Source organism: Pontibacter ummariensis, assembly GCF_900188175.1.
Lineage (GTDB): Bacteria > Bacteroidota > Bacteroidia > Cytophagales > Hymenobacteraceae > Pontibacter > Pontibacter ummariensis.
On the sequence record NZ_FZOQ01000002.1, the window covers coordinates 401,457 to 448,215 of the forward strand.

Annotated in this window: 42 protein-coding genes (1 of these 42 running past the window's edge); 19 read left to right on the forward strand and 23 right to left on the reverse strand. The window is 51.7% G+C overall.

The features are described 5' to 3' along the window. Positions 1 to 1,001, reverse strand: partial view of a sigma-54-dependent transcriptional regulator gene (locus tag CHB92_RS03805; RefSeq protein ID WP_089317832.1) — the 5' portion only. The gene continues 385 nt to the left of window position 1, outside the view; 1,001 of the gene's 1,386 nt are visible here — the first part of the coding sequence; its start codon is at positions 999 to 1,001; its stop codon lies beyond the left edge, outside the window. Positions 1,002 to 1,391: 390 nt separating this feature from the next. Here CHB92_RS03805 and CHB92_RS03810 point away from each other — a divergent pair, with 390 nt between their 5' ends. The 4 genes from CHB92_RS03810 to murA all read left to right on the forward strand — a co-directional run bounded on the left by CHB92_RS03810 (position 1,392) and on the right by murA (position 6,423). Then, positions 1,392 to 3,800, forward strand: coding sequence for an ABC transporter permease (locus tag CHB92_RS03810; RefSeq protein WP_089317833.1), 2,409 nt, complete (start codon positions 1,392 to 1,394; stop codon positions 3,798 to 3,800). A 153-nt stretch (positions 3,801 to 3,953) separates the two neighbouring features. Further along, on the forward strand, positions 3,954 to 4,310 hold the full coding sequence (locus CHB92_RS03815; RefSeq protein ID WP_218824228.1) for a tRNA-binding protein: 357 nt from the start codon (positions 3,954 to 3,956) through the stop codon (positions 4,308 to 4,310). A 154-nt stretch (positions 4,311 to 4,464) separates the two neighbouring features. After that, a complete protein-coding gene (locus CHB92_RS03820) occupies positions 4,465 to 5,115 on the forward strand; it encodes a DUF4290 domain-containing protein (protein ID WP_089317834.1) in 651 nt (216 codons plus the stop codon). Positions 5,116 to 5,118: 3 nt separating this feature from the next. After that, positions 5,119 to 6,423, forward strand: a complete 1,305-nt coding sequence (gene murA, locus CHB92_RS03825) for a UDP-N-acetylglucosamine 1-carboxyvinyltransferase (protein WP_089317835.1) — start codon at positions 5,119 to 5,121, stop codon at positions 6,421 to 6,423. Between the two features lie 237 nt (positions 6,424 to 6,660). Here murA and CHB92_RS03830 read toward each other — a convergent pair whose 3' ends face one another. The 4 genes from CHB92_RS03830 to CHB92_RS03845 all read right to left on the reverse strand — a co-directional run bounded on the left by CHB92_RS03830 (position 6,661) and on the right by CHB92_RS03845 (position 9,929). Further along, positions 6,661 to 7,839 (reverse strand): THUMP domain-containing class I SAM-dependent RNA methyltransferase, encoded by a 1,179-nt coding sequence (locus tag CHB92_RS03830; RefSeq protein ID WP_089317836.1) that lies wholly within the window; start codon positions 7,837 to 7,839, stop codon positions 6,661 to 6,663. 111 nt (positions 7,840 to 7,950) lie between these two features. After that, on the reverse strand, positions 7,951 to 8,637 hold the full coding sequence (locus CHB92_RS03835) for a hypothetical protein (protein ID WP_089317837.1): 687 nt from the start codon (positions 8,635 to 8,637) through the stop codon (positions 7,951 to 7,953). 19 nt (positions 8,638 to 8,656) lie between these two features. Further along, a complete protein-coding gene (locus CHB92_RS03840) occupies positions 8,657 to 9,415 on the reverse strand; it encodes an LVIVD repeat-containing protein (protein ID WP_089317838.1) in 759 nt (252 codons plus the stop codon). Between the two features lies 1 nt (position 9,416). After that, a complete protein-coding gene (locus tag CHB92_RS03845; protein ID WP_089317839.1) occupies positions 9,417 to 9,929 on the reverse strand; it encodes an LVIVD repeat-containing protein in 513 nt (170 codons plus the stop codon). A gap of 202 nt (positions 9,930 to 10,131) precedes the next feature. Here CHB92_RS03845 and murB point away from each other — a divergent pair, with 202 nt between their 5' ends. From murB to CHB92_RS03865, 4 genes are all read left to right on the forward strand, one after another. After that, complete coding sequence (gene murB / locus CHB92_RS03850; RefSeq protein ID WP_089317840.1) at positions 10,132 to 11,148, forward strand: UDP-N-acetylmuramate dehydrogenase; 1,017 nt, start codon at positions 10,132 to 10,134, stop codon at positions 11,146 to 11,148. 82 nt (positions 11,149 to 11,230) lie between these two features. Then, positions 11,231 to 11,677, forward strand: a complete 447-nt coding sequence (locus tag CHB92_RS03855; RefSeq protein WP_089317841.1) for a hypothetical protein — start codon at positions 11,231 to 11,233, stop codon at positions 11,675 to 11,677. 99 nt (positions 11,678 to 11,776) lie between these two features. Further along, positions 11,777 to 12,226, forward strand: a complete 450-nt coding sequence (locus CHB92_RS03860; protein ID WP_144266264.1) for a hypothetical protein — start codon at positions 11,777 to 11,779, stop codon at positions 12,224 to 12,226. Between the two features lie 195 nt (positions 12,227 to 12,421). After that, positions 12,422 to 12,835, forward strand: a complete 414-nt coding sequence (locus CHB92_RS03865) for a hypothetical protein (RefSeq protein ID WP_089317843.1) — start codon at positions 12,422 to 12,424, stop codon at positions 12,833 to 12,835. Between the two features lie 109 nt (positions 12,836 to 12,944). Here CHB92_RS03865 and CHB92_RS03870 read toward each other — a convergent pair whose 3' ends face one another. Continuing rightward, positions 12,945 to 15,338 carry an endonuclease MutS2 gene (locus tag CHB92_RS03870; RefSeq protein ID WP_089317844.1) on the reverse strand — a complete coding sequence of 798 codons (2,394 nt, stop codon included), beginning with the start codon at positions 15,336 to 15,338 and terminating at the stop codon, positions 12,945 to 12,947. A gap of 139 nt (positions 15,339 to 15,477) precedes the next feature. On the opposite strand from CHB92_RS03870, the gene CHB92_RS03875 reads away from it, so the two are divergent. From CHB92_RS03875 to CHB92_RS03890, 4 genes are all read left to right on the forward strand, one after another. Further along, entirely contained in the window at positions 15,478 to 15,927 is a 450-nt protein-coding gene (locus tag CHB92_RS03875) for a YhcH/YjgK/YiaL family protein (RefSeq protein WP_089317845.1), read from the forward strand. Between the two features lie 254 nt (positions 15,928 to 16,181). Next, a complete protein-coding gene (locus tag CHB92_RS26415) occupies positions 16,182 to 16,406 on the forward strand; it encodes a GNAT family N-acetyltransferase (RefSeq protein ID WP_089317846.1) in 225 nt (74 codons plus the stop codon). A gap of 118 nt (positions 16,407 to 16,524) precedes the next feature. Continuing rightward, entirely contained in the window at positions 16,525 to 17,919 is a 1,395-nt protein-coding gene (locus CHB92_RS03885) for an MATE family efflux transporter (protein ID WP_089317895.1), read from the forward strand. A gap of 34 nt (positions 17,920 to 17,953) precedes the next feature. Further along, complete coding sequence (locus tag CHB92_RS03890) at positions 17,954 to 18,433, forward strand: GNAT family N-acetyltransferase (protein WP_089317847.1); 480 nt, start codon at positions 17,954 to 17,956, stop codon at positions 18,431 to 18,433. 143 nt (positions 18,434 to 18,576) lie between these two features. Here the strand turns inward: CHB92_RS03890 and CHB92_RS03895 are convergent, their stop codons facing one another. The 4 genes from CHB92_RS03895 to recQ all read right to left on the reverse strand — a co-directional run bounded on the left by CHB92_RS03895 (position 18,577) and on the right by recQ (position 23,410). Further along, positions 18,577 to 19,353, reverse strand: a complete 777-nt coding sequence (locus CHB92_RS03895) for a TIGR02757 family protein (RefSeq protein WP_089317896.1) — start codon at positions 19,351 to 19,353, stop codon at positions 18,577 to 18,579. Positions 19,354 to 19,431: 78 nt separating this feature from the next. Further along, positions 19,432 to 20,154, reverse strand: coding sequence for a pirin family protein (locus tag CHB92_RS03900; RefSeq protein ID WP_089317848.1), 723 nt, complete (start codon positions 20,152 to 20,154; stop codon positions 19,432 to 19,434). A 186-nt stretch (positions 20,155 to 20,340) separates the two neighbouring features. After that, the gene (locus tag CHB92_RS03905; RefSeq protein WP_089317849.1) at positions 20,341 to 21,123 is read right to left on the reverse strand and encodes an XRE family transcriptional regulator; all 783 of its coding nucleotides are present in this window, start codon (positions 21,121 to 21,123) and stop codon (positions 20,341 to 20,343) included. 151 nt (positions 21,124 to 21,274) lie between these two features. Beyond that, on the reverse strand, positions 21,275 to 23,410 hold the full coding sequence (gene recQ / locus CHB92_RS03910) for a DNA helicase RecQ (protein WP_179222948.1): 2,136 nt from the start codon (positions 23,408 to 23,410) through the stop codon (positions 21,275 to 21,277). Between the two features lie 161 nt (positions 23,411 to 23,571). On the opposite strand from recQ, the gene CHB92_RS03915 reads away from it, so the two are divergent. After that, entirely contained in the window at positions 23,572 to 23,907 is a 336-nt protein-coding gene (locus CHB92_RS03915) for a four-helix bundle copper-binding protein (RefSeq protein ID WP_089317851.1), read from the forward strand. 74 nt (positions 23,908 to 23,981) lie between these two features. Here CHB92_RS03915 and CHB92_RS03920 read toward each other — a convergent pair whose 3' ends face one another. The 11 genes from CHB92_RS03920 to CHB92_RS03970 form a co-directional block, all read right to left on the reverse strand. Beyond that, positions 23,982 to 24,314 carry a phage holin family protein gene (locus tag CHB92_RS03920; protein WP_089317852.1) on the reverse strand — a complete coding sequence of 111 codons (333 nt, stop codon included), beginning with the start codon at positions 24,312 to 24,314 and terminating at the stop codon, positions 23,982 to 23,984. A 199-nt stretch (positions 24,315 to 24,513) separates the two neighbouring features. Next, a complete protein-coding gene (locus CHB92_RS03925; RefSeq protein ID WP_089317853.1) occupies positions 24,514 to 25,584 on the reverse strand; it encodes an agmatinase family protein in 1,071 nt (356 codons plus the stop codon). Continuing rightward, positions 25,577 to 26,908: a polyamine aminopropyltransferase gene (gene speE, locus CHB92_RS03930; protein ID WP_089317854.1), complete on the reverse strand. Its 1,332-nt coding sequence runs from the start codon at positions 26,906 to 26,908 to the stop codon at positions 25,577 to 25,579. The genes CHB92_RS03925 and speE overlap by 8 nt, the downstream gene beginning before the upstream one ends. A 161-nt stretch (positions 26,909 to 27,069) precedes the next feature. Next, positions 27,070 to 27,882, reverse strand: coding sequence for a putative phage abortive infection protein (locus tag CHB92_RS03935; protein ID WP_089317855.1), 813 nt, complete (start codon positions 27,880 to 27,882; stop codon positions 27,070 to 27,072). 92 nt (positions 27,883 to 27,974) lie between these two features. Beyond that, positions 27,975 to 28,622, reverse strand: a complete 648-nt coding sequence (locus CHB92_RS03940; protein WP_245842271.1) for a chemotaxis protein CheC — start codon at positions 28,620 to 28,622, stop codon at positions 27,975 to 27,977. Between the two features lie 26 nt (positions 28,623 to 28,648). Further along, positions 28,649 to 30,289: a chemotaxis protein CheA gene (locus CHB92_RS03945; RefSeq protein ID WP_089317856.1), complete on the reverse strand. Its 1,641-nt coding sequence runs from the start codon at positions 30,287 to 30,289 to the stop codon at positions 28,649 to 28,651. A 128-nt stretch (positions 30,290 to 30,417) separates the two neighbouring features. After that, positions 30,418 to 30,792: a response regulator gene (locus CHB92_RS03950; protein ID WP_089317857.1), complete on the reverse strand. Its 375-nt coding sequence runs from the start codon at positions 30,790 to 30,792 to the stop codon at positions 30,418 to 30,420. Positions 30,793 to 30,816: 24 nt separating this feature from the next. Continuing rightward, entirely contained in the window at positions 30,817 to 31,401 is a 585-nt protein-coding gene (locus tag CHB92_RS03955) for a chemotaxis protein CheW (RefSeq protein ID WP_089317858.1), read from the reverse strand. Then, entirely contained in the window at positions 31,401 to 35,645 is a 4,245-nt protein-coding gene (locus CHB92_RS03960) for a HAMP domain-containing protein (protein WP_245842273.1), read from the reverse strand. The genes CHB92_RS03955 and CHB92_RS03960 overlap by 1 nt, the downstream gene beginning before the upstream one ends. A gap of 165 nt (positions 35,646 to 35,810) precedes the next feature. Beyond that, positions 35,811 to 36,560: a ParA family protein gene (locus CHB92_RS03965; RefSeq protein ID WP_089317860.1), complete on the reverse strand. Its 750-nt coding sequence runs from the start codon at positions 36,558 to 36,560 to the stop codon at positions 35,811 to 35,813. Positions 36,561 to 36,654: 94 nt separating this feature from the next. Then, the gene (locus CHB92_RS03970) at positions 36,655 to 37,149 is read right to left on the reverse strand and encodes a SixA phosphatase family protein (RefSeq protein WP_089317861.1); all 495 of its coding nucleotides are present in this window, start codon (positions 37,147 to 37,149) and stop codon (positions 36,655 to 36,657) included. A 160-nt stretch (positions 37,150 to 37,309) separates the two neighbouring features. Here CHB92_RS03970 and topA point away from each other — a divergent pair, with 160 nt between their 5' ends. The 3 genes from topA to CHB92_RS03985 all read left to right on the forward strand — a co-directional run bounded on the left by topA (position 37,310) and on the right by CHB92_RS03985 (position 41,310). Next, the gene (gene topA, locus CHB92_RS03975; RefSeq protein WP_089317862.1) at positions 37,310 to 39,757 is read left to right on the forward strand and encodes a type I DNA topoisomerase; all 2,448 of its coding nucleotides are present in this window, start codon (positions 37,310 to 37,312) and stop codon (positions 39,755 to 39,757) included. A gap of 164 nt (positions 39,758 to 39,921) precedes the next feature. Continuing rightward, positions 39,922 to 40,617: an SIR2 family NAD-dependent protein deacylase gene (locus CHB92_RS03980; protein WP_089317863.1), complete on the forward strand. Its 696-nt coding sequence runs from the start codon at positions 39,922 to 39,924 to the stop codon at positions 40,615 to 40,617. Between the two features lie 231 nt (positions 40,618 to 40,848). Continuing rightward, positions 40,849 to 41,310, forward strand: a complete 462-nt coding sequence (locus CHB92_RS03985; RefSeq protein ID WP_089317864.1) for a DoxX family protein — start codon at positions 40,849 to 40,851, stop codon at positions 41,308 to 41,310. A gap of 65 nt (positions 41,311 to 41,375) precedes the next feature. On the opposite strand, the gene CHB92_RS03990 is transcribed toward CHB92_RS03985, so the two are convergent. Together CHB92_RS03990 and CHB92_RS03995 are read right to left on the reverse strand one after the other, a co-directional pair. Beyond that, entirely contained in the window at positions 41,376 to 41,678 is a 303-nt protein-coding gene (locus CHB92_RS03990) for a ferritin family protein (protein ID WP_089317898.1), read from the reverse strand. Positions 41,679 to 41,779: 101 nt separating this feature from the next. Then, complete coding sequence (locus CHB92_RS03995) at positions 41,780 to 42,853, reverse strand: o-succinylbenzoate synthase (RefSeq protein WP_089317865.1); 1,074 nt, start codon at positions 42,851 to 42,853, stop codon at positions 41,780 to 41,782. A gap of 218 nt (positions 42,854 to 43,071) precedes the next feature. Here CHB92_RS03995 and egtB point away from each other — a divergent pair, with 218 nt between their 5' ends. The 3 genes from egtB to CHB92_RS04010 all read left to right on the forward strand — a co-directional run bounded on the left by egtB (position 43,072) and on the right by CHB92_RS04010 (position 46,583). Next, positions 43,072 to 44,343, forward strand: coding sequence for an ergothioneine biosynthesis protein EgtB (egtB, locus tag CHB92_RS04000; RefSeq protein WP_089317866.1), 1,272 nt, complete (start codon positions 43,072 to 43,074; stop codon positions 44,341 to 44,343). A gap of 4 nt (positions 44,344 to 44,347) precedes the next feature. Then, complete coding sequence (gene egtD / locus CHB92_RS04005) at positions 44,348 to 45,361, forward strand: L-histidine N(alpha)-methyltransferase (RefSeq protein ID WP_089317867.1); 1,014 nt, start codon at positions 44,348 to 44,350, stop codon at positions 45,359 to 45,361. Positions 45,362 to 45,473: 112 nt separating this feature from the next. Further along, on the forward strand, positions 45,474 to 46,583 hold the full coding sequence (locus CHB92_RS04010) for an aminotransferase class I/II-fold pyridoxal phosphate-dependent enzyme (protein WP_089317868.1): 1,110 nt from the start codon (positions 45,474 to 45,476) through the stop codon (positions 46,581 to 46,583). Positions 46,584 to 46,759 lie beyond the last annotated feature (176 nt).

Consider the following 46,759-nt stretch of genomic DNA (forward strand, 5'->3'; position numbering starts at 1 on the left):
TCGTCCAGGCGATCGCGGAGGGGTGGCAAATTAAGCTCCACGGTGTTAATGCGGTACAGCAGGTCCTGCCGGAACTCGTTCCGCTGCACCATCTCTTTCAGGGGCATGTTTGTTGCACAGATCAGGCGCACGTTTACCGGTACGGGCTTATTGGTGCCGACCCGTATTATTTCGCGCCGCTGCAACACCGTCAGCAGTTTTGCCTGCATGGCCGGTGACAGGTTGCCAATCTCATCCAAAAAAAGCGTGCCTCCGTTGGCCGCCTCTATCCGCCCGATACGGTCTTCCTTGGCATCGGTAAAAGCCCCTTTCTTGTGACCAAAGAGCTCGCTTTCGAATAAGGACTCGGTAATAGCGCCCATGTCCACGCTCACAAACACTTTATCGGCACGGGAGGAGCGCTGGTGGATGGTGCGGGCAATTACTTCCTTCCCCGTCCCGTTCTCTCCCAGCAACAGCACGTCTGCATCTGTTCGGGCTACCTTCTCAATGATGTTAAAGAGCTGTCGCATGGCCGCACTGTTCCCCTCAATCAGGTTTTGCGGGGTGTTCAGTTGTGAGGTCAGGGTGCGGTTTACCTCTTTCAGCTGGCTCACCTCTTTATAAGAGTTCCTCAGTTTAGAGGCGGAGGAGAGGGTAGCCAGCAGCTTCTGGTTTTCCCAGGGCTTCAGCACAAAGTCGGTGGCTCCTTCTTTCAGCGCCTTTACAGCCATTTCTACATCCCCGAAAGCCGTGATCATCACCACCACTGCCGAAGGGTCATACTTCAGGATCTCTTTGAGCCAGTAAAAGCCCTCCTGCCCGCTCGTAATGTCCTGGCTGAAATTCATGTCCAGCAAGATGAGGTCAAAGTCTTCGTTCGAAACCAGGAAAGGAATTTTCCGGGGGTCTTTCTCCATCACCACCTCTTTGGCGTGTTTACGCAAGAGCATTTTTGCCGAGAACAGCACGTCCTCATTATCATCAATTACCAATATGCGGCCAAGGTTCTTTTCTTCCATAGTGTGCGAGTAAAGGTTACAGCAAACAGGTACAGAAATATTGTGCCAGGCTAATTTTAGGCTTGTGCCAGCCGTTCCTGGTGTGCCTCATATATGCCCAGTAGCACAGTATAGGGCGCTATAACTTCCTTCAGGGCCCGGAAAGAGGGAAATTCCTGCTGCTTGATTTTGTATCTTTATACCCTAAGGTAAATAATTTACTGGAAAAAGTGTAGTCCGTCCTGTCCGGGCATGGACAAAAACTGTCCGGCAATGGACACAAAAAACAGAAGTAACAGGCTTAAACTCGGTGTAAAGGCACTTCTGAGGTTTTGGCACAGCGCTAGCAAGTAATAAGTAACAGTTTAAAGCTCTTGAAGCCTTAAGTTCGATCATTAACCACATAAAACTATGCTAAAGCTATATTTCCTCACCGCCTTCCGTTCGCTGTTGCGCAACAAAAGTTACAGCCTCCTGAACGTATCCGGCCTCGCGCTGGGCATTACCTGTAGTATTCTGCTCTTTCTTATCATAAAGTATGAACTCAGTTATGATACCTTCCACAGCAAGGCCGAGCGAATTTACCGGGTGAATTCTGACATGAGCTATGAGGGCGACATTACCCGTAACACGGGTATCCGTTTCCCAGTGGCAGGCTTGTTAAGAGCAAACGGAAAGCTAGGCATGGAAAATATGGTACAGGTGTATGCCGAAGACGGTGCCCAGATCAATGTGCTGAGTGAAAACGGCAACGTAAAAAAGCGGTTTTTGGAAGAAGAATCCGTTGGTTTTGTAGAGCCTGGCTTTTTCGACTTGTTTGACTTTGAGACAGGCAGCGCAGACCCCAGAGGTGCTTTGGGAGAGCCTAACACAGTGGTGCTTACGCAAAGTGCAGCCGATAAATACTTCCCCGAAGGGAACGCAGTGGGCAAACTGCTCCGATACAATAACCTGCTGACGCTTAAAGTCAGCGCCGTGATTCCGGATTTCCCCTCCAACACCGACTTCCCCTTTACCATGCTGCTGTCTTACGAGTCGTATAAGAATTACACGACCCTGGACATCAGCACGTTCGACAACCTGACCAGCAACCACCAGCTTTATGTACTCCTGCCTGAAGGCGTATCCCCCCAGGCTAAAGAGACTGAAATAAGCAATTTTATCAACCAGAACAGAAAACAGCATCCCCGCATAAAAGAGACATTTAGTTTACAGCCGCTGAGCGACCTGCACTTTAACTCGGACTATGGTAACTACGGGCAACGGACTATTTCCAGGGAAATCATCTGGTCGATGGCACTGATCGGCATTTTCCTGGTGCTGGTTGCCTGCATTAACTTTGTAAACCTGGCCACCGCACAGGTCGTGAAGCGGGCAAGAGAGGTAGGCGTGCGTAAAGTAATGGGCAGCAGCAAAAGGCAGCTTATCCTGCAGTTCATGGGCGAAACCCTGCTGATCACCCTGCTGGCTTCCTTCCTGTCTGTGATCCTCGTAGAGTTAACAGTCCCCTACCTGAACGAGCTGCTGGAGTTAAACATCACCTTCAGCATGCTGCAAGACCCTATCCTGTTGCTGTTCCTGGTTGCTCAGGTTGTGCTCGTTACGCTGCTGGCAGGCCTTTACCCTGCCCTGATCATGGCCCGCTTCCAGCCGATCGAGGCCCTCAAAAGCCGCATCAACACACAACGGGTGGCAGGCCTCTCATTGCGCAGGGCGCTGGTGGTTCTACAGTTCACCATTTGCCAGGTGCTGATCATCTGCACGATACTGGTAAACGCACAAATGGATTTCTTCAGGAACAAGTCGCTTGGCTTTAACAAGGAAGCGGTCGTAACTGTGCAGCTTCCTAGCCAGGCGGGTCAAAAGATCATGCCCCTGCGAGCGGAAATGCTGCGTAATCCGGCCATTCGTAATGTCAGTTTTGCCGTCGCGCCCCCCTCTGCCAACATGACCTGGGCCTCCAGCTTCTCTTATAATAACTCCAGCCAGACCCTCCCTTTCAGCGCCAATATGAAGTTTGCCGATGAGAACTACCTGGACCTATTCGGGATTGACCTGGTGGCGGGCCGTGCTTATAAAAACAGCGACTCCACTTCTGTGCTGGTGAACGAGACCATGCTGCAGAAACTAGGTGTAAAAACACCGGCAGAGGTGCTTGGCAAGTCCATCGCGCTGAACGGCGGGACACTAAAGACTTCTATCGTGGGTGTGGTAGAGGACTTTCACCAGAACTCCCTTCACCAGCCGATTGATCCCACCATCATGATCGTCAAGCCAAACACTTACTCCTTCCTTTCCGCCAAGATAGACATGAGTCAAAAGCAGGAAGCCCTGCAGCACCTGGAGAAAGTATGGAGCATGGTATATCCGGACGACGTGTTCAGCTATGAATTTCTGGATGAAACCATTGCCAACTTTTACCAAGACGAGGCCCGTCAGAACACCTTGTTCAAAGTTTTCTCCTTTATCGCCATCCTCATCGGTTGCCTCGGCTTGTACGGCTTGATCGCCTTTATGGCAGCACAGCGCACCAAAGAGGTAGGTATCCGCAAAGTAATGGGAGCCTCCGTGTTTAACATCGCCCTTCTGTTTTCAAAGGAGTTCGTAAAGCTGGTGTTGATCGCCTTCGTACTCGCGGCACCAATTGCCTATTACATCATCAGCCTGTGGCTGCAGGACTTTACCTACCGGATTGACATCAACTTCTGGCCTTTTGTCCTGGCCGGAACCGTTACCCTGCTCATAGCGCTCATCACCATGAGCTCCAAAGCCATCCAGGCGGCTATGGCTAACCCCGTGCTATCCCTTAAAACAGAGTAACAACAGCCCTCCGCTCTTTAAAATAATACAGCAAAGGCCACCTGTGTGAGGTGGCCTTTGCTGTATGCCCTGGGTTATGCAGATGTTATAAGGAAATAATTTATATCTTGTAACTTATATAATTAGCGAAACACGGTAACACCACTTAAAACTATGCACACTCAACCAGATGCCATAGGCCTTATTTCCTGGGAGCACTTTGAGCAAACGGATATACGGGTAGGTACGATTGTAGAAGCGCTCGACTTTCCGGAGGCCCGTCGCCCGGCTTATCAGTTAGTTGTAGACCTGGGCCCACTTGGCCTTAAAAAATCCAGCGCGCAGATCACCAAGCGGTATACCAAGGAAGAATTAGTGGGCAGGCAGGTGCTTTGCGTCACGAACCTGGGCAAAAAGCAGATCGGTAAGTTCATGTCGGAGGTCCTTGTAACTGGTTTTGAAGACGAGAACGGAGACATTGTACTGGCCCAACCCGCCTCTAAGGTCCCGGATGGCAGTAAGTTAAAGTAGCTCGTAAGCTGGCCCCTGCTGTGGGCTGCTTTTTTTAATATACCGCTTTACCCAATAGCTGCGTACATCGTAACAGTGTCTGAAAAGATTTTACAGCACGCTTGAGCCAATGTACGCTCAAATTCCTAATTTTGAATCCTTACAAACGATATTAATGGAAGCTAGTACCACCTTTAAACAAGAATTGTTGCTACGCGAATATGGCCGCAACGTGCAGGACCTGGTGAATTATATTACCAAGGTGCAGGACCGGGCTGAGCGTACGCGCCTTTCTCAGTTACTTATAAACCTGATGGCCAAGCTGAATCCCCAGCTGCGGGATACACAGGACTACCAGCAAAAGCTTTGGAACCACCTGTACGTGATGTCTGGCTCTACCCTGGACGTGGACGCGCCTTACCAGTTGAACGCCATGGAGTACCTCAACGACAAGCCGCAGCCAATGGACTATCCGCTGGATACACCTAACTTTAAGCACTACGGCAAGAATGTAGAATTGCTTGTAGCGCGTGCCACAGAGTTACAAGACCCGAAAGAGCGGGAAGCTGCCATTGTTTCGATCGGGAAACTCATGAAGACCCTCTATAAGTCTTATAATAAGGACAGCATTACAGATGACGTGATTTTGGGGGATATCCGACAGATTTCGAAGGGCAAACTGGACATGGACCTGGGCTACATCGAGCGCAACAACCTGTTCGAATCGAATGTAAAACCGCAGCAACAGGACAACAACCGTACACAGAACACCGGCGGCCGTAGCAAAAAAAGCAACCGATCTTCCTCAAATACTAGAAATAAATAATACATGGCTTCTTTTGAAGTAATTGGAGGCAATAAATTAAAAGGCGATATCTACCCGCAGGGCGCTAAAAACGAGGCCCTGCAGATACTGTGCGCTGTACTTCTTACTGCCGAACCTGTTACCATTTCCAACGTCCCAGACATCCGGGATGTAAATAAACTCATTGAACTCCTGCACGACCTGGGCGTCTCAGTGTCCAAAACGGCACCGGATACTTACGTTTTTCAGGCCGACAAGGTGAACCTGGATTACCTGGAGACAGAACAGTACATCGAACAAGGACGGGCCATCCGCGGCTCCGTGATGATTGTAGGTCCGATGCTTTCCCGTTTTGGCATCGCCAAAATGCCAAAGCCAGGAGGTGACAAAATCGGCCGCCGCAGGCTGGACACTCACTTTATTGGTTTGGAAAGACTGGGGGCTAGCTTTAATTACGACACGCCGGATAGCTTCTATAGTGTGACGGCAGACAAACTGCACGGTGCCTATATGTTGCTGGATGAAGCCTCTGTAACAGGCACTGCCAACATTCTGATGGCTGCCGTACTGGCCGAGGGCATTACCACCATCTATAATGCAGCCTGCGAGCCTTATGTACAGCAACTGTGCCGCATGCTGAATCGCATGGGTGCCAAGATCAGCGGTGTTGGCTCTAACCTCCTCACCATCGAAGGTGTGGAGAAACTGGGGGGCACAGAGCATACCATGTTACCGGACATGATCGAGATCGGCTCCTTTATGGGGTTGGCTGCCATGACTGGCTCCGAGATTACGATCAAGAATTGTAAGATACCGGAGTTGGGCCTGATCCCGGAGACCTTTCAGCGCCTTGGCGTCAAAATGGAGTTCCGCGGCGATGACATCTATATTCCTGAGATGGACCACTACGAGGTGGACACCTACATTGATGGCAGCATCCTGAACGTGTCGGACCACACCTGGCCAGGCCTTACGCCAGACCTGCTCAGCGTGGCCCTGGTAACGGCTACACAGGCGAAGGGTACGGTGCTCATCCACCAGAAGATGTTTGAGAGCCGCCTCTTCTTTGTTGACAAACTCATCGACATGGGAGCACAAATCATCCTCTGTGACCCGCACCGCGCTACCGTCATCGGCCTGAACAACGAAATCCCGCTGCGAGGCATTCGCATGACCTCCCCTGACATCCGTGCCGGTGTTGCCCTGCTCATTGCAGCCCTTTCCGCCAAAGGGAAAAGCATCATCGACAACGTGGAGCAGATAGACCGCGGCTACCAGAACATCGACGGCCGCCTGAATGCCCTGGGTGCGCAGATCAGAAGGATATAAAATAGAGCAGAAGCAAAATTCTACCTAAAAAAGCAGCGGGAGCATTTACAAAATTGCTCCCGCTGCTTTTTTAGGATAGCTTCAGTCCTGACTGCTTCGCTACTACATGTCCTGTGCCCACAGCAGCAGGCATAAATGCATATCCCACCCTTTAAATTCTGTATTTAGCAAAGCCCATCACAGATGCGTTCAGCAAGAACTTAGAGCCTGTCGACAAAAGAATCTTTTGTAACAGGACTACTGTTCCCCTCCTCCTTTACGGCTACCTCTGTACAACTCATATTTCAGTAAGCGACAATCAATAGACCCGTTGTAAAGCGGAACACGGCGGGACGTACGAAGCCCAATACTTTTAGCGGCATCCAGGTTACCGGTAAACACAAAGGCATCATAGCCCTGGTACTTGTTCTTCAGGGTGTCCCCTATGTTTTTGTAGAGCAGGTTGATGTCTTCTGACTGAATACGCTCATTGTAGGGAGGGTTCATCACGACTACCCCTGGTATTGCAGGGGCTTCTGTCTTAAAGAAGTCCGCCTCCTCTACCTGGATCACGTGCTCTAAGCCGGCATTCTCTATGTTGCTCCAGGCAGCTGCCACGTAGTCCGGATCTATGTCATAACCGATAATAGCCGCTTGCGGGTCTCTCTTCTCCTTGGCTTCTGCAGTGTTCCAGACCATCTCAAACAAGCTCTCGTCATAGTCCTTCCACTGCTCAAACCCATAAGGGTCCCGGCGATACAAACCGGGGGCAATGTTTTGCGCCATCAGGGCCGCCTCGATCAGGAAAGTGCCCGAACCGCACATGGGGTCAATAAAAGCAGACTTCTTATCCCACCCGGACAAGGCAATGATGCCTGCTGCCAATACCTCATTGAGGGGAGCAACGTTGGTCTGAAGGCGGTAACCCCGGCGATGCAGCGAATCACCGGAAGAGTCGAGCGACAGGGTGACCTGGTTCTCATGCATGTGCAGGTTAATCCTTACATCGGGCCGCACGCGGTCTACAGAAGGCCGCTCCCCTGTAACCTTGCGGAACTGGTCTACAATGGCATCTTTTGTTAGTTGTGCTACAAACAGGCTGTGCTCAAAGGTTGAGTGGCTAACCACGGCATCGATGGCAAAGGTCTGCTCCAGGTCCATCACTTCCTGCCAGTTTGTTTTCTGTACCTGTTCGTACAAGTCCTTTTCGTTGCGGGCTTTAAAAGTGCGGATCGGCTTCAGAATACGGATAGCGGTACGGCACCACAGGTTGGCTTCATACAACTGGCGCAGGTTTCCGGAACAGGTTACCGCGCGGTTGCCCGCTTTGATGTACTCCATGTCCAGGGCCTGCAATTCAGCTGCCAGTACTTCCTCTAAACCAGCCAGTGTTGTTGCAATGATGTTAAAATTGCCATTCGGATTCTGTTTTGCCATAATGTATCTGTTGTAAGAATAAGAACGCAAAGATACAGCATTGGGTCACGAGTTCCGAATGACAGGGCTACAAGCGAGCTGAACCGTACCGGACGGTCCTGTTTAAAACACTTACAAGGCGATACCAACTTTCATTCCGGTCAGCAGGTATACGCCTGTACTGCCAAAGTCCATTGCGTTTCTGTCGTACCGCACCTGACTGTAGTTCGTCTTCACGCTGCTGTTGTTGTATCCTACCCCGAGATGAAAGTCAAAAAGAAGATGTCCGTCCAAAGCCGGAAACTGCGAGCCTACCATCAGCACCCCTCCTACACGATTGATTTTCTCTCTGAAGGGCCTGAGTCCGTACCGGTAGTACTCCAGCCCGTCCGCTGCGGTCTCCGGACGCCAACCGTTCTTCTCGAACCCTACTTCGAAATGATGATAGTTCATGCCGTAGGCCAGGTACGTTCTCCGCTCGGAGAAGGCAGGCTCCTCTGTGGCGTATATTCGGTGTTGTATCTCTGCGCCATAGCCAATCACTTTGGCATCATCGCTGCCATCCCAGCTACGGCCAGCAAAAGCATCAACCGTGCTCGTTTTACCTTCATAATAGCGGGGAGAAAAGACAAGGCCATGACGGCTGTCCTTTTTCAGGCTTTTCTCCAGGTATAAATGCAGGCCATTTATAAACAAATGCTGCGGGCTGAACTTGATGCTTATCTCGGGTTCCGGGGCTGTGTCAGCACGCTGAGCAGCAACCGGTTGTACTAAGACAAGCGTCAGGAGAAAGGCACTAACTATAAACCGCAAAGACATAGCAAGCTGTTTTACAGGGTTAAATAGAAGGCTCAACCAGTATCGTGCTAAGTAACTCCAGCTCCTCCTCATGGTACTGATATTGATAAAAGCCATCACTGCCAATGACCAAGAGGCGCCCGTTATCGGGAATCACATCATAGGCATTGATAGGAAAATGCTGTTTAAGCTGGATTGCCATCACGTCAGAGGCATCGTATACCTTTAAGCCATCATCACAAACAAACAGTGTGCTCCTGTCTATGCCTAGCCCTTTGGGGTTTGTCATATCATATTGCTGCACACGTACAGGGTCCAGAATATTCTGCAGGTCTACAATCTGCAACTGGTTGATGGCCTGCCGGCAGGCAGTACCAGTACGAAGGGTAATGTAGGCATAGCGGCCATCCGTTACGACAGGGTCGCAGCTTACCACATGCTCGTAATGCGAGAGGTGCTTTGGCGCTGCAGGCGTCTGGATGCTGTAAATGTGCATTCCTGTCTGTGTGCCAATAAACAGCTTGTCCTGAAAGGGGAAAATTGTTTCGATGCCAAACGAGAGCGGCACTTCCTGCCTCTGCCGTGGGTTCGCGGGATCCGAAATATCAAAAAGGTTCAGGCTTGAGTGGTCTACGGTGTAGAGGTGATCCCCGCTAATGGCAAACCTGGCCATAGAGCCTCCCTGACCTTGCGCTACGTCCGTTACCGGAGAGGCCATGTCGCTCTCGCAACTGCTGAGGGTTAGTGCCGTAACAGCCCATGCTAACAGCAACAAGATACTTGCTTTTCTGTTTTTCATCTTACTCCGGTTTCTTTAACTCCCAACCTACGATCACGGCATCCGCTGGAGCCCCTGCCCGATCAAACCCGCTTTCTATGTTGTCCGGAGGCAACAGCTCCGGAAGCGCATCCCGTACCCGCTTAGTGACCCGTATGTTGTTTAGGTCGTTCAGGTCAATTGCCAGCAGGTCCACGGCATTGTCTACATAAAGGATTTTGTCTTTCATGGCCATATCTATACAACCGGGCACTTGTATGAACGCCAGGTTTACCGGCAGCCTGGGGTCCTGATTATCGATGACATGAACCCCCTTGTACTTTTCGTTTATCAGGATGTAGTGGCCGTAGCGATACAGCTTCCCCGGATCTGATATAGGACGCGGGTCCTGCTTTACGATCGACTTCTCCAACTGCCGCCGGCTCATAAGCACTGGGGAGTAGCTGGACGCCGGCATTGGGTCCACATCTCCCGGACAGGCGCTCAACAGCGGAAGCAGGAGCAGCAGGAGTAACTTGACAGCTTGTTTCTTCATTTAGAGAGGGGCTTTGGACTTACATGAGATAAAACTATATATTTTCCTTTAAAACACAAGGTTAAACATATGTTAATGTTGTAATCTGCAGCAACTAAGAACAGTAGGGTTAAGTCTCCTGGTGGCCAGGCACTGCTGCTGTTTTAGCGGCAGCGCTTTCAAGTGTTCCCCTGCAAACCTACCTTTGTAAAAAACACCGCTTATGAAACTGCAGCCTGATTTTTCGCTGAAGCCCTACAACACCTTCGGCATTGATGTAAAAGCCAAGTTCTTCGCCCGGTTTGAAAGTGTGGAGGAACTACAGCAACTTTTACAGCGCCAAGAGTTGCAGCAAGCCCCCCTTCTGATTTTGGGAGGCGGCAGTAATTTGCTCTTCACGAAGAACTTTGATGGCGTAGTACTACAGAATGGCATCAAAGGGATAGAGGTGCTGGGCGAGGACGACAACTTTGTATATGTAAAAGCTGGCGGAGGCGAAGTGTGGCATGACTTTGTGCTGCATGCCCTGCAGCAGAATTGGGGCGGCGTAGAGAACCTTTCCCTGATACCCGGCACTGTTGGCGCGGCTCCCCTGCAAAACATCGGCGCTTATGGTGTGGAGCTAAAAGACGTGTTCCATGAACTGGAGGCGGTTCACTTAGCCTCCGGCCAGGTACACCGCTTTAACAACGAGGCCTGTAAGTTTGGCTATCGCGAAAGCATTTTTAAGAATGAGGTCAAAGGGCAGTATGTGGTGACCGCAGTGACCTTCCGGCTTCACAAGCAGCACCAGTTAAACACTTCCTACGGCGCACTCCAAACTACCTTGGCGGAAATGCAAATAGCACAGCCTACTATACAGGATGTTAGTGCTGCCGTGTGCCACATCCGGCAAACAAAGCTTCCGGACCCAAAGCAGATCGGCAATGCAGGCAGCTTCTTCAAGAACCCGGAAATTCCCCTCGCACAGTTTGAGGCACTCCAGAAAGACTTTCCGTCCATCCCCTCCTACCCTGTCAGCGAAACAACTGTAAAAGTACCTGCCGGCTGGCTTATTGAGCAATGTGGCTGGAAAGGAAAGGTTATTGAGAATTACGGCGTGCATAAAAACCAGGCGCTGGTGCTCGTGAACTATGGCGGCGCCCAGGGAGAAAACATACGGCAGCTGGCTTATCAGATCATTGCCTCTGTTCAGGACAAGTTCGGCATTACCCTACACCCGGAAGTAAACATTCATTAGCACCCACTAAAAAAATATCCACTTTGCCCTAACTATTTTTCCATTAAATCGCTATATGTCATATTACCTTTATTGAACCCTGATGCGCTTTATAAACTACCTCTTTTACTTCACCCTCCTTGTGTCTTTAAGCCTGCTGGTGTCCTGCAAAGACGACGAAGAAGACAGCGGTTTACCAAGATCAGAGCTGCTTACAGCCGGGGAGTGGCAAGGTGACAGGGTACTACTGAATGGCATTAACGTATCCAACCGTCCTGAGATCAAAGGCGCCCTTCTTGATATCGTAACCCTACGGTTAAAGTTCGACGAAGACGGTACCTACCAGGCAAACTATGCGGACGGCAGTGGACAGCGGCAGTATGTTGAAGGAGAATGGGCACTGTCTGAAGATGAAAAGATTCTGCGCTTTGACCTTTTCAAAGACAATGAACTGGAGATAGACAAACTTACCACAAGCGAGTTTGATCTTACAAGCGAAGTAGAGTACAACAACACAAGCTGGAACGTGGAGGTACAGCTAAAAAGATAAACAGAGCCTGCGCTTCTCCGATTTTTAAAAGAAGACCTAACGAGAGCTAAACAGGCGAGCCCTCTGCTCCCTAACCCTTTGTCACCTATAAAAAACTATATGAAAAAGCTACGATTCCTGTCACTGTTGTTAGCATCGCTCACCATGCTAACCTTCACTAGTTGCGACGATGATGATGAAGACAAAGAGCCAACCAGAACCGACATCCTCACAGCTGAGGAGTGGCGTGGGGATGCCATTTTTGCTAATGGCATGGATGTGACAGAGGATGCCATCGAATGGATAGGTCTGGATATTAGAGACAGCCGGATAAAGTTTAATAAAGATGGCACCTATGTTACCTACCTGGAAAGTGTACCGGATGATACTGCTGAAGGTGAGTGGGAGTTTACCAGCAACGAACAGGCTATTATTTTAGACAAAGGCTCTGCGGATGAAGAGACAGTAAACATTAAAACGCTTACTGACAGCGACCTGGTTTTTCAGGAGCAAGTTGAGATCCCGGATATTCCGGTACCGGTCACCGCAGAACTACGCTATACCCGTTAGCAGCAGCATTAACGGAAACAAGAAGGGCTCCCAAACAGGAGCCCTTCTTGTTTTGTAGGCCATGACATTAATTAAACTCATGTAACTGGTTCTTACATGGCTAAGAGCGGCCTTTTCGTCTTCTTCACAACTTATTCAGAACACTTGGGGTAATATCTATATATCTTAACTCAAATTCACTTTAATTACCTTAGTATGCATAATTTTAGATTACTTTATTACTGCTTGGCCCTGGTATGCCTTGTATCCTTTACTGGCTGCGGAGATGACGATGAAGACGATGTATCGCCAAACGTGTCGCTGCTGACCGGAGGTGAGTGGGCAGGTAACGCCGTGTTTTACAATGGCGAAGACATTTCAGAACTTTATGAACAAGAAACAGGGATGGATATCACCAGTCTCGACGCCCTTTTTGAAAGAGACGGGACTTTTGTTGAAACCTACGACGGCACTACGGTTGCAGAGGGCACCTGGGAGTTTCTAAACGATGAACGCGTTCTTGTCTTTGACCCTAACAACAGTGACAGCTATGAGACGGTTATTTATAAACTAGACGAAGACGAGTTATTCTATCAACAGAATGGTGTTGAGTTCAGGTTTGTACGATAGTATAGCAGGAAAACGGGCTACGGCTTGTTCTAAATCAGCAGATTTAAACCCCTAAAAAACAGAAAGGCTTCCCTGCGGGAGCCTTTCTGTTTTTTCATGTAGTTTGGTATTACTTCAGAACAGCCAGGGTAGCACCGTCACCACCCCGTTCGGAGGCCTCGTTTCCGAGGCTGGCTACCTCTGGCACGGAGTGCAGGTAATCCCGCACCACCTGGCGCAGTACACCATTGCCCCGCCCATGGATGATCTTGATCTCCGGAATGCCCAGCATCACCGCCTCGTCAGTAAAGTTCATCACTTTTGTTAAAGCATCTTCCGCATACTCTCCCCGGATATCAAGCGTAGAGGTAAAATCTGCCAGGCGCTTTGTAATGTTCATGCCGCGGGTGTAGCCTTCCGCCGCCTCTGCTTTTGCTTTCTTCGGCTTCGCTACCTGCCCTTCCACTTTCTCCAGGTTATCTACCTTCACAATGGTCTTTAGGCCCCCGAAAAGCACCTCCGCTGTCTTGCCTTTAATGCTGACCACCTGGCCGTAAGAGTCCTGCCCAACAAGAGACACGTTGTCACCTTCTTTAATCGTGCCGTTGGTTACCCGCTTATAGGCCGGACGCTTCTCCTCCTTGCGCACCTCCTGGCTAAACTCTTCCAGTTCACGACGCGCCTCCTTGGTTTTTTCCTTCTCGGCCTGGCTCTGCTTGATCTGCTGGATGGTAGACTCGATTTTTTGATTCGCGTCCTTCAACAACAACTTCGCCTTGCCTTTGGCCTCGCGCATGATGTCCTGCTTACTATCCTCCAGGTAGTTTCGTAGGTCATTGTACTCCTTCACCGACTTTGCCAGTTTCTGCTCCAGCTTGGCCGCTTCGCGCACCTTCTGCTCCAACTCCTGCTTCTCTGTCTCCAGCTCCTCCAGCAGACGGTCGTAACGGATCTTGTCTTTACCCACCAGCTTACTGGCTCTGTCGATGATATGCTTTGGCAAGCCTATTTTCTGGGCAATCTCAATGGCAAAGGAAGAACCAGGCTTGCCGATCTCCAACTGATAAAGCGGCTGCAGGTGCTTATGGTCGTAGCGCATGGCACCGTTCACGATGCCCGGCGTTTTCTCCGCATAGTTCTTCAGGTTCGTGTAGTGCGTCGTGATAACGCCGTATACCTTGCTGTCGTTTAGGGTCTGCAGCACGGCCTCGGCGATGGCACCACCCAGGATAGGCTCTGTACCTGTACCGAACTCATCCACCAGCACCAGGCTCTTGTTATCGGCCACCGTCACAAACTTCTTCATGTTGGTCAGGTGCGAACTATAGGTGCTCAGGTCGTTCTCGATAGACTGCTCGTCTCCGATATCAATAAAGATATCCTGGAAAATACCGGCCTCCGATCCATCCGCTGCTGGTATCAGCAGGCCACACTGCAACATGTACTGCAGCAGACCCACTGTCTTCAAGCTCACAGACTTACCACCCGCGTTCGGCCCCGAGATCAACAAAATGCGCTGGTCACGGTTTAGCTCCAGGTCCATCGGCACGACGGACTTACCCACCTGCCGGTGCGCAAGGTACAGAAGCGGGTGAAACGCCTGCTTCCAGTTGATATGCGGATGCTTTTGCAATTTTGGCATCGTTCCTTCTATGCGACGCGCAAAAGCCGCCTTGGCACGAATAAAGTCCAGCAGCCCCAGGTACTGGTAGGCCTTGCGCAGCTCCGGTATGTGATGGCGAAGTGTGTTGGTCAGCCCTGTCAGGATGCGTACCAGTTCCCGGTGGTAAGCGTTCTCCAGGTCCTTGATATCATTGTTGAGCTCGAAGATAGACTCCGGCTCGATGTACACCGTCTGCCCTGTATTCGACTCATCATGAATCAGGCCTTTGATACGGCGCTTATGCTCGGCTATTACCGGGATCACCAAACGCCCTCCACGAATGGTCGGCTCCGAGTCGGACGGTGTCCAGCCCTCGTTTTTCGCATGGCGCATGATAGAGGAAATCGTCTTGCGCAGTACGCCCTGCTGCGCGATCAGTTCGCGCTTCAGCCGTTGCAGTTCGGGTGTTGCATCGTCACGCACCGCCCCGGCATCGTCTACCACCTTATCAAGGGCAGCAATTAGCGAGCGTTCTACCACCACATTTGTCCCCAGGGCTTTCAGCGCCTCATACTTGCCTTCCTCTGCCCCTGATATAAAGCGCAGGGAATCGCGGATGGTACGCAGGGACATCTTGATCTCGAAAAAGGCTTTCACATCCAGGTAAGTACCTTCGATGGCAGCCCGGTCGAGAGAAGACGTTACGTCAAAATAATACTGCAGGGGAATCTCCGCATCGGACTCCAGCAGTTGTTTAAACTCATTTGTTTGTTGTAGCAATCGCTGCACCAGGTCATGCCGGTTCAGGAAAGCCATCCGGTTTACAAACTGTTGCCCCAAAGGACTCAGACAAAGGTCGGAGAGCATTTCGCGCACCTGTGCAAACCCAATTTTTATTTCAAAGTTTTCTGGATAGATCAACGGTTATCTTTTAATTTGTCGCAAACTTAACAACATTTTATAACAAGTCTGGTGCCAGCTTTGTTCGCCATGGTGCAACTTGTTTTTATGCCTGTCGCAGGTATATTTCTGATACATCCTCACCTTAACCTGAACACCCATGATTGTAGACAAACTTTCCAATGCTCCCCGCTACTTCTCCTTGCACCCGCTTTTTGAGCAGGCTTTTCGCTTTCTGCAGGACGCTGACCTGACGGCCCTGCCGATCGGCAAACAAGCCATCGTGGGCAAAGAGCTGTTTGCCATTATCTCCGACGGTATTGGCATACCCGAGCAAGACGCCAAACTGGAGGTGCACCGCAAGTATATCGACATTCAATACATCGTTTCCGGCACCGACCGCATGGGCTGGAAAGACCTAGCCCAGTGCGGCGCACCAAGTGAGCCTTATCAGGAAGAGCGCGACGCTGCTTTCTTCCCAGACAAAACCAGAAGCTGGTTCGACGTACCGGCCGGTTCTTTTACCGTTTTTTACCCGGATGATGCGCATGCCGCGATGGTGACTGAGGATAAGGTGCGCAAGATCGTCTTAAAAATTGCGGTTGAATAATTCCTGAGTTTCACCCAGGAAGCATGCACAGCACTCCAATGAAAACATGGTAAGAAACGAGCAGGTTGCTGATCCAACCTTTGACTTATGAACAGCTTGTTTTTTAGGTTGAGCAGGTCATACTCCCGTCAGTGGCAAATAACTCAAATTACCTGTTCTTAATCTTGTGGACGATCATTACATAGAGAAAAGGCAATGGTACGCGACCTTTGCTTTAAAGGAAAACCGGGCACATCGGGTGAAGTTGAAGTGAGTTGCGGCACGTACAACGTTTTCAGGGGCAGGGCTACATGACAGAAGCCCTGGCCGGAATTTCAGGATGGAACTTCACACAGGGAGGCATCAAGGCCGTACTTGCTGAAACTGAAAAAGACTGCCTGGCCTCGCACAGGACCTTACCCAAGAATAACTTTCAGGCAGTTCAGGAGCAGAATAACATGATTTGGTGGCGTCTAAGTAAAAAAGCCTTTAAAAGCTAAGCACTGTCTTGGTGTGTCCCCCGTACTTTTGCAGGTAGGTGAAGGTTTCTTAAGCAGTGACTATGTTTTAAAAGGTCGCTACTCTTGCTTTCCCTCCAAAAAGGACCACTTCTCCCCTATGGCTAATTTTAAGGAATTTCTGCAGCTGGTTTGGTCGGCCATCAAGGGCAAGGAACAGGACTATACGTCTTTGGGCATAAAACGCAGCATCGTGCTGCTGGCGATCCCTATGATCCTGGAAATGCTGATGGAGTCGCTGTTTGCCATCGTGGACATCTTTTTTGTGGGCAAGCTTGGCGCAAACGCACTGGCCACAGTAGGACTGACAGAATCGGTGCTGATGATCATCTATGCCGTGGGCATGGGCATCAGCATTGCGGCAACGGCAATGGTGTCGCGGCGTGTTGGGGAAAAGAATTACCTGGAGGCGGGCAGTATTACCTTTCAGTTGATTGTAACGGGTGTGGGGCTGGCGCTCTTGTTAGGGGGTGTCGCCACTTTCTTTGCGGAAGAGTCCCTGGCGCTCATGGGCGCTGCACCAGAGGTCATTAGCACCGGCCTGCGGTACACGCAGATCATATTCGCCGGTAATATCGTCATCATTCTACTTTTCCTCATCAATGGCGCCTTCCGTGGAGCGGGGCAGCCTCATCTGGCTATGCGTGCCCTCTGGCTCTCCAATGGTATCAATATACTGCTCGACCCTCTCCTGATATTTGGGCTTGGCAGCTTGGAGGGGCTAGGCCTGGCTGGTGCTGCCTGGGCCACCACTATAGGCCGGAGCATGGGCGTTGTGTACCAATGCTATCACCTGCTAAACGGCAAGCATTTGCTTCAGATAGCCCGCCAGAACCTCGTGCTGCGTTTCTCGATGGTGATCCGGATACTGAAGCTCTCTTCCGGAGGCATCGGGCAATACCTCATCGATTCGGCCAGCTGGATCTTTCTGACTCGGTTGGTGGCAGAGTTTGGCAGTAACGCACTTGCCGGCTATACCATTGCCTTCCGCGTGATCGTTTTCACCATCCTGCCAGCCTGGGGCTTGTCTTCTGCTGCGGCCACATTGGTGGGGCAAAACCTGGGGGCACGTAAAGTTAAAAGAGCGGAGCTGGCAGTCTGGCTCACGGCCCGTTATAACATGATCTTTATGGCCACAATTACCCTGTTGTTCTTTCTGTTTGGGAGAGGCCTCACCGACTTTTTTTCAGATGACGCCGAAGTGATCCTTATTGCAACAGAAGCCCTGCAAATCATTACCCTCGGCTATATCTTCTTTGGCTTAGGGATGGTGATGGTGCAGGCCTTTAACGGAGCCGGCGACACCAGAACTCCTGCTCTCATCAACATAGGTGTGCTGTTGCTGCTAGAGATTCCGCTTGCCTACGTGCTGTCTATTTACCTCGGGTTGGCTGCGACAGGCGTTTTTATAGTTATTGCCTTTTGCCACTCGCTGCACGCCCTGGTAAGCTGGTGGTTCTTCAGAAACGGAACCTGGAAGAAGGTAAGCGTTTAATTAACTTCAGACACGCTAAACATACATAAACAAGATGGTAGAACTCATCAGAACAAACTCAGACAACGCGGACTTCCGAAGGCTTGTGGCACTGTTAGACCAGGACCTGCAGTTACGGGATGGCGAAGAGCATTCTTTTTTTGCACAGTACAACAAGCTCGACAAGATTCACCACGTGGTGGTGGCTTATCAAGAGGGGGTGCCTGCAGGGTGTGGCGCCATCAAGTCCTACGCCCCGGACACGATGGAAATTAAGCGCATGTTCGTGCATGAAGCCTTCCGTAAACAGGGCATTGCCATGCGCGTGTTAAGCGAACTGGAGAAATGGGCAGAAGAACTGGGCTGCAGTGCCTGCGTTCTTGAAACAGGTAAAAGGCAACCGGAGGCCATCCGCCTGTACCAGAAAAGCAACTATGCCTTCATTCCTAATTACGGGCAATATGCCGGCGTGGAGAGCAGCGTATGCATGCGGAAGGAATTAAAATACGACGCCGAAGCGAAGGCAAGCCTATAATAAAAGCTTGTGCCAGAAAGTAGGGAAAAGCTTTTATAGGCGCGTTACCACTCGCTTTGACAAGGACGCAGCTCCTGTAACACACTCAGGAAACGTTCCAGCAAAGGGGTCGAAGCAGGTGCCAAGTAACCAGATAAACGCTGCTAAAACTTTTCCTCTACTCCCAAGCCAAAGAGGGCATAATCGTATTTGACAGGGTCTGTCGGGTCGAAGGTACGGAGGTGGGCCGTCAGTTCTTCGGCTGTTAGCCAGTCCATGCCCTTTCGGGTAATAAGGCCTAGGCGCCGCCCTACGCGCTCCACGTGCACATCGCATGGGCAGATCAGGTCACTCATTCGCATCGTGTCCCAAAGGCCGAAGTCCACGCCACAGTTGTCCTTGCGCACCATCCAGCGCAGGTACATGTTCAGACGTTTGCAGGCAGACTTACGGGCAGGGGTAGCCACATGTTTGCGCGTGCGCTGTGGGGCATCCTCCAGGCTGAACACCAGGTTATGAAAATGCTCCAGTCGGTCCTGTTGCGTCAGCAGTTGGTTTTGCTCGCCGGTAAAAGCAGTCTCCAGGCTTTCATGCTGCTCATAATACCAACGGAAGAAGTGCAGCAAATAAAGCAGATCGGTATCGTTAAAGGTACGGTGCTTAAAGCCCAGAAAGCGTGTCAGGTCCTGCTCTTGGTGGTGCAGGATAAAATCATGCGGGGCATTATCCATCAGGTCCATCAGCTTTAGACAGTTGTTAATGATCGTTTTCCGCTGCCCCCAGGCCAGGATGGCCGCAAAGAACCCGCTGATCTCAATGTCCTGCTTTTGGGTAAAGCGATGGGGAATGGAAACCGGGTCGTTGGGTACAAAAGCCGGTTGGTTGTACTTTGCTACCCGGTCGTCTAGGAGTGTTTTAATGCTTTGTAGGTCTGGATGCATCATAAAAAAAGCAGCTTGTAGAACAGGCTGCTCGTTTAATTTCACAAAAGTACGCGTTCGTTTCTTTTAAAGCCAGGCTTAATAGTTGGCCTCGTTGGCAGGTACGTCCACGAGAAGGAACTTCGCGTTGGCAGTAGCGTGCAGTCGCACTACGTCCTGCTCCTCTAGTCGTATCTGGTCGTAGGTGTCTACCTCTACATTATTCACCAGCAGGCTGCCCTCCGTTACGTACACCAGCGTTTTCCGAATCTTAAAGGTCTTGAAATCGTAGTTCTTGCCCTGCGTTAAGCTGCCATAGTAAACGGTGGAATTGGAATTAATGTAAACAACGTTCTCCAGCACTTTCTGCCCTGTTACCAGTGGCACCAGGCTATTGCCGGCATCATCCAAAAAGTCCAGCTTCATCTGCTCATAAGAGGGTGCCAGCCCCCGCTTGTTTGGTAAGAACCATAGCTGGCATGCCCGCACCGGGTTGTCGGTCTCATTTGTCTCGGAATGGGTAATTCCGGTGCCTGCGGTAATGCGCTGCACATCCCCTGCCTTTACTGTAGCCTGGTTGCCCATGTTATCCTTGTGCGTGAGTTCCCCCTTCAGCACGACCGTTACAATTTCCATTTCTGCACTCGGGTGTGAGGGGAAGCCCGTGTGGGGCTGAATGACATCATCGTTAAACACGCGCAAAGGGCCGAACTGGACGTTGCTGGGGTCATAGTAATCGGCAAAAGAAAAAAGATAGTATGACTCAAGCCAGTCCCCTACGTTTGCCTTGTGCCGTTCGGAAGCGCTTATCAGTTTTATCATAGTGCAAGTTTGAGATAATGCATGGGATAAATTACAGGAGCCTTTTACTCGGGGCTCTGCTATGCCTTTACGCATATAGTCATTTCTTGTTAGAAAAACAGCCTCACACGCCCCTACAGCCACAAATAAGCCTGACACTGCGTTCTTAAGCGCAATGCCAGGCTTATATTATTTTAAGGTAACCGGCTACTCTACTTTTTTCAGCTTTTGGACTTCTTTCTGCAGGTCCAGCACAATCGATGAAAGTTTGTCGAGTGACAGGTCCGCGATCGGGAAAGTAGAGCTGATGTAAGACTTTGCCTCCCAAATCTCCACTACGTCCCCTATATGCACCTCATACGGAGAATAAACCGGGTTGTCGGAGTGCAGGCGAAGCATAGCGCCATCCTGTATTTTATTAAATACCCGCTTAAACACCACGCCTTCCTTCTGGCTCACGATAATGCAGGGGGTACCGTCCTTTATCTGGTTCCAGTCTTCAACAAAGCGCCCTACGATCACGGTACCGGATGCTATGGGAAGCATGGAATCGCCACTGATTTCGAAAGCGCGGTAGGTGCCTGTATTGCCCAGCATAGGCAACCGGAAGCGAGGCAGCTCCTCAATAAACTCTGCATCGGCGTACCCGTTCAGGTAACCGGCGCTGGCCTTGTAAGGGACCAGCTCTATATTCTCCTTCTCCTCGTTATTTACAGTGATAGCAAGCACGCGGAGTTTTCCGCCTGCAGTTGTGCCGGTAGGCTCCGCTCCGTTCCTCTCCTCTTTTGAAAGGTCGCAGGTGATGAGCTGGTCTAGCGATACTTCAAAAAGCTTTGCCACATTGACCAATGTGCTAAGCTTAGGTTCTGCTCTTCCCTCCTCGTAAGCTCCCACCAGCGAGCGCTTGATGTCTAATTTTTCTGCCAGTTGTGCCTGGGTGAATCCAGCGCGCTTACGCAGATGCCTGATGTTAGAAGTAACCACTTGCATAGCTCCCTTTTAGGTTATAGATATTCTGATGTAAAAATACTAAAACCAAAAAATATTTACTAATTTTTTTAGCATTATATTTTAGTTTTTCAAAAAGTATTTTATGTGGCAGGTAGGGAGACAACCTGCACGGCCTGCTTGCCAATTTCACCTACCAGGTGTTCTCTTTCTTATAGAGCGATACAGACAAGCGGATTTTATGGTAGTCATACTGCTCCTGCAGTGCCTCGTACAAGTCCTTTAGCTTTGCCTCTGCCCCTAGCTTGGCAATGGCCCGGCTAATTGCCTTGTACTCAGCCTTGCTAACATAAGGAGAAAGGTTTACCGGGTACCCCTGCTCATAAAGGGTGGCAATGTGAGAGTAAACGGTAACAGGATTTAGGCTACGCTGCTTAGCGATCTGCTCTACCGAATAACCCTGCTGCAGCATTTCAAGGGTAGCCAGGTGGGTCGCCCCTTTCATCTTGCTCCCCTTTTGCTGCTCTTCATTTATAAAGCCTATGATCTCGGTAATAAAGGCATCCCCGTAGCGCTCGAACTTTTGCGCGCCTACCCCCGAAATAGACAGCATGGCAATTTTATTCGTTGGTCGCTCTGCCGCCATTTCCTGCAAAGTCGTGTCCGTGAATACTACATAAGGAGGCACCCCATGCTCATCGGCAATACCTTTCCTCAAGCTGCGCAGGCGCTCAAAAAGGGCGTCTTTCAACAGTTCCCGCTTCGGCCTTGGCTTCATAGCCGGCTCATCCTGCTTCACCTCTTCAAACTTCACGAGCTGCACCTTACGCCCCTCAAACAAGACCTGCCGGCTCTGCTCGGTCAGCTTCAGGGTATAGCCCTGGTCATAGGCCATCTCCAACAAGCCGCCGTTTAGCATCTGGTGCAGGTAACGGTTCCAGTCCAGTGTGCTCACGTCGCGGCCGGCCCCGTAGGTTTTCACCTTGTCAAAACCGGCCTGCAATACCTGGCTGTTGCGGGCGCCGCGGAGCACATCCACCAACAGGCCCATGTTTGCCTGCTCCTGTGTACGGGCCACGGCTGACAGGGCTTTCTGGGCAAGTAAAGTTCCATCGAAGGTGGTGGGCGGGTTCCGGCAGATGTCACAGTTCCCACAGTCTTTCTCCATGGTCTCCCCGAAGTACTGCAGCAGGATGCGCCGTCGGCAGGCGGCAGCCTCCGCGAATTGCTGCATGCGCTCCAGCTTCACGAGTTGCAGCTCCGTCTGCTTCTGGTCGCTCTCATTCTCCTGCAGCATGTTGCGCATGTTCATCACATCCGCAAAGCTATAGAAGAGCAGGGCCTCCGAGCTGGCCCCATCCCTCCCGGCACGGCCTATCTCCTGGTAGTAGCCCTCAATGTTCTTGGGCAGGTTATAGTGGATCACCCAGCGCACATTCGACTTATCGATGCCCATACCAAAGGCAATGGTGGCACACACGATCTGCACGTCGTCGCGCAGGAAGGCTTCCTGTGCCCTGGCCCGCTGGGGGGCCGACATACCGGCATGGTAGTAAGTCGCATTGTAACCGCTTGCTTTTAGCTTGTTAGCCAGCGACTCGGTGGCCTTGCGGCTCAGGCAGTAAACAATACCCGGCTGCCTGTGCCGCCGCGACAGGAAGTCCGTGATCCTGTTAAAGCGGTCTTTCCCCGGCTTTACCATTAGGTTAATGTTGGGCCGGTCGAAAGAAGAAATAAAAACAGCGGGATCCCGTAGGTACAGTTGCTCCTGTATGTCTTTCTGCGTGAGTTTATCAGCTGTGGCCGTAAGGGCGATGACCGGAGTAGTTGGAAACTGCTGCTTCAGCGCCTTTAACTGGGTATATTCAGGCCGGAAATCATGCCCCCAGGAAGAAATACAGTGTGCTTCGTCTACAGCAAAAAGAGAGACATTCACTCGTTTCAGAAAAGAAAGGAAACCGGAGGAAAGTAATTTCTCCGGCGACACGTACAAGAGTTTCAGTTTGCCCTCCAGGCACTCATTCTCCGTTTTGTACTGTTGCTCGGCACTGAGCGAGCTGTTGAGGTACGCTGCCGGAATGCCATTTGCCAGCAAGGCCTCCACCTGGTCCTTCATCAGGGCAATGAGCGGAGACACAACCACACAAAGCCCTGGCAACACCACGGCAGGCACCTGAAAACAGACAGACTTACCCCCTCCTGTCGGCATCAGCACCACCACGTCTTTCTGCTGAAGGACGGTGTCGATGATCTGCTCCTGCATCGGGCGGAACTTTTCGTACCCGAAGTATAACTTAAGTGCTTCCCTTGCCTCTCTTATTGTTACCATTATTCGCTCTCTCCCTTATGCAGGCACCCCTGCTAATTTTCTTCTCGTCAGGCCTCAAAGATACTAATTATTTTAGGCTTCTGCTCTCGCAGCGACGCTATGAGGAACTATGTACACCCGCTAGCGTACCTTTACTCAACTGTGAACAATAAAAGAAAGCTATGAAATCAGAAAAAACAAACAAGCTCGAACATGAACTGGTAAAATGCATGACCGCCTGTGAGACCTGTGCCACCTTGTGCCTGCAGGAAGATGACGTCAAGAAGATGGCTCGTTGCATCATGGTGCTGCGCGACTGTTCCGATATCTGCATGCTCACGGCAAAGTTTGTGGGGCGCAGCTCTGAACATGCCAAGCACGTGATGAAGGAGTGCATTGAGATATGCCGTATATGTGCTGAGGAAACAGGCAAGTTCGAAACTGACCATTGCCAGCACTGCTCTGCTATTTGCAAAGAATGCGTAGAGGCCTGCGAGACGTGGATGCAAACGAAGTAAGCCGCCAGCATTACTCCTCAAGCAAGAGAGGCCAGCAAGTTTTGCTGGCCTCTCTTGCTTGAGGGGCTTCCTTTTTAGAAAACCATGTCCAGAATAGAAGTGACAAGCGACAGGATCAGGCTAAACAGCAGGGCGGCAAAGAAACCGTCTACGCGAAAGCCGATCACCAGCTCACCGGCGATGATGATGATCAGGGCGTTTATGACAAGTAAAAACAAGCCGAGCGTGAAAATAGTGATGGGAATAGTAAGCAGTACCAGCACCGGCCGCACGACGGCATTTAACACTGCCAGCACCATCGCCAGGATAAGGGCCGAGAGAAAACCATCGATCTCAATGCCCGGTAACCAGTAAGAAGTGAGCATGGCTGCCACCCCTGTTAAAAGTAGACTTACAATAAATTTCATTTTTTCTGATTCTTGGGCGAATATCCTTTATTATTTATTGCTATATATCTATGCATACGTTGCCCTGGCGGTTTTAGATGGCTCCGAAGCCCTGCCCACAAAAAAGCCCCAGGAGCTATACGCTCCATAGGGCTTTCAGAAGTATGCTTTCTGTTAGCTTCGTACAGGCCTTTTACCCATTCCTTTCACAAAGCTTTAGCTATAGCTGTGCCTCCAGGCGCCCCTGCGACACGGCAGACCAGTTGCAAAGCTTGTACAGCAGGCGGGCGCCCACGTTCCCATTCCACTCGCTGTCACCTGGCGCTACCTCGTTCAGGTCAAAGCCAATGATTTCACGACCGGATTTCACCAGCTGCTTCATTAAGAAAATTGCCTGCTCAAACTCCAGGCCTCCTGGCACTGGGGTACCGGTGCCGGGGCATAGTTTCGGGTCTAGGCCATCTATATCAAAGCTGATGTACACTTTCTGCGGCAGTTGGGCAATGATTTTTTTACACGCCTTTTTCCAGCTGTCGCCGGCGTACATGTTTTCCTTCATGTTGGCGTCGTAGAAGATGGTTACGCGCCCATTCGACTGCTCTGCCAGCTCGGCCTCTGCCTGGCAAAGGTCGCGGATGCCTACCTGCACCAATTTCTTTACCTGGGGCAATTTTAAGGCATTGTACATGATGGAGGCATGCGAATAGGTGAAACCCTCGTAGGCCTCACGCAGATCGGCGTGGGCATCAATCTGCAGGATGCCGTACTCCTCATGCTTCTCTGCCAGGGCATGCATCAGGCCCAGCGGTGTACTATGGTCTCCGCCTACCACGCCTACCAGTTTTCCCTGCTCCAGGTAATTCAGGGCTTTTTGCTTTAGCCAGGCCAACAACTCCTCGCCTTTGGCCGTCACTTCCTGGGGCAGGTTCTCGTACTCCGAGCGCCCGATTTCAGGACTGCCGGCCTCCAGCCAGTTAATGTAAGCCTCGGCTTTGTTACGCAAGGCCTCGCTGGTAGCTGCCCACTCTTCGGATATTTCCTCCATGGCGATGCCCAGCTTCCAGGCTTCCTTGATATTGGGCTCAAAAAGGTCAAGCTGCGGCGACGCCTCTTTGATGGCCTGTGGCCCCTGCGCTGTTCCGGCGCTGTAAGACACCGTCACTTCCCATGGAATGGGAATCAGCACGACTTCGGATTCTTCGATGGTAAAGGGGAGACCGAACAGTCCACCGTTGATATCGCCAACCCCATTCGGGTCGAAGTTTGCTATCTTCTGTTCTTTGCTATTCATCTGATGATTCTACGGAATATGCCTCAATTGTTTTTTGCCCGCCCTGCTGCAACAGTTCCTTCACGAAGTTCGGTAAGGCAAAGGCGGCACGGTGAATTTCCTCGTTATAGTATTTCAGGCCCTGCTCTTTTGAGAACTTGGCCGCCGCCTCCCGATCGAAGCGCAGTGGGGTTGATTCTCCTTTAGAGGAGTAAGAGAAGCTCCAGGTACCGGTCGGGTAGGTAGGAATGGCTGCCAGGTAGCAGTGTACCTTGTCCTGGCCGAATATCTTCTTATAGGTATCGTATATCTCAACGAACACCGCACTGTTAAAGCGCGGTGACTCCGACTGGGTAATCATCACGCCATCCGCAGTCAGGCAGCGGTGCACCTGCTGGTAAAACTCAGCTGTGAACAGCCCTTCTCCCGGACCCACCGGATCCGCAGAGTCCACGATGATCAGATCATAACGGCCGTCTTCACAGTTATTGATATACTGGATGCCGTCCTCAATGAGCAGATTCAAGCGAGGATTCCCGAAGGCTACCGCTGTTTCGGGTAAGTGAAGCTTACAGGCCTCTATCACTAACTCGTCTATCTCGACCAGTGTCACTTCCTCTAACTGCTCATGGCGAAGTAATTCCCGTACCGTACCGCCGTCACCGCCTCCGATCACCAACGCACGTTTCGCTTTCGTGTGGCTGAACATAGGCACGTGGGTGATCATCTCGTGGTACACGTACTCGTCTTTCTGGGTACACATTACCATACCGTCCAACGTCAGCATGTTACCATAAGCCAGTGTCTCGTATACCTCTACCCGCTGGTAAGGCGAGTCCTTTTTGTACAGCTGATTGCCAGAATGCTTCAATGACAGGGCGATGTTTTCGTCACGCTCCGTAAACCACACATCCCGGGTTATGGCGCCATCTGCCTCTACTGTTTTAGGAGGCAAATTACGAAGCGCTTCCAGGTTAAAGTCCGTACGCTTCAGCAGGCTTAACTGCCCACGGCGCAGCTCCATGGAGGAGCCGTGGCCTGCCTGGAAAGCCTCTTTCAGGTAAGTGTAGGATACCCAGGGATCCACCGTTTCGCCGCATGTGAAAAGGTCTACGGCCGCATACCCATACTCCGGCCAGGTATGAATGGCCAGGTGACTTTCCTGTATCACCACAACACCGGAAACGCCATAAGGTGAAAAGTGGTGAAACGTACTGTTAATCACAGTGGCACCGGCAGTTTCGGCCGCCACCACCATGCTGTTCTCTATATGAACGACGTCGTTCATCAGGTCAGGAGAACAATCGTAAAACTCAACTAATATGTGTCTACCTAAAGCGTTCATCTAGGGGTATGAAAGGTTAAAAATAGATAAGAGAGCAAAAAAACGAATTCTGACGCTATAATCAAAAGTACCGCCTTCGCAGTAAGGTATACTCCCCTGCCTACCAGAGAGTTAATTATTTGACTCCTTTGCTTGCTGTGCCTCCCTTTGCCAGAAGCCATTTAATCGCTTGCCAGCTCCTGCTGCACGATCTGCTCCACTTTATACTCCGCTGCCAGGTCCTCGAACACATGAAAGGTATCATTAAAGGCAATGAACTCCTTTAACAGGCTGAACTGTGCCACGTGGTAGATGAGGAACAGTTCTGACTGGGTAAAGCTGGCTTTGGTAATAAAACTGTAATACTCCCCTGCGTCCTCGGTTTCGGAGCGATAGCGCTGTATAAGCCGGAAGAGCACGCTCAGGTTCTTGAGGTAAGGGTTAAGGCGGGACTGGTAAAAAGAGAAATGATAGGTAAAGTACTCCTCAAAGATGCCGTACAGGTTCTCCCGCGTGCGCTCATCCTTCTCCAGGCCCCGTACTTTCTGCACGAAGGAGGTGAGTACTTTCTCCTGAAAAAAGACAAAGAAGTTGCTCCCGCTCCACTCACTTTTGTTAATGTCATAGGCTTTGAGGGAGTCGATGACATCGTTGTGTTTATTGATGAAGCTGATAAAGAGGGTCGAGAAGTTCTGCTGCTGAAAGATCGTCTGCGTTTTGTGCAGCTCAAAGCGCTGTAGCTCAAATTCCCGTTTTTGGTAAGTAAGGGTAGCGAAGAAAAGAAAAACGCCCGCCAGGGCCCACAGCGAGCCCACGATACCTCCGATAAACTCTCCGTACTGTCCGAACACTCCCTCCCGGTTGGCCGGCTCCGCGTAGAGCTCCTGCACCAGGTTAAACTTGATCGTACCCCAAACCAAGACCACAGCCCCTGCTATAATTAAGGCATAGCCAGTAAGCTCGTATTTGCTCAGTTTTTTTCTGTCTTCAGGCATAAAGGGTAAGTATAAGCGATTCGGGAATAAGATTCCGGAAGTCTTCCACTTCTCGTTCCCAATGGTACGGGCTATACTTACTGCTATTCGCCTTAATCTGTTTCTGTCAGGTTGTTTTTGCCCAGTTCAAAGGCACGGATAATATCGAGTATCTTCAGAAAGGTTTTGGAATCGAAGAAGAGCAGCAGGGGCAACTCCACGCTCCTGGAATTATGCGTAAACTGCGTGATAACCGTAAAAACAAGCGGTTGAAAAAGCGGGTGCTGCACCAGGATATCCTTCAGGGAGTCGGCCATATGGCTTTGCGGGGCTTTTGGGGGAGACCCGTAAATGCTGCACTTCAGAATATTAGCCAGTTGGGTAACAAGCGCTCCGGTTATGATGTTGCTGATTTCCAGTAGCAGCGACTCCTGCATAACAGAGAGCTCTCCCTTCTGCACATCCAGCATAGCGAGGCAAACCTCAGAGAGGCGAATGATGTGATCGTCGGAGAAGAGCATCAGGGTGGCGCCATTAAAGTCCCCTTTTATGTCGGACTGTATGATGACGTGGGTATCTTCATACTTCGCCACCAAGCCCAGGAGCTCCTTTACCTCGATCAGTTGAATATCAGGCACCTTCAGCAGCACCTTGTCCTTCGCGATAGCTGCGAAAGAATCTGCTGCCCGGGCTAACCCGATGTTCAGAATCTCCTTGATAATGTCTCGCTCTAACTCCGTTATGTGCGGTTCCGTCATCATTGTGTCGCGTTAGTGTTCCCTTCGCCTCAACCCTGTCTTCGGTTTATAAAGTAGCGTGTCAGGGCCGGCACGTCCAGCACCAAACACACCTTACCTGTTCCCAGTAAAGTCACCCCCCCGTACAGGTCTATTGATTCCAGTGGTTTGCTGAGTGGCTTTACCACGATATCCTGCTGCCTGTACAGTTTGTCTACAATTAACCCCAGCTTCCTGTTGTTGTAGGACACCACAATAATGTTCTGTACCTGTCCTTTTAAGCGGGTCTTGTCTCCGAGTCGCATATCTGCCTCCGGGGCATTCAAAAGCTCGTGCAGGTACACTACCGTTACGGTCTCCCCTTTCAAATCTGTGATGAGCACGTCCCCCACCTCGTGCAGTTCATCCTTGTCCAGGGCCACGACCTGGTCTGTGTGTATGAGCGGGATGGCGTAAAATATCCCGTTTACCTCAAACAGCAGGGCTCCCTTTACGGCAATCGAGGTCGGCAGGAGCATGGAAAAAGTGGTGCCCTTTCCTTTCTCTGTTTCCAGTGTCAGGCGCCCACCGATGGAGTCGATGGCGTTCTTTACCACGTCCAGCCCCACTCCCCGGCCAGAGTACTCTGTTACTTCCTTCGCGGTGGAGAAGCCAGGCTCAAACAGGAAGGAAAGGGTTTCCGTCTCATCCAGCCCGGCAGCTACCTCCTCGGTTACGAGTTTACGCTCCACGGCCGTCTTCTGCACTTTGCGCAGGTCAATGCCCCTGCCATCGTCCGAAAGCTCCAGCAAAACGTTCTCCCGGTCGCTCTGTGCCCGCAGGCGCAGGTGCCCTACCCGTGACTTTCCTTTCTTTTCCCGCTCCTCAGGCCGCTCCAGGCCATGCGTAATCGCATTGCGGACCAGGTGCAGCAGCGAGTCGGTTATGATCTGCAGAATGTTCCGGTCAATCTGTATGTCCTGGCCTGTCAACTCCAGGTTCACCTCTTTCTTCTCTGCCGCCGCCACATCCCGGACGATGCGGGGAAACTTATTGAAGAGCGACCCGATGTTAACCAGGCGAGCCCCCATCACGCTGTATTGCAGGTCCTCGGTGATGCGGTACAGGTGCGAACTAACGCTGGCCAGCTCATCATTACCCAGTTCTTTACTGATCGAGATGATCCGGTCCCGGTCGATCATCAGCTCGCCCACCAGGTTCATCATGTGGTCCAGCTTCTTGATCTGTATATAGATCAGCTCGGAGAGCGACAGGTTCTTAGAAGTATTGTACTTCTGCACCTTCGTGAGCTCTATCGTGCTGTCCGAGAGGTTCTCTACAATAATATCGAGGTTGCGCAGCAGTATGGGGTCAGGCTCTCCCTGGTCCGGGTTATCCACGTTTTGGATGAGCTCCCCCAGCATGTCAATCCCATCGAACAGAACCGCCACTACCTCATCGCTAAAAGCCAGTTCCTTGTTGCGGATCAGGCTAAAGGCTGTCTCCAGTTTATGCGAAACATCTGAGATCTGGAGGTAGCCAATGGCCTTGGAGTTGGCCTTCAGGTTATGCAGCAAACGGAAGATTTCGGCCAATGTCTGATCATCGTCCGGCTGTTTCTCCAGGGTGCTGATGTGCCTGTTCAAAGAGTCAAAATACTCCAGGGCCTCGGCAATAAATATTTCTTTGTACTCCTCTTCTCTCGATTTCATGTTACGCTGTCAGTTGCACTGACCTGAGGCTGCCCCCTACTCCGCTACTTGTAGTAGCGCCTTACAACTAAGCCTTTCGTAAAAGTCCCGCTGCTTCTCGCTGTTGCTTTCGGCACAGCCTTCTGAGTTTATTGCTTCGGCTCTTCGGAGAGCGCCTTGCTTACTACCTCCAGCACCTTCTCCTCTGAAAAGGGCTTTACAATATAAGAAAGAGCACCGTACTCCATCGCTTCGTTCACGATGACCTCCTGCCCCACGGCACTCACAATAATTACTTTCATGTCTGGCTGCTCAGCCTTGATCCCTTTCAACACATCCAGCCCGGTATTGTCGGGCAGGATCACATCCAGTGTGATCAGGTCAGGTTTGGTTTCCTTGGCCAGCTCCAGAGCAGTTTGCCCGTTGGGCGCCTCTCCTACCACCTCGTACCCAGCATCTGAGAGCATATTCTTCAACATGGTGCGCATGTAGAAGGAGTCGTCTACGATCAATATTCTCTTCATACTTTTAAAGTATATTTTCTTGTTTTATGCGTTCGGCAACTGATTTATCTCTTCCTGGCTCAGGATTCTGTGCATGTCCAGCACGATGATCAGGCGGTCCTCTATCTTGGCGATCCCCTCGATAAAGTTTTCCTGAATGTTAATGTCCTGGAGAAAAGAGGGGGCTCTGTCTATCCTGGAAACCGGCAGGTTGAGCGACTGGGGCATTTCCCTTACCTCTACACCGATACTGTAGTCTTTCGCCTCTATCACGAGTGTATAGGTCACGTTAGGATTGGCATCCGGCGGCAGCGACGCAGGCCGTATCTGGAAGCGCGTTTCCAGGTCCATAATGGCAATGATGTCCCCGCGGATGTTCGTCACCCCTTTTATGAAGCCAGGGGTACGTGGCATACGGGTAATAGCCGGGGTAATGGTTACCTCTTTTACCTGCTCAATTTTAATGGCATAGTACTCTGCCCCCAGCTTGAACACGATCAGGTGTACCATTTCATCCTTCTGCGGCGCAGGGGCAACGGTTGTCTGGCCATTCTCGCCTGGTTCCGCCACAGCCGGTTTTCCTTCTGCCTGGTCCTTATCTGATGATGTATTTTTTGTCTGCTTTGCCATTATCTTGTGCTGTCCTCCCTTGTCACACGGCCATTTCCTTTGTTGTTTGTTGCCAGACGTGCGTTTCCGGTGCTGGCGCGTTCCCCTTTCTGCGGTACTTTTCCGGTGACTAAGCGCGTGCGCTTGCTCCCGTTAAAAACCAGGTTTCCGTCTATCAGCTTAAAGGAGGAGATGCTTACCTGCAGGTCAGCGGCGATGTCGTTCAGGTTCTGGGAAGATGAGGTCAGTTCCTGCATGGAGCCAGACAACTGCTTGGCCGTACTGGCCACTTGCTGGGTACCGGAGGCGGTCTGCTCGGCAATGGCCACGACCTCTTCCACGTACTTCACCACGTCGCCAATAGAAGTTTTCTGAACTTCCGTGGCCGTGAGGATGTCCTGTGCCGTGCGCAGCGTTTCGCCACTGGAGGCGGCAATGTTTTTAAAGGCGCCGGAAGCTTCAAAGGTAGCGTTCTTCCCTTTCAGTACGCGTCCCTCCATGGTAGAAATCGCCGCTGCCGCAGAGGCAGTGTCCTTCTTCACGTCCTCCACCAGTGTTGCAATCTCACTGGCTGACTTGCGTGAGCCTTCCGCAAGCTTGCGAATCTCTTCGGCAACTACCGCAAAGCCACGGCCTGCCTCCCCTGCACGGGCCGCCTCAATGGCAGCGTTCAGTGCCAACAAGTTAGTCTGGGCAGCAATGTCTGTAATCACACCCAATGACTTAGATATTTCCTGGGAGCGGGAACTCAACACTTCAATGGTCTTCGAGGTAAGCGAGGCAGAACTGGAGATCTCTTCCATGTTGCGCACCACTTCGGCCACTGTTTTTAGACCCAGCTGCGAGGTTTCCTCCCCCACCTTGGCCGATTTGTTCACCACATCAGCACGGTTGGCTGTTTCCTTCGTCGCTTTCATGATCTCCTCGATCAGCTTAAAGGCCTGGTCTGTCTTAAGTGCCTGGTTTTGTGCTCCTTCTGCCATTTGCTGCATGGCCAGGGCCACGTCCAGCGTTACCTTGTTCATTTCCAGTCCTTTGGCGGCCATCTCTTCAGAGGAGCTTCCTACCACCAGGGAGGAGTCGTTGATTTCGCCCAGGAGTGTATTCAGGTTATCTACCGCCAGGTTCAGGGCATTGGCCATGTCCAGAATGTCACCGGCTGTATGGGCCTCCACTTTCTGGGTCAGGTCACCTTCCGAAATGGCCCGCACAACGCGGGACACCTCCAGTACCGGCGTTACGATGGACTCCAGCAGGTCGTTGACGGTGTCTACCAGTTCTTTCCAGCTACCTCCTACCCCTTGCAGGGTCGCGCGCTCCGTCAGCTTACCTTCCACACCCGCCACACGGGCAACGCGGCTTACCTCGCCCGCCAGGCGGTTCAGGTCCACTACCATGCTGTTAATGGTTTCGGCCAGCTCGGCTACCTCCCCTTTCGCTTCCAGGGTCAGCTTCTGGGTCAGGTCGCCTTTCGATACAGCTGTTACTACTTTTACAATGCCCCGCACCTGTGTGGTCAGGTTGGAGGCCATGGTATTTACATTATCGGTCAGGTCTTTCCACACACCGGCAACGCTTGGCACATGGGCCTGCCCGCCTAAGCGTCCTTCGGTACCAACCTCCAGGGCTACCCGCGTTACCTCCCCGGCAAAAATGTTCAGGTAATCAACCAGCTGGTTGATATTCTCTTTCAGTTCCCCGAGTTCGCCTTTCACGTCCACGGACACTTTCTGTGTTAGGTCACCTTTGGTGACCGCTGTGGCTACTTTGGCAATATCCCGTACCTGTGATGTCAGGTTGGAAGCCATGGTGTTCACGTTGTCCGTGAGCTCTTTCCAGGTGCCCCGCACTTTTGGCACATTGGCCTGACCACCTAGCTTCCCTTCCGTTCCCACTTCCCTCGCCACGCGGGTTACCTCGTCGGCAAAGATGTTGAGCGAGTCCACCATCTGGTTTAGGTTCTCTTTCAGGTCGAGGATTTCACCCCGCGCTTCTACCGATACCTTTTGGGTCAGGTCACCCTTCGCAACAGCCGTTGCGACCTTGGCGATGTCCCGTACCTGCGAGGTAAGATTCGAGGCCATGGAGTTTACATTGTCCGTCAGGTCCTTCCAGGTACCGCCTACGTTTGGCACGTTGGCCTGACCGCCTAACTTGCCCTCAGTACCTACTTCACGTGCTACTCTCGTCACCTCATCGCCAAAAATATTGAGGGAGTCCACCATGCGGTTGATGTTTTCCTTCAGCTCGGCCATCTCGCCCTTCACATCTACCGATACCTTTTGGGTCAGGTCGCCTTTGGCCACAGCCGTCGCCACATCAGCAATATCCCTTACCTGCGAGGTCAGGTTAGAGGCCATGGTGTTTACGTTATCCGTCAGGTCCTTCCAGGTACCACCCACGTTTGGCACGTTGGCCTGGCCACCCAGCTTCCCTTCCGTTCCCACTTCTCTTGCCACGCGGGTTACTTCGTCGGCAAAGATGTTGAGTGAGTCCACCATCTGGTTGATATTTTCCTTCAGCTCGGCCAACTCCCCTTTCACGTTGACGGTGATCTTCTGGCTCAGGTCTCCTTTGGCAACAGCGGTGGCTACATTGGCGATGTCCCGTACCTGAGAGGTAAGATTCGAGGCCATGTAATTCACGTTGTCGGTCAGATCTTTCCAGATCCCCGCTACGTTTGGCACATTGGCCTGTCCGCCTAATATACCTTCAGTGCCCACTTCCCGCGCTACCCGCGTTACTTCCGCGCCGAACACGTTTAGCCGGTCCACCATCTCATTCAGGATGTCCTTCAGTTCCCCGAGCTCCCCTTTCACGTCCACCGACACTTTCTGGGTCAGGTCGCCTTTTGCCACGGCTGTGGCCACATTGGCGATGTCACGCACTTGGGATGTCAGGTTCGACGTCATCAGGTTCACGTTATCGGTGAGTTCCTTCCAGGTGCCTTCCACGCGCGGCACGTTGGCCTGGCCACCCAGTTTCCCTTCCGTACCCACCTCACGTGCTACCCGCGTTACCTCCCCGGCAAAAATATTCAGGGAGTCCACCATCTGGTTGATATTGTCCTTCAAGTCGGCAATCTCCCCCTTCACGTTGACGGTGATCTTCTGCGTCAGGTCTCCTTTCGCAACCGCGGTGGACACGTTGGCGATGTCACGCATCTGGGAGGTCAGGTTCGAGGACATGGTATTCACATTATCCGTCAGGTCTTTCCATACCCCACCTACGTTTGGCACTCGCGCCTGTCCGCCCAGCTTCCCTTCCGTACCCACTTCTCTTGCCACGCGGGTTACCTCGTCGGCAAAGATGTTGAGCGAGTCCACCATCTGGTTCATGTTGTCTTTCAGCTGGGCAAACTCACCCCGCACGTCGACCGAGATCTTTTGGTTCAGGTTCCCTTTCGCTACCGCCGTGGCCACATTCGAAATATCGCGCACCTGCGAGGTCAGGTTGGAGGCCATGGTGTTTACGTTGTCGGTCAGGTCTTTCCAGACACCGGCTACGTTTGGCACAGAGGCCTGTCCGCCCAGTTTCCCTTCCGTACCTACCTCCAGCGCCACCCGGGTTACCTCCCCGGCAAAAAGGTTCAGGTTATCTATCGTGCGGTTAATGGTTTCAGCCATCACCTTAAAGTCCCCGGAAACAGGGATCTGAAAGGTCTCGTCCAGGTTGCCGCGTGAAATGTTCTTGAGAACTTTGCCCACCTCCAACACCGGCACGGCAATGGAATCCACCAAGCCGTTGATGTTGTTGATCATGTCCTTCCAGAAGCCGGAAGCGCTTTCCGCTGAGGCACGCGCCTTCAGGTTACCTTCTACCCCGGCTACTTTCGAGATACGGGACACTTCCCCGCCTACCCCACCGATCATCTCCACCATGGAATTATAGGCCTCGGCTATCTCGGCAAAGAGATCATCGTTCTGCTTGGTTAGGCGCACAGAAATATCCCCTTTTTTAAAGGCATCCAGCGCGTACAGCACTTTGTGCAATTGTTCGGTGATATATTCCGGGTTGTTCAGCTGCTTCTCTATCTTGGCAGCGTCTGCTTTCCCGTTGCCCGACTTTATATGCGGCTTTGGTGCAGGGCCGGCATTGCTATAGGCAGTCTTACCATTTTCAGCCTTTGCTGGGGCGGCAGGCTTTGCAGGAGCTTCAGGCACAGGTTTAGTTGCTGCGCCACTGTCTGCTTTTGCTTTTGGGGCAGGTTTCTTCTCTTCTTTGGCTTCCACTTCACTGATGAGCTTGTCCTTGCTCAACTTCATGTTTTTACCTAAGGCCATAATTTCAGGGTTGGAATGGGTCTCTCAGAACTTTCTGCTGTGGCACGAGGCAACATGGCTCATGTGTGGCAGCAAAAGGTTATCTGTTCAGTGCAATTTAATCAAAAAAGGTCAGGTATAAAACCAGTAGCGGCACTACCATGACAATCAAACGCTTAAATACTCCTCTGCCAGGGCTCCATAGTCTGCGGCTCCTTTCGACGAAGGGTCGTAGTCTATAATGCTTTGTCCAAAAGAGGGCGCCTCGGCCAACTTCACGTTCAGCCTGATCTGGCTGTTAAAAATGTTCTCCTTTACATTCGTGCGCAGGTAGTCGAGCACCTCCTGACTAAGCTTCCGGCGCACGTCGAACATCACCACTACGATACCCCTCACTTTTAGTTGGGGGTTAAAAGCATTTTGCACCTTCTCCACTGTGTTCAGAATCTGGTCCAGGCCCTGCAGGGTCAGCACTTCCATTTGCAGGGGGATCAGAACTTCCTCTGCCGCGGTAAGCGCGTTCAGCGTGAGGACCGACAAAGAGGGCGGGCAATCGATCAGCACATAGTCAAAGTCGGTGGCTTCTGCCAGGATGCGCTTCAGGAACATTTCCCGTTCAGGTTGTGTCACCAGGGAGATCTCAATGTCTACCAGTTCGTTGGAGCCAGGCGCAATCCAGAGCCCGTCTTTCTCCAACAATATATCCAGGAGGGCTTTATTGCCCAGGAAAACGTCGGCCAGGGTAGCCGCAGGGGATGTTACAGCTAAGGAGTAAGAGAGATTGCTTTGTGGGTCGAGGTCAACCAACAGTACTTTTTTGCCTCGCTTACTCAAGGCGCTGCCCAAGTTGATCGTTGTTGTTGTTTTGCCAGTGCCGCCTTTCTGATTGATCACGGCCACCACCTTTGGTTTCATCATGTAGTGTAGCTCTTTAGGAAACAACACGCAGGTGCTTCCACCACTAAACTATCGAATTTCTCTAAAAACAGGAAACTATATATAGGAACCAACGTTACTGCACCTGCTCCATATTGTGGCTGAGCAACACGCCTGTTTGCACGTGTATGTCCTCCCACTGCTCCAGGCTTAAGGCAACTGCCACCACGTTGGCGGGCTCGAGGTAAGAGAGCATCTGCCCTGTCAGTTCACGGGCAAGGCGGGTAACGCCGGGGTTGTGTGCCACCAACAAGACCTGTTTTGCCTCGTTTGGCAACTCGGCCAGGCAGTTTAACAGCTGCGACTCACGGGCATTATAAAGATCAGGGACGTAACTTATATCCTCCTGGTCAAAGTACAAGCGGCCAGCAATGATCTGGGCCGTATCGTTTGTGCGTTTGGCAGGGCTCGCCAGCAGGGCATCAATCTTTGAAAAATTTTCCCGAAGCCATTTACCCGTTTCTTTTGCCTGTTGCAAGCCCTGGGGCGTTAGTTCCCGCTCAAAATCCGGTTGGAGTGGGAAGGGGTCTGCAGCTTCGGCGTGGCGGCAAATGAGTAAGGTTCTTTGCATAAACAGTTAAATACCGTATAGTTGTAAAAGTAGTTTGTGCTGAACTACGGCTTGTTTTCCGGTTGTTAAACCTATGTTATACGAATGAGGTTGTATTTGTTGAGAAAAAAATTTGAACTTTGGGCAAATTTCTGGCTCAACTCGCCTGTAAAGATATAGAATGATAAAAAACTTAGTCATAGTAGAGTCGCCTGCAAAGGCAAAAACAATAGAGGGGTATTTAGGGAAGGACTTTGTCGTGAAGTCAAGCTTCGGCCATGTGCGGGACTTGCCGAAAGGCAACAACGCCATCGATGTGGAGCACGGCTTTAAGCCGACCTACGTTGTCTCCAGTGATAAAAAGGAAGTGGTGTCGCAATTGCGTAAACTGGCGAAGGAGGCAGAGATGGTGTGGCTGGCATCGGACGATGACCGTGAGGGAGAGGCTATTTCCTGGCACCTGACAGAGGCCCTGAACCTGAACGACCAGAAAACACGCCGCATCGTGTTCCGCGAGATCACGAAAAACGCCATCCTGAACGCCATCAGCACTCCGCGGGGCATCGACATGGACCTGGTGAATGCCCAGCAGGCACGTCGCATCCTGGATCGCCTGGTTGGCTTTGAGCTGTCGCCGGTGCTGTGGAAGAAAATCAAAACGGGACTTTCCGCCGGCCGAGTACAGTCTGTGGCGGTGCGCCTGGTTGTAGAGCGGGAGCGGGAGATCGAGCGGTTCAACGCGGAGTCTTCTTTCCGCATTACAGCCAACTTTGACGTGGAGGGCCGTACGCTGGAAGCAGAACTGCCTAGCAAGTTTAAAACCGAGGAAGAAGCACAGGCCTTTTTACAGGCTTGCATCGGCGCGGACTATACCATTGAGAACCTGGAGAAAAAGCCGCTCAAGCGCAGCCCGGCTCCTCCGTTCACCACTTCTACCCTGCAGCAGGAGGCCAGCCGCAAACTGTACTTCTCTGTCGCGCAGACCATGACGGTAGCCCAGCGCCTGTACGAAGCAGGTAAAATCTCTTACATGCGTACAGACTCCGTAAACTTGTCTGACGAAGCCATTCAGGGTGCTACCCGCGAAATACAAAGCTCCTTCGGGGAGAAGTTTGTGAAGACGCGTCGCTTTAAGACCAAGTCGGCCTCTGCACAGGAAGCGCACGAAGCCATTCGCCCAACCGACTTTTCGCAAATGGTAGCCAGCAGCGACCGCAACGAGCAGCGCCTGTACGAGCTGATCTGGAAACGGGCCATTGCCTCCCAAATGGCGGACGCGGAGATCGAGAAAACCACCGTAACGATCGGTGTCTCCACACAACCTGAGCAAAAGCTACAGGCAACCGGTGAGGTCATCAAGTTCGAGGGCTTCCTGAAAGTGTACATCGAGTCGAAAGACGATGATGAGGATGGAGCAGATGAGGACGTGAAGGGCATGCTGCCCCCACTGCGCATAGGACAGCAGATAAACCTGCGCCAGATGCTGGCGACGCAGCGCTTTACACGCCCTGCCGCCCGCTACACCGAGGCGAGCCTGGTGAAGAAGTTGGAAGAAATGGGCATTGGCCGTCCATCGACCTATGCCCCAACAATCTCTACCATCCAGAAGCGAGGCTATGTGGAAAAAGACACCCGCGAGGGGAAAGAACGTTCTTATAAGGTCCTCACACTGAAAGACGGCAGCGTAGACTCCCAAACTAAAACTGAAATTACCGGGGCCGAGAAAGCCAAGCTTTTCCCGACGGACATGGCCATGGTGGTGAATGACTTCCTGGTGGACCACTTCCCGAACGTGATCGACTACTCCTTCACAGCCCGCGTGGAGGCCGAGTTCGACGAAATTGCCCAGGGCCAGAAAGAGTGGGAGAACATGCTGGACCAGTTTTACCAGAAGTTCCACCAGCGCATTGAGTCCAGTGAAAACATATCAAGGGCAGACGTTTCCGGGGCACGCGAGTTGGGCACAGACCCGGCAACAGGCAAGACCATTATTGCGAAGCTGGGGCGCTTTGGCCCTTATGTACAATTAGGCGAGGAGAATGAGGAAACCGGTGAAAAGCCCGTGTATGCCAGCCTCCGCAAAGGCCAGTTTATAGAGACAATTACGCTGGAGGATGCCCTGGAGCTTTTCAAGCTGCCGCGCGTGGTAGGCGCCTACGAAGACAAGGACATGACTGCCGCCATCGGCCGCTTTGGTCCTTACATCCGCCACAACAGCAAGTTCTACTCCCTGCCGAAGCACCTGGACCCTTTGCAGGTAACGGAGCAGGAAGCAATAGAATTGATTGAGGCAAAGCGTAAGGCGGATGCGGAAAAGCTTATCAAGTCCTTCCCGGAGAACGAAGAGGTACAGGTGCTTAATGGCCGCTACGGACCTTATATTGTCGTTGGCAAAAAGAACGTTAAGATCCCGAAGGGCAAAGAACCAGCCGAACTGACCCTGCAGGAGTGCCTGGATCTTGCCGAGGCCACCCCCGAGAAGAAAGGACGTGGAGGCTTTAAAAAGGCCGCTGCCGCCGATAAAGCGGAAAAGAAACCGGCTGCGAAGAAGCCAGCCGCCAAAGGGAAAACAGCAGCAAAAGCAACAACTAAAAAAGCGCCGGCCAAAAAGAAACCGGCAAGCAAATAAGCGAAAGCCACTCCTACAAGAGTGGCTTTCTTTTTTAGAGCATGAGGCTTTGGTTAAGCACCCCTGATCCGAAAAAGGGTGCTGGCGGTTGATAGCTTTAAACACAACTTTACAAATCCCCTGCAGGTACAGCCATAAAGAGTAGAAAACAGAAAAGAAGGCTTATGAAAAAGAAACTGGTGGTGTTAACAGGAGCTGGCATCAGCGCTGAGAGCGGGGTGGCTACTTTCCGCGATGCCAACGGCCTTTGGGAAGGACACGACGTGATGGAAGTTGCCTCACCGCAGGGCTGGCGTAAGAACCCAAAGTTGGTGCTGGACTTCTATAACCAGCGGCGCAAGAATGCCCATGAAGTGGCGCCGAATGCCGGACACCTGGCGCTGGCTGACCTGGAAAAGGACTTTGACGTGCGCATCATTACCCAAAACGTAGACAACCTGCACGAGCGGGCCGGGAGCAGCCATGTGGTTCACCTGCACGGCAAGCTGTTTGAGAGCCGCAGCACGCTTGATCCCGCCTTGGTGTACCCGATGGATGGCTGGGAGCTGAATCTGGGCGATAAGTGTGAAAAAGGGTCGCAGCTCCGGCCCAACATCGTGTGGTTCGGGGAGCCCGTACCCTTAATGGAAAAAGCGATAGAAGAGACCTTGCAGGCCGATATTTTTCTCGTAGTAGGCACCTCCCTGCTGGTGTACCCGGCAGCAGGCTTAGTTGATTTTGTACCGGAGGAGGTACCGGTCTTTGTGGTAGACCCCAAAATGCCTGAGCTTCGCAACCGTCCGAACCTGCACCTGTTCGAAGAAAAGGCCAGTACCGGCATGCAAAAGGTGGCGCAGGTGCTTCGTAAGAGTTATCGCTGAACTACCAGCGGTTTAAAAGGCCGCTTTGCTTAACCAAGGGGCTTTTGCAAAAAAGGCGTTCGGCTTTTTGACATCACCACTGGAAGAGGTTTCTTCAGCCCTTTGCCCCGCAAGCCCTTCTCTCCGTTAAGTAGAGCTGCAGCAGAAGATACCTCCGTGGCTAAAACGAAATATCAATTAGCTACAAAATCCGTACTGCCTTGTATTCCATAAAGTCCATAGATTAGGCAGATGAACTTTAAGCGCCGACTACTAAGCACCAATAACACCTGGAGCCTGACCCTACTCCGTAGCTTTTTAGGGATTGTCATTTTCCCACATGGCGCGCAGAAATTGTTTGGTTGGTTTGGGGGGCATGGCCCTACCGGTTTCCTGCAGGGGTTTGAGCAGATGTCCGGTCTCCCAGGCTTTCTGGGCTGGTTTATGATCATTATCGAGTTCGTAGGCTCCATCTGCCTGATACTGGGCTTTTGGACGCGCATCTGGGCCTTCGGCATGATTTGCCTTTTCATAGGCATCGTCCTGACAGTGCATCTGCCTTATGGCTTCTTTATGAACTGGGGCGGCAACCAAGCGGGGGAAGGGTATGAGTACCACCTCCTGGTAATCGGCATGGCCTGGGCACTGACTGTCGGCGGAGCCGGCAAGCTTAGTGTAGACCGGGCTATGGCGGATCAGGAGCGTACTTTCTAAAAACATGTAACAGGAGGAGCCGGAAATGCAACGCCTGCCTTTCCAACTCCTCCTGTTAGAGGCTGTTATTCTGCCTGCTCTCCTTTTTCTACGATATCTCCCTCAGAAAAAAGGATTTTCTTCATCATTTCGCGCCATTTCGGCTTTTTCCGGAGCAGAAACTCCAGGTCCATGCCAAAATGCTTAAACTCTTCATTCTGCGCATTCTGCATGATGGCTTTCGCCTCCTCGTCCTTTTCCACCGAAATACGCTGCTCATACCAGCTAATTGCCTCTGCTTCCTCAATAACGGAGGTGATCATGCGGGCAAAGGTGCGGGTCTTGTCTGATAGTTCGTGTGCCGGTTCGTGGTACTGTTCTGTAGGCATTTTCTGGTTTTTGAGGTTCAACTTCTACTCCCCTCCTTAACGCTTCCCCGCTTATCAAGGTTAGGACTTTTAAACCTGCGGTCCCCTTCCCTAACACTTCCTTAGTCTGTGTCTCCCCAGGCTTTACTCCCCCTGTACCACAAGTGGCCCTGTTCTATCTCTAAGGGCGAATCGATATTGTTATGATAGAGCTGGCCTGTGCCGAGCCCCTGCGGCAGGTTGGTAGTAAAGTTAGCGGTAAACTGGCTAATCGCATTCAGGCCTACGTTAGACTCCAGGGCAGAGGTCATCCACCAGCCTATGCCACGCTCCTCTGCCAGCCTGATCCATTCCGTACAGGCTGCAAAACCTCCGACCAATGTGGGCTTCAGGATGATGTACTGTGGCTTCACCCCTTCCAGCAATGTTATCTTCCTGTCCATCCGCTGTACCCCAATCAGCTCTTCGTCCAGGGCAATGGGAATGGGACTGTAGGCGCACAATTCGGCCATGTCCTCCTCCTGCCCCTGCTTTATGGGCTGCTCGATGGAATGTATGTCGTACTTAGCCAAGCGCTCCAGCTTTTTGTAAGCCTCCTGTGGCGAGAAAGCCCCGTTGGCATCCACGCGCACGGTCAGCTTCGATGCGTCCGCTGTCTCACGAATACGCTGCAGAATCTCCAGTTCCTGGCGAAAGTCCAGCCCTCCTATCTTTAGCTTCAGGCAATCATAGCCCTCCCCCAGCTTCCTTTCGATCTGCTGCCGCATAAAGTCCGGCTCCCCCATCCAAATCAGGCCATTGATTGGAACACCTCGCTTTCCCCGGCTAAAAGCATTATCGTAAAACAGGTGCCTTCCTCCCTGCTGCAGGTCTAGTAAGGCTGTTTCAAGGGCAAAGCGAAGCGCCGGCCATGCCTCTAGGTCAAGCGCCTCCGGAAAAGGCGTTCCAGCCTGTAGGGATACCGCTCCTGTATTTACCAGCCGGGTCACCTCCTTTATCTTTTGCTCCAGTTCGGGCCTGTAATCAATGCTTAAGCCCGCCAGCGGGGCACACTCTCCTGTCCCCACTATTGCCTGTTCCTCCTCCTGCCACAGCTTCAGATAATACACCTGGTGTGCAGTAATGGCACCCCGGGAAGTACGGGCATCAAACTTAAACTTAAGGGTATGGGGCGTATAGGACAGGCGTAAAGGCATAAAGTTGATTGTTGAGTTTTTGCAAGATAAACCACAAAGCACAAAAAAGACGTACCTAAGGACGAAGAAGAGGTTTTACACGCTACTTCCAGACGGAGACAAGCAAGCATTTGTTTTTGAGGCACTGACTCCACAGCAGCACTTGCCCTATTGAAGCCTGCCCAAGCCGACAAAGATGTAACGGTAGTCTTTCATGATTTCAGGAATTCCAAGATACTATGAGCATTCAGACATCCATCGCCACGCCTGCAATACAGCAACAGTACCAACAGATACGCGCCTTAACAGAGGCTATTTGCAGACCACTTGAACCGGAGGACACGGTGGTACAGCCCATCGTGGATGTAAGCCCCCCCAAATGGCACATGGCCCACACTACCTGGTTTTTCGAAACCTTTGTGTTGACGCCCTACCTGTCGGGCTACGAACTCTATCACCCGCGCTACAGCTTCCTTTTCAACTCTTATTATAACGCTGTAGGCAGTAGAGTGCAGCGCCACCAGCGTAGCACCCTTACCCGGCCGCCCCTGCGCGACATTTACGCCTATCGACAGCACGTGGACGAGCATGTGTATCAGCTCCTGCAGCAGATCCGGGACGAGGAGCTGGCAGAACTGCTTCCTGTCCTCCAGCTTGGCCTGCAACACGAGCAGCAGCACCAGGAGTTACTCGTAACCGATATCAAATACATCCTCAGCACGAATCCTCTCCTCCCTGTCTATCAACCGGCATCACAGGAGACAGACGCACGAGGCAGTACAGAAGCCCGTTTCCTGGAAGTGCCGGGCGGCTCTTATACGATAGGTTACCAGGGGGATGGCTTCTGTTTCGATAATGAGTTGGGGGTGCATGAGGTACGGATAGAAGATTTCCAGATCATGAACCGGCTGGTGACAAATCGGGAGTACCTGGAGTTTATGGAGGACGGCGGTTACAAGGACTTCCGCCATTGGCTGGATGAGGGTCTGGCCATGGTGCGGGCACAAAGCCTGGAGGCTCCGCTTTACTGGCTAAAGCAGGAGAACGAGTGGTACCGCTTCAGTTTGCATGGGCTGGAGAAGGTGAGACCAGAAGCTCCTGTTAGCCACATCAGCTTTTATGAGGCAGATGCCTATGCAAACTGGGCGGGCAAAAGACTACTGACAGAGTTTGAGTGGGAAGCAGCCTCCCAGGTATATCCTCCCCAATCCGGCAACTTCACCGACAGCCAGTTACTGGAGCCTTTACCTGCCGACCCTGCAAAGGACGGTCTGCAGCAGCTCTACGGAGACTTATGGGAGTGGACCTACAGCGCCTACCACCCCTACCCGGGCTTTACCAAGGCTCCCGGCGCTATTGGGGAGTATAATGGCAAGTTTATGATCAACCAGATGGTGTTGCGCGGCGGTTCCTGCGCTACCTCAGGGAGTCATATCCGTACTACCTACCGCAACTTCTTCCACCCCGACAAGCGCTGGCAGTTTACGGGCATCCGGCTAGCCAACAAGTAAGACAATGGAACCGAACAAGACAACAACAGCACCCCTGATTAACCTGAGCCAAAAGTTAGATGGCACCGAGGATACAGCTGCTTTTGCCCGCCATGTGGCAGAAGGCCTTAGTCAGACACAAAAGACCCTTCTTTCCCGTTATTTTTACGACGGCCAGGGCAGCAGGCTTTTTCAACAGATCATGGAGCTGCCTGAGTATTATCTTACCCGCTGTGAGTTTGAAGTATTACAGACCCACAAGCAAGCCATAGCCGCTCATTTTTCTGATCCGGGCTTTTTCCACCTGGTTGATTTAGGGGCTGGCGATGCACTGAAGACCAAAATACTGCTACAGGAGTTAACGCAAAGCCAAAAAGGGTTTGATTATGTTCCCGTAGACATATCAGGGGACGCCATGCAGCAGTTACGAGGCACCTTACAAAAAGAAATGCCCTTGCTAGAGGTACAAGCCGTGGTGGGGGAATACTTCAGCGCGCTGGACTGGATGCACCAGCATAAGCCAGACCGCAAAGTCGTGCTCTTTCTGGGCTCCAATATCGGTAACTTTAAGGAAGCAGAAAGCCAGAATTTCCTGCGCAGTGTGCGTCGCTATCTGAAGGCTGGCGACAAGTTACTACTCGGCGTAGACCTGCGGAAGGACCCAGAAACTGTTCTTAAGGCATACAGCGACGCCTCCGGGGTGACGGCTGCCTTTAATTTAAACCTCCTAACCCGCATTAACCGTGAGCTTGGCGGAAACTTTAACCTGGAGCAGTTCCGGCATTATGCCCTTTATAATCCGCAAGATGGGGTGATGCGCAGTTTCCTGGTCAGCAAAATAGAGCAGGAGGTGCACATAGGGGCACTACAGCAGTCTTACCATTTTGACGCCTGGGAGACCATCCATACCGAGAACTCCCACAAGTATACCCTGCCACAGGTTGAAGCGCTTGCGAGTGCCAGTGGTTTTAAAGTAGAGAAAGTGTTCCAGGACAAGCAGTGCCGCTTTGCCGATGTACTCCTGACAGTTGCTTCATGAAGGTTCCTTTCTGTTCAGTCACTTATTTTAGAGTTTCCTTTGTGGCCTTTGCTGCCGGTGCTTCACGTCCTGATAAAGTTTTTCAAATGTTAGCAATACACAAGCACAGCTTATGGACTTAATTACCCTTGCCTCTGGCGCCAGTTACTTCAGAAGCCCCGGCGCAGCGACGGCTGCTGCCATTGCTGCCTTACAAGCAGGCAAAACGGCTTATGGTCCTGCCGAGGGCACTTTGGAATTTCGTAGGGCGATTTGCGATATGTATAAAGCCCAGGGAGTCGAGTTATCGCCTGATCAAGTGCTCATTACCCCCGGCACCAAGCAAGCCCTGTTTAACCTGTTCAGCATCCTGTTGCGCCAAGGCGATGAGGTGGTGGTGCCCACGCCCGCCTGGTTCGGCTTTCATGAATTAATGAAGTACAGCCGTGGGAAGTTGGTGCCAGTGGAAACCAAGCTGGAGGAGCATTACAGGCTTACACCAGAAAAACTGCGTAAATCCCTTAGCAGCCGAAGCCGTATCCTGTTATTAACGAACCCCGGTAATCCAACGGGCCGCCTTTATACAAAAGCGGAACTCGAGGCCTTGCTGGAGGTGGTACAAGAGTATCCTGACCTATACCTGATTTCTGATGAAATATATGACCATCTTACTTACGGCGAGCCTGCTACTCCTCTCCTTTCCTGCCAGGGGGCGCCGCAAGAACGGAGTGTCCTCCTAAGTGGCTTCTCCAAGACTTTTGCGATGTCTGGCTGGCGCCTGGGGTTTATGGCAGGCCCGGAGGAACTGATCAAAAAGTGCACTGACTTCCAGGCGAGCACCTTGGCAGGTGTCAGCGTCTTTTTGCAGGATGCCGCGATAGCCACGCTGAATAAACGCGACAAAGCCCTCCCGCCGATGCTGGAAGTGCTGGCCCATAATCGCCAGGTTATGAAAGAAGGGCTTGACAGGATTCCTCACGTGCGCTTCTACCTGCCAGAGGGCGCCTACTATTTCTTCCCGGACCTGAGCCATTACTTGCACACAGAGACGCCTGGGGGCGAACCGGTTACAAGCACAATGGACCTATGCCGATACTTGAAAGAGGAGCATGGGGTAGAAATGGTGCCTGGAGACTATTTCGGAGCACCCGGCCATGTGCGCATGTCCTTTGCCATAGAAACAGAGCGATTACAAGAGGCGATGCAAAGACTGCAAGAGGGTTTGAGTGTATTGAAACAGTGAAAGACGTTTAGGCTTTGTCTGATGAATCAAACGATAGTTCATCCTGGCTTGTTAGTAAATCATGAGACGATACGAGTTAAATGATGAACAGTGGGGGAAGATATCGGATTTGTTTCCTGATAGTGAAGGACAGCGCGGGGGGCAGTGGAAAGATCATCGCATGGTGCTGAACGGAA

Coding starts and splice junctions, on each gene's coding strand:
- CHB92_RS03810 (WP_089317833.1), top strand. CDS start 1,392: ATGCTAAAGCTATATTTCCTCACCGCCTTCCGTTCGCTGTTGCGCAAC.
- CHB92_RS03815 (WP_218824228.1), top strand. CDS start 3,954: ATGCACACTCAACCAGATGCCATAGGCCTTATTTCCTGGGAGCACTTT.
- CHB92_RS03820 (WP_089317834.1), top strand. CDS start 4,465: ATGGAAGCTAGTACCACCTTTAAACAAGAATTGTTGCTACGCGAATAT.
- murA (WP_089317835.1), top strand. CDS start 5,119: ATGGCTTCTTTTGAAGTAATTGGAGGCAATAAATTAAAAGGCGATATC.
- CHB92_RS03830 (WP_089317836.1), bottom strand. CDS start 7,839: ATGGCAAAACAGAATCCGAATGGCAATTTTAACATCATTGCAACAACA.
- CHB92_RS03835 (WP_089317837.1), bottom strand. CDS start 8,637: ATGTCTTTGCGGTTTATAGTTAGTGCCTTTCTCCTGACGCTTGTCTTA.
- CHB92_RS03840 (WP_089317838.1), bottom strand. CDS start 9,415: ATGAAAAACAGAAAAGCAAGTATCTTGTTGCTGTTAGCATGGGCTGTT.
- CHB92_RS03845 (WP_089317839.1), bottom strand. CDS start 9,929: ATGAAGAAACAAGCTGTCAAGTTACTCCTGCTGCTCCTGCTTCCGCTG.
- murB (WP_089317840.1), top strand. CDS start 10,132: ATGAAACTGCAGCCTGATTTTTCGCTGAAGCCCTACAACACCTTCGGC.
- CHB92_RS03855 (WP_089317841.1), top strand. CDS start 11,231: ATGCGCTTTATAAACTACCTCTTTTACTTCACCCTCCTTGTGTCTTTA.
- CHB92_RS03860 (WP_144266264.1), top strand. CDS start 11,777: ATGAAAAAGCTACGATTCCTGTCACTGTTGTTAGCATCGCTCACCATG.
- CHB92_RS03865 (WP_089317843.1), top strand. CDS start 12,422: ATGCATAATTTTAGATTACTTTATTACTGCTTGGCCCTGGTATGCCTT.
- CHB92_RS03875 (WP_089317845.1), top strand. CDS start 15,478: ATGATTGTAGACAAACTTTCCAATGCTCCCCGCTACTTCTCCTTGCAC.
- CHB92_RS03885 (WP_089317895.1), top strand. CDS start 16,525: ATGGCTAATTTTAAGGAATTTCTGCAGCTGGTTTGGTCGGCCATCAAG.
- CHB92_RS03890 (WP_089317847.1), top strand. CDS start 17,954: ATGGTAGAACTCATCAGAACAAACTCAGACAACGCGGACTTCCGAAGG.
- CHB92_RS03895 (WP_089317896.1), bottom strand. CDS start 19,353: ATGCATCCAGACCTACAAAGCATTAAAACACTCCTAGACGACCGGGTA.
- CHB92_RS03900 (WP_089317848.1), bottom strand. CDS start 20,154: ATGATAAAACTGATAAGCGCTTCCGAACGGCACAAGGCAAACGTAGGG.
- CHB92_RS03905 (WP_089317849.1), bottom strand. CDS start 21,123: ATGCAAGTGGTTACTTCTAACATCAGGCATCTGCGTAAGCGCGCTGGA.
- recQ (WP_179222948.1), bottom strand. CDS start 23,410: ATGGTAACAATAAGAGAGGCAAGGGAAGCACTTAAGTTATACTTCGGG.
- CHB92_RS03915 (WP_089317851.1), top strand. CDS start 23,572: ATGAAATCAGAAAAAACAAACAAGCTCGAACATGAACTGGTAAAATGC.
- CHB92_RS03920 (WP_089317852.1), bottom strand. CDS start 24,314: ATGAAATTTATTGTAAGTCTACTTTTAACAGGGGTGGCAGCCATGCTC.
- CHB92_RS03925 (WP_089317853.1), bottom strand. CDS start 25,584: ATGAATAGCAAAGAACAGAAGATAGCAAACTTCGACCCGAATGGGGTT.
- speE (WP_089317854.1), bottom strand. CDS start 26,908: ATGAACGCTTTAGGTAGACACATATTAGTTGAGTTTTACGATTGTTCT.
- CHB92_RS03935 (WP_089317855.1), bottom strand. CDS start 27,882: ATGCCTGAAGACAGAAAAAAACTGAGCAAATACGAGCTTACTGGCTAT.
- CHB92_RS03940 (WP_245842271.1), bottom strand. CDS start 28,622: ATGATGACGGAACCGCACATAACGGAGTTAGAGCGAGACATTATCAAG.
- CHB92_RS03945 (WP_089317856.1), bottom strand. CDS start 30,289: ATGAAATCGAGAGAAGAGGAGTACAAAGAAATATTTATTGCCGAGGCC.
- CHB92_RS03950 (WP_089317857.1), bottom strand. CDS start 30,792: ATGAAGAGAATATTGATCGTAGACGACTCCTTCTACATGCGCACCATG.
- CHB92_RS03955 (WP_089317858.1), bottom strand. CDS start 31,401: ATGGCAAAGCAGACAAAAAATACATCATCAGATAAGGACCAGGCAGAA.
- CHB92_RS03960 (WP_245842273.1), bottom strand. CDS start 35,645: ATGAAGTTGAGCAAGGACAAGCTCATCAGTGAAGTGGAAGCCAAAGAA.
- CHB92_RS03965 (WP_089317860.1), bottom strand. CDS start 36,560: ATGATGAAACCAAAGGTGGTGGCCGTGATCAATCAGAAAGGCGGCACT.
- CHB92_RS03970 (WP_089317861.1), bottom strand. CDS start 37,149: ATGCAAAGAACCTTACTCATTTGCCGCCACGCCGAAGCTGCAGACCCC.
- topA (WP_089317862.1), top strand. CDS start 37,310: ATGATAAAAAACTTAGTCATAGTAGAGTCGCCTGCAAAGGCAAAAACA.
- CHB92_RS03980 (WP_089317863.1), top strand. CDS start 39,922: ATGAAAAAGAAACTGGTGGTGTTAACAGGAGCTGGCATCAGCGCTGAG.
- CHB92_RS03985 (WP_089317864.1), top strand. CDS start 40,849: ATGAACTTTAAGCGCCGACTACTAAGCACCAATAACACCTGGAGCCTG.
- CHB92_RS03990 (WP_089317898.1), bottom strand. CDS start 41,678: ATGCCTACAGAACAGTACCACGAACCGGCACACGAACTATCAGACAAG.
- CHB92_RS03995 (WP_089317865.1), bottom strand. CDS start 42,853: ATGCCTTTACGCCTGTCCTATACGCCCCATACCCTTAAGTTTAAGTTT.
- egtB (WP_089317866.1), top strand. CDS start 43,072: ATGAGCATTCAGACATCCATCGCCACGCCTGCAATACAGCAACAGTAC.
- egtD (WP_089317867.1), top strand. CDS start 44,348: ATGGAACCGAACAAGACAACAACAGCACCCCTGATTAACCTGAGCCAA.
- CHB92_RS04010 (WP_089317868.1), top strand. CDS start 45,474: ATGGACTTAATTACCCTTGCCTCTGGCGCCAGTTACTTCAGAAGCCCC.